The sequence below is a fragment of the Roseovarius sp. SK2 genome (assembly GCF_028807495.1).
GTDB classification, from domain to species: domain Bacteria; phylum Pseudomonadota; class Alphaproteobacteria; order Rhodobacterales; family Rhodobacteraceae; genus Roseovarius; species Roseovarius confluentis.
The window spans coordinates 112,389-166,748 of record NZ_JARAMK010000001.1 but is presented as its reverse complement, the minus strand read 5'-3'; the positions used below and the strand labels follow the sequence as shown (position 1 = coordinate 166,748).

The 54,360-nt window shown below is 64.7% G+C and carries 59 protein-coding genes and 1 pseudogene (1 of these 60 cut by a window edge); 31 read left to right on the top strand and 29 right to left on the bottom strand.

All coding sequences use genetic code 11. The features are described from left to right. Window positions 1–72 precede the first annotated feature (72 nt). Window positions 73–210: a hypothetical protein gene (locus PVV74_RS00850; protein WP_170067091.1), complete on the top strand. Its 138-nt coding sequence runs from the start codon at window positions 73–75 to the stop codon at window positions 208–210. A 4-nt stretch (window positions 211–214) separates the two neighbouring features. On the opposite strand, the gene PVV74_RS00845 is transcribed toward PVV74_RS00850, so the two are convergent. Together PVV74_RS00845 and ssb are read right to left on the bottom strand one after the other, a co-directional pair. Further along, a complete protein-coding gene (locus PVV74_RS00845) occupies window positions 215–520 on the bottom strand; it encodes a hypothetical protein (protein WP_274591900.1) in 306 nt (101 codons plus the stop codon). A gap of 14 nt (window positions 521–534) precedes the next feature. Next, a complete protein-coding gene (gene ssb, locus PVV74_RS00840) occupies window positions 535–1,038 on the bottom strand; it encodes a single-stranded DNA-binding protein (RefSeq protein WP_152474709.1) in 504 nt (167 codons plus the stop codon). Between the two features lie 238 nt (window positions 1,039–1,276). Here ssb and PVV74_RS00835 point away from each other — a divergent pair, with 238 nt between their 5' ends. Then, a complete protein-coding gene (locus PVV74_RS00835) occupies window positions 1,277–1,873 on the top strand; it encodes a lytic transglycosylase domain-containing protein (RefSeq protein WP_103761292.1) in 597 nt (198 codons plus the stop codon). A gap of 15 nt (window positions 1,874–1,888) precedes the next feature. Here PVV74_RS00835 and PVV74_RS00830 read toward each other — a convergent pair whose 3' ends face one another. From PVV74_RS00830 to miaA, 4 genes are all read right to left on the bottom strand, one after another. Further along, entirely contained in the window at window positions 1,889–2,221 is a 333-nt protein-coding gene (locus PVV74_RS00830) for a cupin domain-containing protein (RefSeq protein ID WP_274591899.1), read from the bottom strand. Window positions 2,222–2,265: 44 nt separating this feature from the next. Then, complete coding sequence (locus PVV74_RS00825) at window positions 2,266–3,933, bottom strand: ABC transporter substrate-binding protein (protein WP_274591898.1); 1,668 nt, start codon at window positions 3,931–3,933, stop codon at window positions 2,266–2,268. Between the two features lie 117 nt (window positions 3,934–4,050). Then, the gene (locus PVV74_RS00820; RefSeq protein ID WP_274591897.1) at window positions 4,051–4,848 is read right to left on the bottom strand and encodes a helix-turn-helix domain-containing protein; all 798 of its coding nucleotides are present in this window, start codon (window positions 4,846–4,848) and stop codon (window positions 4,051–4,053) included. Window positions 4,849–4,956: 108 nt separating this feature from the next. Then, the gene (gene miaA, locus PVV74_RS00815; RefSeq protein ID WP_274591896.1) at window positions 4,957–5,850 is read right to left on the bottom strand and encodes a tRNA (adenosine(37)-N6)-dimethylallyltransferase MiaA; all 894 of its coding nucleotides are present in this window, start codon (window positions 5,848–5,850) and stop codon (window positions 4,957–4,959) included. A 176-nt stretch (window positions 5,851–6,026) separates the two neighbouring features. Here miaA and pyrH point away from each other — a divergent pair, with 176 nt between their 5' ends. From pyrH to PVV74_RS00745, 14 genes are all read left to right on the top strand, one after another. Then, window positions 6,027–6,758, top strand: a complete 732-nt coding sequence (pyrH, locus tag PVV74_RS00810; protein ID WP_103761288.1) for a UMP kinase — start codon at window positions 6,027–6,029, stop codon at window positions 6,756–6,758. A 122-nt stretch (window positions 6,759–6,880) separates the two neighbouring features. Beyond that, complete coding sequence (gene frr, locus PVV74_RS00805) at window positions 6,881–7,444, top strand: ribosome recycling factor (RefSeq protein WP_103761287.1); 564 nt, start codon at window positions 6,881–6,883, stop codon at window positions 7,442–7,444. A gap of 2 nt (window positions 7,445–7,446) precedes the next feature. Next, a complete protein-coding gene (locus PVV74_RS00800; RefSeq protein ID WP_274591895.1) occupies window positions 7,447–8,187 on the top strand; it encodes an isoprenyl transferase in 741 nt (246 codons plus the stop codon). Further along, a complete protein-coding gene (locus PVV74_RS00795; protein WP_274591894.1) occupies window positions 8,184–8,969 on the top strand; it encodes a phosphatidate cytidylyltransferase in 786 nt (261 codons plus the stop codon). The genes PVV74_RS00800 and PVV74_RS00795 overlap by 4 nt, the downstream gene beginning before the upstream one ends. Continuing rightward, window positions 8,966–10,138, top strand: a complete 1,173-nt coding sequence (dxr, locus tag PVV74_RS00790) for a 1-deoxy-D-xylulose-5-phosphate reductoisomerase (RefSeq protein ID WP_274591893.1) — start codon at window positions 8,966–8,968, stop codon at window positions 10,136–10,138. The genes PVV74_RS00795 and dxr overlap by 4 nt, the downstream gene beginning before the upstream one ends. Before the next feature lie 6 nt (window positions 10,139–10,144). Then, on the top strand, window positions 10,145–11,506 hold the full coding sequence (gene rseP / locus PVV74_RS00785) for an RIP metalloprotease RseP (RefSeq protein WP_103761284.1): 1,362 nt from the start codon (window positions 10,145–10,147) through the stop codon (window positions 11,504–11,506). A 165-nt stretch (window positions 11,507–11,671) separates the two neighbouring features. Further along, window positions 11,672–11,797, top strand: coding sequence for a hypothetical protein (locus PVV74_RS00780; protein ID WP_261391182.1), 126 nt, complete (start codon window positions 11,672–11,674; stop codon window positions 11,795–11,797). A 123-nt stretch (window positions 11,798–11,920) separates the two neighbouring features. After that, window positions 11,921–14,239: an outer membrane protein assembly factor BamA gene (gene bamA / locus PVV74_RS00775; protein WP_274591892.1), complete on the top strand. Its 2,319-nt coding sequence runs from the start codon at window positions 11,921–11,923 to the stop codon at window positions 14,237–14,239. 1 nt (window position 14,240) lies between these two features. Beyond that, complete coding sequence (locus tag PVV74_RS00770) at window positions 14,241–14,930, top strand: OmpH family outer membrane protein (protein ID WP_274591891.1); 690 nt, start codon at window positions 14,241–14,243, stop codon at window positions 14,928–14,930. Window positions 14,931–15,035: 105 nt separating this feature from the next. After that, window positions 15,036–15,500: a 3-hydroxyacyl-ACP dehydratase FabZ gene (fabZ, locus tag PVV74_RS00765; RefSeq protein WP_103761282.1), complete on the top strand. Its 465-nt coding sequence runs from the start codon at window positions 15,036–15,038 to the stop codon at window positions 15,498–15,500. Between the two features lie 5 nt (window positions 15,501–15,505). After that, window positions 15,506–16,300, top strand: a complete 795-nt coding sequence (gene lpxA / locus PVV74_RS00760) for an acyl-ACP--UDP-N-acetylglucosamine O-acyltransferase (RefSeq protein ID WP_274591890.1) — start codon at window positions 15,506–15,508, stop codon at window positions 16,298–16,300. Window positions 16,301–16,307: 7 nt separating this feature from the next. Continuing rightward, a complete protein-coding gene (locus PVV74_RS00755; RefSeq protein WP_274591889.1) occupies window positions 16,308–17,228 on the top strand; it encodes an LpxI family protein in 921 nt (306 codons plus the stop codon). Then, on the top strand, window positions 17,225–18,376 hold the full coding sequence (gene lpxB / locus PVV74_RS00750; protein WP_274591888.1) for a lipid-A-disaccharide synthase: 1,152 nt from the start codon (window positions 17,225–17,227) through the stop codon (window positions 18,374–18,376). Before PVV74_RS00755 ends, lpxB begins: the two co-directional genes overlap by 4 nt. A gap of 56 nt (window positions 18,377–18,432) precedes the next feature. Then, window positions 18,433–18,945 carry an REP-associated tyrosine transposase gene (locus PVV74_RS00745; protein WP_103761279.1) on the top strand — a complete coding sequence of 171 codons (513 nt, stop codon included), beginning with the start codon at window positions 18,433–18,435 and terminating at the stop codon, window positions 18,943–18,945. Between the two features lie 9 nt (window positions 18,946–18,954). Here the strand turns inward: PVV74_RS00745 and mnmA are convergent, their stop codons facing one another. After that, complete coding sequence (mnmA, locus tag PVV74_RS00740) at window positions 18,955–20,091, bottom strand: tRNA 2-thiouridine(34) synthase MnmA (RefSeq protein WP_274591887.1); 1,137 nt, start codon at window positions 20,089–20,091, stop codon at window positions 18,955–18,957. A 220-nt stretch (window positions 20,092–20,311) separates the two neighbouring features. On the opposite strand from mnmA, the gene sciP reads away from it, so the two are divergent. The 4 genes from sciP to recG all read left to right on the top strand — a co-directional run bounded on the left by sciP (window position 20,312) and on the right by recG (window position 25,942). Continuing rightward, a complete protein-coding gene (gene sciP, locus PVV74_RS00735; protein WP_103761277.1) occupies window positions 20,312–20,575 on the top strand; it encodes a CtrA inhibitor SciP in 264 nt (87 codons plus the stop codon). A gap of 107 nt (window positions 20,576–20,682) precedes the next feature. Then, window positions 20,683–21,405: a response regulator transcription factor CtrA gene (ctrA, locus tag PVV74_RS00730; RefSeq protein ID WP_274591886.1), complete on the top strand. Its 723-nt coding sequence runs from the start codon at window positions 20,683–20,685 to the stop codon at window positions 21,403–21,405. A gap of 329 nt (window positions 21,406–21,734) precedes the next feature. After that, window positions 21,735–23,855 (top strand): NAD-dependent DNA ligase LigA, encoded by a 2,121-nt coding sequence (gene ligA, locus PVV74_RS00725; RefSeq protein ID WP_274591885.1) that lies wholly within the window; start codon window positions 21,735–21,737, stop codon window positions 23,853–23,855. Then, entirely contained in the window at window positions 23,852–25,942 is a 2,091-nt protein-coding gene (recG, locus tag PVV74_RS00720; protein ID WP_274591884.1) for an ATP-dependent DNA helicase RecG, read from the top strand. The genes ligA and recG overlap by 4 nt, the downstream gene beginning before the upstream one ends. Before the next feature lie 15 nt (window positions 25,943–25,957). Here recG and PVV74_RS00715 read toward each other — a convergent pair whose 3' ends face one another. After that, window positions 25,958–26,278, bottom strand: coding sequence for a hypothetical protein (locus PVV74_RS00715; protein ID WP_274591883.1), 321 nt, complete (start codon window positions 26,276–26,278; stop codon window positions 25,958–25,960). 203 nt (window positions 26,279–26,481) lie between these two features. Here PVV74_RS00715 and PVV74_RS00710 point away from each other — a divergent pair, with 203 nt between their 5' ends. Both PVV74_RS00710 and PVV74_RS00705 read left to right on the top strand, forming a co-directional pair. After that, window positions 26,482–26,619 (top strand): hypothetical protein, encoded by a 138-nt coding sequence (locus PVV74_RS00710; RefSeq protein WP_170067078.1) that lies wholly within the window; start codon window positions 26,482–26,484, stop codon window positions 26,617–26,619. A gap of 273 nt (window positions 26,620–26,892) precedes the next feature. Further along, window positions 26,893–27,765, top strand: a complete 873-nt coding sequence (locus PVV74_RS00705) for a cation diffusion facilitator family transporter (protein ID WP_274591882.1) — start codon at window positions 26,893–26,895, stop codon at window positions 27,763–27,765. 23 nt (window positions 27,766–27,788) lie between these two features. Here PVV74_RS00705 and PVV74_RS00700 read toward each other — a convergent pair whose 3' ends face one another. Continuing rightward, window positions 27,789–28,235: an iron-sulfur cluster assembly scaffold protein gene (locus tag PVV74_RS00700; RefSeq protein ID WP_103761272.1), complete on the bottom strand. Its 447-nt coding sequence runs from the start codon at window positions 28,233–28,235 to the stop codon at window positions 27,789–27,791. A gap of 67 nt (window positions 28,236–28,302) precedes the next feature. Between PVV74_RS00700 and hisI the strand changes: the two genes are divergently transcribed. Next, a complete protein-coding gene (gene hisI / locus PVV74_RS00695) occupies window positions 28,303–28,665 on the top strand; it encodes a phosphoribosyl-AMP cyclohydrolase (RefSeq protein WP_103761271.1) in 363 nt (120 codons plus the stop codon). Window positions 28,666–28,696: 31 nt separating this feature from the next. On the opposite strand, the gene gluQRS is transcribed toward hisI, so the two are convergent. From gluQRS to PVV74_RS00670, 5 genes are all read right to left on the bottom strand, one after another. Further along, window positions 28,697–29,536 carry a tRNA glutamyl-Q(34) synthetase GluQRS gene (gluQRS, locus tag PVV74_RS00690; RefSeq protein ID WP_103761270.1) on the bottom strand — a complete coding sequence of 280 codons (840 nt, stop codon included), beginning with the start codon at window positions 29,534–29,536 and terminating at the stop codon, window positions 28,697–28,699. Next, the gene (locus PVV74_RS00685) at window positions 29,533–30,147 is read right to left on the bottom strand and encodes a class I SAM-dependent DNA methyltransferase (RefSeq protein WP_103761269.1); all 615 of its coding nucleotides are present in this window, start codon (window positions 30,145–30,147) and stop codon (window positions 29,533–29,535) included. Before PVV74_RS00685 ends, gluQRS begins: the two co-directional genes overlap by 4 nt. A gap of 12 nt (window positions 30,148–30,159) precedes the next feature. Then, a complete protein-coding gene (gene trmFO / locus PVV74_RS00680; RefSeq protein WP_274591881.1) occupies window positions 30,160–31,524 on the bottom strand; it encodes a methylenetetrahydrofolate--tRNA-(uracil(54)-C(5))-methyltransferase (FADH(2)-oxidizing) TrmFO in 1,365 nt (454 codons plus the stop codon). A 39-nt stretch (window positions 31,525–31,563) separates the two neighbouring features. Continuing rightward, complete coding sequence (locus PVV74_RS00675; protein WP_274591880.1) at window positions 31,564–32,913, bottom strand: cytochrome-c peroxidase; 1,350 nt, start codon at window positions 32,911–32,913, stop codon at window positions 31,564–31,566. Between the two features lie 459 nt (window positions 32,914–33,372). Then, entirely contained in the window at window positions 33,373–34,158 is a 786-nt protein-coding gene (locus tag PVV74_RS00670; RefSeq protein ID WP_274591879.1) for an enoyl-CoA hydratase, read from the bottom strand. 56 nt (window positions 34,159–34,214) lie between these two features. On the opposite strand from PVV74_RS00670, the gene PVV74_RS00665 reads away from it, so the two are divergent. Continuing rightward, window positions 34,215–34,637, top strand: a complete 423-nt coding sequence (locus PVV74_RS00665) for a PaaI family thioesterase (protein WP_103761849.1) — start codon at window positions 34,215–34,217, stop codon at window positions 34,635–34,637. Between the two features lie 55 nt (window positions 34,638–34,692). Here the strand turns inward: PVV74_RS00665 and PVV74_RS00660 are convergent, their stop codons facing one another. Continuing rightward, window positions 34,693–34,926: a DUF1127 domain-containing protein gene (locus PVV74_RS00660; RefSeq protein WP_103761265.1), complete on the bottom strand. Its 234-nt coding sequence runs from the start codon at window positions 34,924–34,926 to the stop codon at window positions 34,693–34,695. Between the two features lie 100 nt (window positions 34,927–35,026). Between PVV74_RS00660 and PVV74_RS00655 the strand changes: the two genes are divergently transcribed. Beyond that, a complete protein-coding gene (locus PVV74_RS00655) occupies window positions 35,027–36,436 on the top strand; it encodes an aminotransferase-like domain-containing protein (protein ID WP_274591878.1) in 1,410 nt (469 codons plus the stop codon). Between the two features lie 7 nt (window positions 36,437–36,443). Here the strand turns inward: PVV74_RS00655 and PVV74_RS00650 are convergent, their stop codons facing one another. Both PVV74_RS00650 and PVV74_RS00645 read right to left on the bottom strand, forming a co-directional pair. Then, window positions 36,444–37,502, bottom strand: a complete 1,059-nt coding sequence (locus PVV74_RS00650) for a hypothetical protein (RefSeq protein ID WP_103761263.1) — start codon at window positions 37,500–37,502, stop codon at window positions 36,444–36,446. Next, a complete protein-coding gene (locus tag PVV74_RS00645) occupies window positions 37,502–37,825 on the bottom strand; it encodes a hypothetical protein (protein ID WP_103761262.1) in 324 nt (107 codons plus the stop codon). Before PVV74_RS00645 ends, PVV74_RS00650 begins: the two co-directional genes overlap by 1 nt. 138 nt (window positions 37,826–37,963) lie before the next feature. Between PVV74_RS00645 and rplM the strand changes: the two genes are divergently transcribed. The 3 genes from rplM to PVV74_RS00630 all read left to right on the top strand — a co-directional run bounded on the left by rplM (window position 37,964) and on the right by PVV74_RS00630 (window position 39,259). Beyond that, window positions 37,964–38,422 (top strand): 50S ribosomal protein L13, encoded by a 459-nt coding sequence (rplM, locus tag PVV74_RS00640; protein WP_274591877.1) that lies wholly within the window; start codon window positions 37,964–37,966, stop codon window positions 38,420–38,422. Window positions 38,423–38,427: 5 nt separating this feature from the next. Then, window positions 38,428–38,925 carry a 30S ribosomal protein S9 gene (gene rpsI / locus PVV74_RS00635; protein WP_274591876.1) on the top strand — a complete coding sequence of 166 codons (498 nt, stop codon included), beginning with the start codon at window positions 38,428–38,430 and terminating at the stop codon, window positions 38,923–38,925. A 94-nt stretch (window positions 38,926–39,019) separates the two neighbouring features. Then, the gene (locus PVV74_RS00630; RefSeq protein WP_274591875.1) at window positions 39,020–39,259 is read left to right on the top strand and encodes a hypothetical protein; all 240 of its coding nucleotides are present in this window, start codon (window positions 39,020–39,022) and stop codon (window positions 39,257–39,259) included. Between the two features lie 141 nt (window positions 39,260–39,400). Here the strand turns inward: PVV74_RS00630 and PVV74_RS00625 are convergent, their stop codons facing one another. From PVV74_RS00625 to guaA, 10 genes and pseudogenes are all read right to left on the bottom strand, one after another. Continuing rightward, window positions 39,401–40,015, bottom strand: coding sequence for a TetR/AcrR family transcriptional regulator (locus tag PVV74_RS00625; protein WP_274591874.1), 615 nt, complete (start codon window positions 40,013–40,015; stop codon window positions 39,401–39,403). Next, window positions 40,008–40,877 carry a polyphosphate kinase 2 gene (gene ppk2, locus PVV74_RS00620; RefSeq protein WP_274591873.1) on the bottom strand — a complete coding sequence of 290 codons (870 nt, stop codon included), beginning with the start codon at window positions 40,875–40,877 and terminating at the stop codon, window positions 40,008–40,010. The genes PVV74_RS00625 and ppk2 overlap by 8 nt, the downstream gene beginning before the upstream one ends. A gap of 46 nt (window positions 40,878–40,923) precedes the next feature. Next, entirely contained in the window at window positions 40,924–41,898 is a 975-nt protein-coding gene (locus tag PVV74_RS00615; RefSeq protein ID WP_274591872.1) for an alpha/beta fold hydrolase, read from the bottom strand. 34 nt (window positions 41,899–41,932) lie between these two features. Next, window positions 41,933–42,868: a homoserine O-acetyltransferase MetA gene (gene metA / locus PVV74_RS00610; RefSeq protein ID WP_103761255.1), complete on the bottom strand. Its 936-nt coding sequence runs from the start codon at window positions 42,866–42,868 to the stop codon at window positions 41,933–41,935. Window positions 42,869–42,906: 38 nt separating this feature from the next. Beyond that, window positions 42,907–43,767, bottom strand: a complete 861-nt coding sequence (locus PVV74_RS00605) for an ATPase (RefSeq protein WP_274591871.1) — start codon at window positions 43,765–43,767, stop codon at window positions 42,907–42,909. Between the two features lie 130 nt (window positions 43,768–43,897). Beyond that, window positions 43,898–44,992 (bottom strand): OmpP1/FadL family transporter, encoded by a 1,095-nt coding sequence (locus PVV74_RS00600; RefSeq protein WP_274591870.1) that lies wholly within the window; start codon window positions 44,990–44,992, stop codon window positions 43,898–43,900. A gap of 141 nt (window positions 44,993–45,133) precedes the next feature. Beyond that, on the bottom strand, window positions 45,134–46,030 hold the full coding sequence (locus PVV74_RS00595; RefSeq protein WP_274591869.1) for a DMT family transporter: 897 nt from the start codon (window positions 46,028–46,030) through the stop codon (window positions 45,134–45,136). Window positions 46,031–46,167: 137 nt separating this feature from the next. Then, on the bottom strand, window positions 46,168–47,112 hold the full coding sequence (locus PVV74_RS22825; protein WP_338020416.1) for an alginate O-acetyltransferase AlgX-related protein: 945 nt from the start codon (window positions 47,110–47,112) through the stop codon (window positions 46,168–46,170). A gap of 81 nt (window positions 47,113–47,193) precedes the next feature. Further along, window positions 47,194–48,186: pseudogene (locus PVV74_RS22820) on the bottom strand (acyltransferase family protein); the annotation flags it as partial. Window positions 48,187–48,234: 48 nt separating this feature from the next. Continuing rightward, on the bottom strand, window positions 48,235–49,806 hold the full coding sequence (guaA, locus tag PVV74_RS00580; RefSeq protein ID WP_274591866.1) for a glutamine-hydrolyzing GMP synthase: 1,572 nt from the start codon (window positions 49,804–49,806) through the stop codon (window positions 48,235–48,237). Window positions 49,807–50,071: 265 nt separating this feature from the next. Here guaA and PVV74_RS00575 point away from each other — a divergent pair, with 265 nt between their 5' ends. Then, entirely contained in the window at window positions 50,072–51,616 is a 1,545-nt protein-coding gene (locus PVV74_RS00575) for a trimethylamine methyltransferase family protein (RefSeq protein ID WP_103761250.1), read from the top strand. Between the two features lie 4 nt (window positions 51,617–51,620). Here PVV74_RS00575 and PVV74_RS00570 read toward each other — a convergent pair whose 3' ends face one another. Next, the gene (locus PVV74_RS00570; protein ID WP_274591865.1) at window positions 51,621–51,956 is read right to left on the bottom strand and encodes a DUF6477 family protein; all 336 of its coding nucleotides are present in this window, start codon (window positions 51,954–51,956) and stop codon (window positions 51,621–51,623) included. Between the two features lie 249 nt (window positions 51,957–52,205). Between PVV74_RS00570 and PVV74_RS00565 the strand changes: the two genes are divergently transcribed. Beyond that, entirely contained in the window at window positions 52,206–53,327 is a 1,122-nt protein-coding gene (locus tag PVV74_RS00565) for a DUF6456 domain-containing protein (RefSeq protein WP_274591864.1), read from the top strand. Window positions 53,328–53,337: 10 nt separating this feature from the next. Here PVV74_RS00565 and PVV74_RS00560 read toward each other — a convergent pair whose 3' ends face one another. Further along, window positions 53,338–54,063 (bottom strand): VIT1/CCC1 transporter family protein, encoded by a 726-nt coding sequence (locus PVV74_RS00560; protein WP_274591863.1) that lies wholly within the window; start codon window positions 54,061–54,063, stop codon window positions 53,338–53,340. Between the two features lie 230 nt (window positions 54,064–54,293). On the opposite strand from PVV74_RS00560, the gene lipA reads away from it, so the two are divergent. Further along, window positions 54,294–54,360, top strand: the beginning of a protein-coding gene (gene lipA, locus PVV74_RS00555) for a lipoyl synthase (protein WP_274591862.1). Its footprint extends 881 nt past the window's final position; 67 of the gene's 948 nt are visible here — the first part of the coding sequence; it begins with the start codon at window positions 54,294–54,296; the stop codon falls past the right edge of the window.

The following is a 54,360-nucleotide window of genomic DNA, read 5'->3' as shown; positions in this document are numbered from 1 at the left end:
TCGCAAGGACTCCAGACATGGGACATGGCCCCATTAAGGCGATGATAACCTAAATCATGGTTAATGGCGCCTATGGCGAAGGCAAGGAAACCCGTTCGCGGTGTCACCGCGCCCAGCGTGCGGCCCACATTCTATGCCGCGTGGCTGGTGGCGGTGGCCCTGTCGGTGCCGGTCTTCGTGGTGCTGAGCGTGATCGACTTGATCTGGTAGCGCGTCAATCCCAGCGCACGTTGTTGCGGCGCATGTACCAAAGCGACAGCGGCGTTTCGATCAGCAGCGCGATGACGATGGTGAAGACCGCCCAGTTGGTCTCGAACAGCCAGAGCGAAAAGTGGGTTCCGGTGCCCCAGAAGAGCCAACCGTTGACCAACAGCATCACGCCGGTGACGCCAAGATCATACAGACCCATGCGCGACACGTGGCGCGGACGCAGGGCCGGGTAGAGCATGAAATAGGCCACCGCCAGGCAGGTGACGACGGTGACCAAAGCCTGTCCCTCGGGTGACAGGGAAGACAGCACCGATCAGGCCCTGATCAGAACGGGATCTCGTCGTCGTAATCGCGCGAAGGCGAAGGTTGCGAGCGGCCTTGGTCGGACGGGCCTGATGATCCGCCGCCGTAGTCCTGATCATAGCCACCGCCGCTGCCGCCGCCATAGCCGCCGCCGCCACCACCGCCGCCGCTGTCGCGGCCGTCGAGGAAGGTCATCTCGCCCGCGTAGGGGCGCAGAACCACCTCGGTCGAATAGCGGTCCTGGCCGGACTGGTCCTGCCACTTGCGGGTCTCCAGCTTGCCCTCGATATAGACCTTGGAGCCTTTTTTCAGGTATTGCTCGGCCAGCCGCACCAGCGCCTCGTTGAAGATGGCGACGGTGTGCCATTCGGTGCGTTCGCGGCGTTCGCCGGTGTTGCGGTCCTTCCAGTTCTCGGAGGTGGCGATGCGCAGGTTGCACACCTTGCCGCCGTTCTGGAACGTGCGCACCTCGGGGTCGCGTCCCAGGTTGCCGATGAGAATGACTTTGTTGACGGAACCGGCCATGGCGCCCTCCTGCTGCTGTCTCTTGGTTAACGTTCACCTTACATCACCCCGGGGGGATGAAGAAAAGGCTAAAATCCGGGAAAATTCGCAGCACGGCGCGGCATGGCTGAATGTAGCCTCCAACTATGGCAATTTGAGTTGAGTTCGGTATAGTGTGGCACGAGACGGTCAGGCCATTGCCCGGGGACGCGGGACACGGACCAGACCGGCAAGGGACAGTAAGGGGACGGTGTTCAGTATGCGTAAGCTGGCAATCGCGGTGACCTGCGTGTCACTGGCCTGGCCGATGGCGGCCACGGCGGATATTCTCTCGACCAAGGGCAAGAAACGGATCTTCAGTTCGCAGACACGGGTGCTCGATACCCGCGCCAAGCAGCAATACAACGCCTCCGTAAAACTGCAGCCTCAGAAGGTGCACACGCCCAGCAAATGGGACGAAGCCGCGCCGGCGCTTGGGTACAATGGCAAGTACAAGGGCCAATACCTGAATGTCGCCAAGGATTCGGCGCGGCGGCATGGTATTCCGGAAAACCTGTTCCTGCGGCTGGTGCAGCAGGAATCGGGCTGGAACCCGCGGGCCGTTTCGCACAAGGGCGCGATCGGGCTGGCGCAGTTGATGCCCGGCACGGCGAACTATCTGGGGGTCGATCCCAACGACCCGCGCCAGAATCTGGACGGCGGGGCGCGGTACCTGGCGGAACAGTACCGCACTTTCAAATCCTGGCGGCTGGCGCTGGCGGCGTACAATGCGGGGCCGAAGGCGGTGCAGAAATACAATGGCATTCCGCCTTACAAGGAAACCCGCAACTACGTGAAGATCATTTACGGGCAGTAGGCCGCGGCGCGCGTCTCAGCCGTCGTAATCTTCGTCGGAGACCTTTTCCATCCAACGGACGGCGCTTCCGTCGATGCTTTCCTGAATGGCGATATGGCTCATGGCCGTGTCCGGCGATGCGCCGTGCCAGTGCTTTTCGTCCGCCGGAAACCACACCACGTCGCCTTGCCGGATCTCCTCGACCGGGCCGCCCTCGCGCCGAACGCGGCCCTTTCCGAAGGTGACATGAAGGCCAACGGCGCGGCCCGGGGCCTCGGCTGTGAAAAGCGGGTCGAGCCGCACGGTGCCGGTGAAATACTCGGCGGGGCCGGGAGATGATGGATTGGTGCCGGGGCGGGTGATTTTCATGCTGTGGCCTTTCGGGATGTCATGGCTGTCAGTCCGCGCCGCATTCAGCCGGTAAAGCCGATCTTGTGCAGATGGATCTCGTTCGAGGGGTGCTTTTCCGCCCCCACGACCCGGCCGTTGTGATGGTTGTAGAGCGTGCGCCAGTAGGGCTGGATGATCACACCTTCCTCGCGCAGGATGGATTGCAGCCTTTCCATCGTCTGTCGCCGCGTGTCGGTGTCGGTGATCGACAAGGCCCGGTCCAGAAGGCGGTCGAATTCTTCGTTGGCAAAGCCGGTCTCGTTCCACACGGCATTCGAGCGGTAGGCGAGGTCGAGCACTTGTACGCCCAAGGGGCGGTGATTCCACTGGGTGAGAGAGAACGGATAATCGCGCCAGTTCTGCCAGAAGGAGGCGCCGGGCTGGACCGTCCGGCGCACGGTCAGACCGGCGTCGCGCAGCTGCGCCGTGACCGCGTCGGCGGTGTTGCGCTGCCATTCGTCGTCGACGGTGATCAGCTCGTGCTCAAAGCCCAGCATGCCGATTTCCTCGAGGTCGGCGCGGGCCTGCGCGGCGTCGAAAGGCGCCGGGCCAAGATCGGCATGGGCGGGGTGGATCGGGCTGACATGGTCGTTGGCCGCGACCGTGCCATACCCGGAATAGCCAAGTTCGAGACAGGTCTCGTTGCGCACGGCCAGCGCCAGCGCCCGTCGCAGGGTGGCGTCGGCATAGGGGTAATCGCCGCCGAGCTCTGCCTTGGCGTTGCCGCGGATGACGATGGTGGCGGTGCTTTCGGTCTCGGTCCGGGTCCAGCCGCTGGCGTCCAGCACCTCGATGAAATCGCCGACGGATTCGTAGAGCAGGTCGATCTCGTCGGCCTCGACCGCGTCGATCCAGTTGGACGGGTTGGTGCCGAGATCGACGAATTCCACACGGTCCAGGTAAGGCCCGCCCAGAACGTCGGTGCCCCACCAGTCGTGATCGGTGTTGCGCTCCAAAACGCAGCGCCGGCCGACGGACAATTCGACGGGCCGGAAGGGGCCGGTGCCGATGCCATGCTCGAACGGATCGCCGCCGTCGTAGCTGGCATGCATCACCGCCGCCGGATAGTCGGACAGGTTGGCCATCAGCGCGATGTCCGGGGTGGCGAGCGTGAGGACAAGGGCGGTGTCATCAATGACGCGCACCGCATCCTCGCGAATCTGGCCCGAGGCGGAATCGCAGAGGCTCTTGAGCCTTGAGGCCATGGAGTTGCCCTTGACCGAGGCGTCGCACCAGCGTTCGAGGTTGCGGGCCACGTCGCGGGCGGTGAAGGGATCGCCGTTGTTCCACGTCACGCCGCCGCGCACGTTCAGGCGATACTCGGTCGCGTCGGAATTCACGTCCCAGTTTTCCAGAAGCATCCCGCGCACGGTGCCGTCGCGGCCGTATTCTACGAGGTATTCCAGGAAACCGCGGGTCTGGTTGGCCATCTCGCTCCAGTCATAGGTGCGGGGATCGCGGAGCGCCTTCACGTTCTGCTGGATGCGCAGCGTGCCGCCGGGAACGATTTGGGCCGGGTCCTGGGCGCGCGCCGGGGCCGGCAGGCCGGCCATCGACAGGGCCAGCGGGGCCGAGAGGCCAAGACCGCAGGCGCGGGTCAGAAACTCGCGCCGGTTCATCGTGCCACGCCTCAACGCGCGGTTCAGAGCGGGCAGGGCGGGATGCGGCGGGACGTCGGAGCGAGAGGACATGGGCGCGGGCCTTGAAACAAGCTTTGTGAATAGAAATGAGGCGTCAGGTCTCAGTTTCCATCCCGGCCGCGCGGAAATCAACCGGGTGGCGCTGAAATACCTGTGACCAACGCGATATCAGGCCGCTTTGCGCGGCGCGGCGCGGCGCAGGTCCGAGGGCGACTTGCCGGTATGGCGATGGATGAAGCGCGAGAAATAGGCGGCGCTGCTGAAGCCCAGCTCGGCCGCGACCTGGTTGGCGGGGCGGTCGGTGGTTTCCAGCATGTCGCGGGCGGCATGCAGGACGCGGCCCGTCAGCATGGCCGAGGCCGTCAGGCCCGCCGTCGACTTGCACACCCGGCTGAGATGCGTGGGTGTCACGCCAAGGTGCCGGGCCAGGTCCTGCATCGAGGTGCCGGTGGTGTAGTCGCGCTCGATCAGCGCGGCATACGCCTCGACCAGCCGATCCGCCGCGGTCGCGTCGGCGATTTCCTCGGACTTGGCCATCATGGCGCGACGCAGCCAGACTGTCAGAAGCTGGGCATGGGCGGTCATCGCCTCGTCCATGAAGTCGCGGGCCTCGTTCTGTTCGCGCTGCATGGTTTCCAGCAGGGTGGTCAGGTCGGCCTGCGCCCGCGGGTCGCGGACGCGCAGCAGCACCGGCTCGTCCGGCATGAGGATGCCGGTCCGGGGCGGGATGCGGCAGGCGAGACCGAAGCTTTGCGAGCCGGGATCGAGGGCGAAAAGCGCGCCGGCGGGCAGAACGAGCGCGGTATGTACCGCCAGCCCGCGCCGCCGGCCGCCGATCAGGCAGCGCCCTTGTCCGCGGGTGATCCACAGGAACACGTGATGCGGGTCGCTGTGCGGCAGGCTGGCGCGCCATGCGCCCGGGCCGATCCACTGCGCGAGCGTCTGGAGTTGCGGATGGGATGTCACTGTCCGGGGCCTCGATTGTCGTGATTCTGCACGGATCGCGCAGGGTTTGCATCGAATTGAGGTCAGGAATGTCCGATTCTGTACAGGGCTGACAAGGTCAAATCCCGGTCAGAGCATGGCGGCGGCGAGGGTTTGCCAGTTTTTCATGCGGGCGCGGAACCAGCTGCGTTGGCGCTTGGCATATTGCCTTGTGGCGATGATGGCGGCCTTGCGGGCCGCGTCGAGCGCCATCTCACCGTTGAGATGGGCGATGAGTTCGGGGGCGCCGATGGCCTTGGACGATTGATGCAACGCGGACCATGTGGCGAGGTTGTCGCGCGCCTCGTCCAGTGCGCCCGCCTCGAGCATCAGATCGAAGCGGTGTTCGATTCGCGGGGTGAGCCAGTCCTTGGGTGCGTCGATCAGCAGGCAGGTGGCGCTGTCGGGCGGCAGGAGCGGGGGCGGCGTGGCGTCCTGCCACTGGGCCAGCGGTTTGCCGGTGGCGCGCTGCACCTCCCACGCGCGTTGCACGCGCATCGGGTTGGCGGTGTCGATGCGCGCCCGGGTCTTGGGATCGAGATCGTCCAGCAGGCTTGTCAGGCCTTTGGCGGCAAGCAGCGCGTCGGCCTCGGCCCGGATCCCGGGTGGGGTGGCGGGAATCTCGGCCAGCCCTTCGGTCAGGGCCGAAAAGTAGAGCCCGGTGCCGCCGATGATGATCGGGCGGGGGCCATCGTTCAGCAAGGGTTGTAAATCCCGCAGCCAATGGCCCACGGAATAGGCGGCATCGCCCGGCACATGACCGTAGAGCGCGTGGGGCGCGCGGGCTTCCTCGTCCGGCGCGGGCCGGGCGGTCAGGATGCGCCAGTTGGCGAAGACCTGCAGCGCGTCGGCATTGATGATGCGCCCGCCATCGCGTTCCGCCAGCGCCAGCGCCAGGGCGGACTTGCCCGACGCGGTGGGTCCGGCGATGAGCACGGGCCGATCTGGGGGAATGCCGGGGGGAATGTCGGGCAGGGCGGTCATGGCCCCGGTTTAGGACGTTTCCGTGCCAGATTTAAGCGTCTTGCGCCGAAATTCGCGCTCCGGGTCCGGCGCGGGCCGGTTTGGCGATTGAACCCGGGGGCGTTTTCGCCCATTTTGCGCGCCAAGAAAGGACCCGCGCCGGGACCGTTCCAAGACCACGCCAAAGGAGCCGCCCCATGCCAGACGCCGACACCCCCGAGACCACGTTCAAGCGGGTCCTGCTGAAAATCTCCGGCGAGGCGCTGATGGGCGATGCGACTTATGGGCTGAATCCGCCGACGGTGGAGCGGATCGCACGCGAGGTGAAATCGGTCCACGACATGGGGGTCGAGATCTGCATGGTGATCGGCGGCGGCAACATCTTTCGTGGGTTGCAAGGCAGCGCACAGGGGATGGAGCGGACGACCGCCGACTACATGGGAATGCTCGCCACGGTGATGAACGCGCTGGCGATGCAGAGCGCGCTGGAAAAGCTGGGCGTCTTCTGCCGGGTGATCACGGCCATTCGCATGGACGAGGTGGCCGAGCCCTATATCCGCCGCCGCGCCGTGCGCCACCTTGAGAAAAAGCGGGTCTGCATTTTCGCCGCCGGAACTGGCAACCCCTATTTCACGACCGACACCGCGGCCACGCTGCGCGCCAACGAGATGGCCTGCGAGGCGATTTTCAAGGGCACGAAGGTGGACGGGGTCTATGACAAGGACCCGATGAAACACGACGACGCCACGCGGTTCGACGAGGTCAGCTATGACGAGGTGCTGGCCAAGCACCTCGGCGTGATGGACGCCAGCGCCATCGCGCTTGCGCGGGACAACAGCCTGCCGATCATCGTCTTTTCGCTCGATGAGCCCGGCGGCTTCCGGTCGATCCTTGACGGGACAGGCACGTATACCAAGGTGGGCGGCTAGGACATTCTGCGCGAAATCCACACGAAACCTGGGGCTTTCATACGGGACTGAGGCCTATACAATCGACGCGACTTGCCGGTATAGAGGCGAGACCATCGTTCGGCAGAACCAAGGGATTTAAGATGAGCGACGACTTCGAACTGGACACCAAGGACCTGGAGCGCCGGATGGAGGGCGCGATGAGCAGCCTGCGCACGGAATTCGCCTCGCTCAGGACGGGCCGGGCCTCGGCCTCGATGCTGGAGCCGGTGATGGTGGACGCCTATGGCGCGATGACACCGATCAACCAGGTGGGTACGGTCAATGTGCCCGAGCCGCGCATGGTGACGGTCAATGTCTGGGACAAGGGCCTTGTGAACAAGGTGGAAAAGGCCATCCGCGAAAGCGGGCTGGGCATCAACCCGCAGATGAACGGCACCATCATCATGCTGCCCATCCCCGAACTGAACGAGGAGCGCCGCAAGGAGCTTACCAAGGTCGCCGCGCAATACTCCGAGAACGCGCGCGTGGCCATTCGCAACGTGCGCCGCGACGGGATGGACCAGATCAAGAAGGCCAAGGCCGACGGCATGTCCGAGGATGACCAGAAATTCTGGGAAGAGGAAGTCCAGGAGTTGACCAACCAGCACATCAAGGCCGTGGACGAGGCGCTGGAGGCCAAGCAGGCCGAAATCATGCAGGTCTGAAAATGGCTGAGGCGCGCGACATGCAGGAGAAATCCGCCGGCCGGGGTCCGCGCCATGTGGCGATCATCATGGACGGCAATGGCCGCTGGGCGCAAAAGCGCGGGCGGCCGCGCCTGTTCGGGCACCATGCCGGGGCGCGCCGGGTGAAGGAGATCGTGACCGCCTGTCCCGACTTCGGGGTGGAGTACGTCACGATCTTCGCCTTTTCGACCGAGAACTGGAAACGCACGCAGACCGAAGTGGCGGGGCTGATGAGCCTGTTTCGCCGCTATATAATGAAGGAAATGCAGGAGTTCGTGCGCGAGAACGTGCGCGTGCGCTTCATCGGCGACCGGCCGCGGCTGGACGCGAAGCTTCGCCAGCTGATGGACGATGTCGAGGCGATGACCCAGGCCTGCACCGGCACGAACCTGACGATCGCGCTGAACTATGGTGGGCGCGACGAGGTGAGCCGTGCCACCCAACGCCTGGCCCGCGACGTGGCCGAAGGGCGCTTGAGCCCCGAGGACGTCAACGAGGAAACCCTGCCCAAGTATCTCGATACCTGTGTGCTGCCCGATCCCGACCTGGTGATCCGCACCTCAGGCGAGGCGCGGATCTCGAACTTTCTGCTGTGGCAGTCGGCCTATGCGGAATACGAGTTCATCGACACGCTCTGGCCGGATTTCACGCCGGACATCTTCGGCGAACTGCTGCGCGGCTATGGCGGGCGTGACCGGCGTTTCGGGGCCGTGACCGCATGAGCGCAGGCGGCGCGAAGTGGTCCGACCTGCGCCGCCGGGCGCTGTCGGGCGTGCTGATGCTGGTGCTGGGGGCGTTCGGTGTCTACCAGGGCGGGCTGTTTTTCGTGGTGATGGTCTGTGCCATCTGTGGCGCCATGGTGTGGGAAACCGCACGCATGTTCGCCACCCGCCAGGCCGTGGGTCTTGGCATCGCCGCAGGTGTGGTGATGCTGGCGCTGAATTTCCTGCCCGGAACCTTCGCGCTGCCGCTGATGCTGGGGCTGGCGCTGGTGGCGGCCAGCCAGACCGCCGAGGACGGGCCGCTGGCCTTTGTCGTGATCGCCTGGGTGCTGCTGGCCTGTTTCGCGCTGCTCTGGGTGCGGGCGGGGCATGAAACGCTGTGGATTCTCTGGCTGATCCTCGTGGTGATCGCATCGGACGTGGCGGGGTACTTTGCCGGGCGGATGCTGGGCGGGCCGAAGTTCTGGCCGCGCTTCAGCCCCAAGAAAACCTGGTCGGGGACCATCGCGGGCTGGCTTCTGGCCGGGATCGTGGGGCTGTTCTTCCTGCGGCCTCTGGGCATGGGGCTGGAACTGATACCGATGTCGATGCTGGCGGGCTTTGCCGGGCAGATGGGCGACATCGCCGAAAGCGCCGTGAAGCGCCGCAAGGGGATCAAGGACAGCTCCAGCCTCATTCCCGGGCATGGCGGTGTCTTTGACCGGTTCGACGCCATGCTGGGCGGCAGTGCCGCCGCGCTGCTGTTCTGGGCCGTGGGCCTGATGCCGGGGGCGGGCGGATGAAGCGGATCAGCATTCTGGGCGCGACCGGCTCGGTCGGGCAGAACACGCTGAGCCTGGTGCAGGGCAAGCGCGACCAGTTTCGCGTCGTGGCCCTGACCGGGGGGTGCAACATCGCGCAGCTGGCCCAGGACGCCATCGCCTGCGATGCCGAGATTGCCGTCACTGCCCATGACAGCCTGCTGGAGGATCTGCGCGCCGCGTTGCGCGGCACGGATATCGAGGCCGCCGCAGGCGCGACCGCGCTGACGGAAGCAGGTGCGCGGCCCGCCGACTGGGTGATGTCGGCCATCGTCGGCTTTGCCGGGCTGGCACCGGGGCTGGCGGCGTTGAAGGAAGGCACGACACTGGCGCTGGCCAACAAGGAATCGCTGGTCGCCGCCGGTCAGCTTCTGATGGGTACTGCGCGGCGGGCGGGCGGTCGCATCCTGCCCGTGGACAGCGAGCATTCCGGCATTTTCCAGGCGCTGGTGGGCGAGGACGCCGCCGCCGTGCAGCGCATCATCATCACCGCCAGCGGCGGCGCGTTTCGCGACTGGCCGCTGGAGCAGCTGATCCACGCCACCCCCGCCGAGGCTGCGACCCATCCCAACTGGGACATGGGCCAGCGGATCACCATCGATAGCGCCTCGATGTTCAACAAGGCGATGGAGATGATCGAAACGCGCGAGTTCTTTGGCGTGCGGCCTGACCAGATCGAGGTGCTGATCCATCCCGAATCCCTGGTGCACGCGATGGTGCATTACGTGGACGGCGCGATGATGGCCCATATGGGTCCGCACGACATGCGCCACGCCATAGGCTACGCGCTGAACTGGCCCCAGCGGCTCGACCTGCCGGTCGCCGCGCTGGACCTTGCCGCCACCGGCAGGCTGAGTTTCGAGACGCCGGACACCGAGCGGTTTCCGGCGCTGCGCCTGGCGCGCGAGGTGATGGAGGCGCGTGGCCTTATGGGGGCGGTCTTCAACGGTGCCAAGGAACGGGCGCTGGATCACTTCATCGCCGGAAAGATCGGCTTCATGCAGATGAACACGATCGTCGAAGAGGTGTTGGCGCGGCTTGCCGAGCATGACAAGATCGCCCAAAGGCCGATGACCCTTGATACAACAGCGCGCGCGGACCATCTGGCAAGGATGTATGTCGACAGCGTGGCGAAAGAGCAGGACGGATAAAAAACCTTGGACGGAATAAACTTTCTCCCGCAGTTCGGCGGCCTTGCGCTGACGCTTCTGGCCTTTTTCGCCGCCCTGTCGGTCATCGTGGCGATCCACGAATACGGCCATTACATCGTCGGGCGCTGGTGCGGGATCAAGGCGGATGTCTTCTCGTTGGGTTTCGGCCCGGTTCTGTTCAGCCGCGTGGACAAGCACGGCACACGCTGGCAGCTCGCGGCGCTGCCCTTTGGCGGCTACGTCAAGTTCATGGGCGACGCGAATGCCGCCAGCGGCACCAGTGACGGCAGCGTCGCCGAAATGCCGCCCGAGATGAAACGCAAGACCATGCTGGGCGCGCCGCTCTGGGCGCGGACGCTGACCGTGGCGGCGGGGCCGGTCTTCAACTTCATCCTGTCGATCCTTGTCTTCGGCGCCATCATGATGAGCCAGGGCAAGGTGACCGAACCTTACGTGATATCGGATTTGCGCCCGCTGCCGTTCGATGGTGTCACGCTTCAGCAGGGCGACGAATTGCTGGCGATCGAGGGGCGCGAGATCCCCACGATGATCAACATGGACCAAGCCGACGAGGACGCCTTCCGCGCCTTCATCGATGCTCTGCCGCAGGAACCTTTGCTGACCTACGAGGTGCGCCGCGATGGCGAGATCGTCGAGGCGATGGGCCCGCACCCGCAGCCGCCGTTGGTCACACAGCTGTCGCCGCGCTCGGCGGCCTTCGAGTCGGGGCTGAAGCAGGAAGACGTGATCGTCGGCCTCGACGGCGGGAATATCTATGCCTTCGATCAGCTCAAGGACGTGGTCGAGGGCTCGGACGGGGCGACGTTGGCTCTGGACGTGTGGCGCGACGGCGAGGTGATGGATTTCGACCTGACGCCGCGCCGGGTGGACGAGCCGCAGGAAGACGGCGGGTTCGAGACCAACTGGCGGATCGGCATCGTCGGCGGCTTGCCCTACGAGCTTCAGACCGGGCCGCGCGGATTCGGCGAATCCCTGTCGGGCGCCTTGGCTCAGACCTGGGCGGTCATCTCGGGCTCGATCTCGGGCCTGTATCACATGATCACGGGCGCGATCAGCAGCTGCAACATGTCCGGCCCCATCGGCATCGCCGAAGTGTCGGGCGCCATGGCCAGCCAAGGCGTGGACAGCTTCATCTGGTTCATCGCGGTCCTGTCGACGGCCGTTGGCCTGCTGAACCTGTTTCCCATCCCGGTACTGGATGGGGGGCACCTGGTGTTCTACGCCTACGAGGCCGTGGCGGGACGCCCGCCGAGCGACCGGGCGCTGCGGCTCATGATGACGGTGGGCCTGACGTTGGTTCTGGGGGTGATGCTGTTCGCCTTGTTCAACGACATTTTCTGTCCCTGAGCGGATTGTTTTGCGACGCCGCCCCGGGGGGCGCGTCGCGGGGCAGGGCGCGGCGCGGGCCCGCCGCCATGGAATTACCACAATTCCTGCCCGACTATCGTCATAATGAAATCGGAAAACTGCGGGTAGCGTCTGACCGAATACGAATCGAAAGCCCGGAATCAAATGCAACATGTTCTGAACGGATATCGCGGGATGACCCTGTTGGTGAACCTCAACTGGGACCGGATTCTCTATCTTGCCACCATCGCCGTCGCCCTTTGGGCTGGCGCCTTCGTCGGTTCGCTCTGAGGCGTGGCGCCCGGCCTGCGGCCAAGAGGACGCAATCTCTAAAAATCTCCCATACTCGTTTTGACAACCCCCAACGGAGACGGTAGTGCTTTTGCCCACTGGGATGGCTGATTGGGATCGCTTATGAAACTGTCGATCGGGTTGGGGACGAAGCGCTTTTCAGGGCTCTTTCCAACACACCGTTTTCTTTCGCTGCTTTTCGCGGTCGGCCTGCTGGCCGCCGCCTTGTCCGTCGCCACCGAGGCGCAGGCGCAAAGCTATCGCTTCACCAACGTGTCCATCGAGGGCAACCAGAGGATCGAGGGCGGTACGATCCTCAGCCAGGCGGGCATCGCCCGTGGCGAGACGATCAGCGCCGGTCAGTTGAACGATGCCGCGCAGCGTATTCGCGCCAGCGGTCTTTTCGAGGACGTGCAGGTCATTCCGCAGGGCAACACGCTGGTGATCCGGGTTATCGAGTACCCGACGATCAACCGCATCGCCTTCGAGGGCAACCGGCGCATCAAGGACCCCGACCTGCAAAGCTTTATCGAAAGCGAACCGCGCCAGGTTTTCAGCCCCACCCGCGTTGAGCGCGACGTCGCGATCCTGACCGAAGCCTACGAAGAGAACGGGCGCGTATCGGCCCGCATTCAATCCAAGGTCATCCGGCGGAGCGACAACCGTATCGACCTTGTCTTCGAGATCTTCGAAGGCGGTGCGATCGAGGTGAACCGCGTCAGCTTTGTCGGCAACCGCGCCTATTCCGACCGCCGCCTGCGCCGCGTCGTGGACAGCAAGCAGGCGGGTATCCTGCGCGCCATCGTCGCGCGCGACACGTTCAATGCCGAGCGACTGGAATTCGACAAGCAGGTGCTGCGTGATTTCTACCTGTCCCGTGGCTATGTCGATTTCCGTGTCACCGGCACCAATGCCGAGCTTGCGCAGGAACGTGACGGCTATTTCGTGACCTTCAATGTGCAGGAAGGGCAGCAATTCCGCTTTGGGCAGATCACGACGACCAGCGAGATTCCCGAGGCCAATGCCGCCGATTACCAGAACGTGCTGCGGATCCGCTCGGGCGTGGTCTATTCGCCGACGCTGGTCGAGAACTCGATCGCGCGGATGGAACGGCTGGCGATCCGCCGGGGCGTCGATTTCCTGCGGGTCGAGCCGGTCATCACCCGCAATGAACGGGACCTGACGCTGGATATCGAGTTCATGCTGGTGCGTGGTCCACGCGTCTTCGTCGAGCGGATCGACATCGAGGGCAATACGACCACGCTGGACCGGGTGATCCGCCGCCAGTTCACACCCGTCGAGGGCGACCCCTTCAACCCCCGCCAGATCCGCGAAGCCGCCGAGCGCATCCGCGCGCTGCGCTACTTCGAGGACGTGGAAGTCAACGCGCGCGAAGGGTCGGACCCCAGCCAAGTCGTGGTCGACGTGGATGTCGAGGAAACCACCACCGGCACGCTGTCCTTCGGTGGCAGCTATAGTTCGGACGGCGGTTTCGGCCTGACGCTGGGCTTTTCCGAGCGCAACTTCCTGGGCCGCGGCCAGCGGGTGACGGCGCAGATCTCGGCCTCGGCCGACACTGCCAACTACAACCTTGCCTTCGCTGAACCGGCCTTCCTGGGCCGGGACGTCGAATTCGCGATCCAGACCTCGCTGCTGGAAACCGATGGCAACAACGCGCTGTATGACACAGTCCAGGGCGTGCTTCAGCCCAGCCTGACCTTCCCGGTTGCCGAGAACAGCCGTCTGACACTCTACTACAAGGCCGGCTACCAGGAGATGGACGACTATGTCGGCGTCTCACCCACGCTGGCCGCGGAAGTCGCGCAAGGTGATTTTTTCACCAGCGGCGTCGGCGCGCGCGTCGTCTTCGACACGCGGCGCACGGGACTGAACCCCAATGCCGGCGTTCTGCTCGATGCGGGCGTAGAATATAACGGGGTTGGTGGCGACCTCGAGTTCATGAAGTACTCCATGCGCGTGGCCGCGCAAAGACTTGCCTTTAATGAAGAGATCACGCTGCGTGCCTCTCTCGAGGCGGGTGCGCTGGATTTCATGGGCGGTGATCGGTCCCGCGCCATCGACCGTTATACCGGTCAGGTCATGCGCGGCTTCGATTCCAACGGCATGGGCCCGATCCAGAATGGCGAACATCTGGGCGGCAACCTTTTTGCCGTGGCCAAGTTCGACGTGGAGTTTCCGCTGGGCACGCCCGAGGAATTCGGCCTGTCGGGCGGCGCGTTCTACGATGTCGGCGCGATCTGGAATGTCGATACGATCGGCGCGGCGCAATCCACCGGGTTCAATGCGCGCCACGTGGTTGGCCTGTCCCTGTTCTGGGAATCGCCATTCGGTCCGCTGCGGCTGAACTTCTCCAAGGCGCTTCAGAAAGAGCCGGGCGACATCGAGCGCGAGTTCGATATCACGGTCCGCACGGAATTCTGACATGACACCGCTACGGGCCCTGCTGATGTCGGTGGCCCTGCTGGCGGCCCCGGGGTGGCTCGTCGGCGGCCCCGTGCCCGCGGCGGCGCAAAGCGTCGGCGTGGTGCAAAGCGACATCCTGGTGGTGGACCCCGAACGCCTGTTCGAGGAAACCCGCCTGGGTCAGGCGATCACCGCCCAGCTTCAGCAAGAGCGCGAAGACCTGATCGCCCTCAACCGCAAGCTGGAGGCCGAGCTCGAGGCCGAGGAGCTTGCCCTGACCGAGCAGCGCGACACCTCCTCGCCCGAGGAATTCCGAGACCTTGCTGACGCCTTCGACGAACGGGTCCAGACGATTCGCGCCGACAGCCAGCGCCGTGTGCGCGAGCACGAGCGCAACCGCGAACGTGCGCCCCTTGATTTCATGCGCCGGGTCGAGCCGGTTCTGGTCGAACTGATGCGCGAGGCCGGGGCCGCGGTGGTGATGGATCGCCGCACTGTGCTGCTTCAGGCCGACGTGGTCGACATCACCAGCGCCGCGGTCCAGCGCATCGACGCCACGCTGGGCCCCGCCGCGCAGGACGCGGGCGGCGCCGGCACGGACGAGGGCGCATCCGACGCCCCGGATGCCACTCCCGACAGGGAACCTGAGCCCGGCACCGACCCAGACAGTGAGCGCGACAGCGACCCTGAAAACGCCCCCGCGGAATAGCCGTCCGGACCGCCGCCGCGCTTGCCCCGCTGACTCCAAGTTGCTAAGCGGGGACACCGCGGGCAGGTTCTGTTCACGGCCAAAGGCAGAAGGAAGAGACCCCTCATGACCACGTCCCTCGACAGCGCCGATATCGGACGCATCCAACGCCTGATTCCGCATCGCTATCCGTTCCTGCTGGTGGACAAGGTCGTGGACATGGACGGCTATCAATCCGCCCGCGGCATCAAGAACGTCACGATGAACGAGCCGCATTTCCAAGGGCATTTTCCCGCCAAGCCGATCATGCCCGGTGTCACGATCGTCGAAGCGATGGCCCAGACCGCCGCCGTCATGGTGGGCGCCGCGCTGGAAATGGAGGACCGCGAGCTGCTGGTCTATTTCATGGCGATCGAGGCCTGCAAGTTCCGCCGCATGGTGGTCCCCGGAGACGTGCTGGAGTTGAAGGTGAACACCACGCGCGGCAAGCCGGGCGGTAAGGTCTGGCGTTTCCACGGCGAGGCGACGGTCGCGGGCGAACTGGCCTGCGAGGCGGATTTCACCGCCATGATGGACATGCCGAAGGAGTAAGCCGCATGGCCGAGACGCGCATTCATCCAAGTGCGGTCATTGACGAGGGCGCCCAGATCGGCGCCGGGGTCGAGATCGGCCCGTTCTGCCATGTCGGCCCCGACGTCCGCCTCGGCGATGGCGTGGTTCTGAAATCCCACGTGGTTGTCACCGGCGACACGCAGGTGGGGGACGAGACGGTGATCTTTTCCTTCGCCTGTATCGGAGAGATCCCGCAGGACCTGAAATTCGCGGGCGAGAAGACCAAGCTGGTGATCGGCCAGCGCAACCGCATCCGCGAGCATGTCACGATGAATTCCGGCACCGAGGGCGGCGGCGGCATCACCCGCGTGGGCGATGACGGGCTTTTCATGGCCGGCTGTCACGTCGCCCATGACGTGCAGGTGGGCAACCGGGTGATCATCGTCAACAACGCCGCCCTTGCAGGGCATTGCGTGGTCGAGGATGACGTGATCATCGGCGGCCTGTCTGGCGTGCACCAATGGGTGCGCATCGGGCAGGGCGCGATCATCGGCGCGGTCACCATGGTGACCAACGACGTCATTCCCTACGGCCTGGTCCAGGCGCCGCGCGGACATCTGGACGGGCTGAACCTCGTCGGGCTCAAGCGGCGGGGCGTGGCCCGCAAGGACATCACCGCGCTGCGCGCCGCGTTCCAGATGCTGGCGCAAGGCGAAGGCGCATTCCAGGACCGCGCCCGCCGACTGGGCGAGGAAACCGAGAGCGCATATGTTCGCCAGATCGTGGATTTCGTGCTGGCCGAAAGCGACCGGTCCTTCCTGACCCCGGGCGCGGGTTGAGGCGCCGATGACGCTGGCGCTGATCGCCGGGCAGGGTGGCCTGCCACCGCAGCTGGTGCGGGTTTTGCTGGCCCGTGGCGAGGTGCCGGTCGTCTGCGAGATCGAGCAGTTCCCCTCGGATGTGAAAGGCGAGGTGCCGCGGCTTGGCTTTCGGCTCGAAACGCTGGGAACCTTCATCGCCACCGCCAAGGAGATCGGCGTCACCCGGATCTGCATGGCCGGGGCCATGCGCCGCCCGCCGATCGACCCGTCTCAGATCGACGCCGCGACAATGCCGCTGGTGCCCAAGGTGCAGGCGGCGCTGAGCACTTCCGGCGATGACAGCACGCTGCGCATTTTCACCGAGATTTTCGAAGAGGCCGGCATCGAGGTTATCGGTGCGGCCGATATCGACCCCTCGCTGCTGCCGCCCGAGGGTTTGACCGGGACGTTGCCGGACGGCGTGGAGCAAGATATTGCCGTGGCAGAGGCGGCGCTGGCCGAATTGGCCGCGGCCGATGCCGGGCAGGCCGTGGTGGTGCGCGGTGGCAAGGTGATCGCCCGCGAGGACGCCCGCGGAACCGATGCCATGCTGAGCGATCTTTGTCCCGAAACCCCGGACCACGGCGTCTCGCATGATCCGTTCGAGATGATGGGCGACATGCTCGACAGCGTTGCCGACTGGCTGAGCGGCCCGGTGGCCGAGGCGCGCGCGGCGGAGGACACCAGCGATGGCGGCCTCCTCTACAAGGCGCCGAAGCCGGGGCAGGAATTGCGCGTGGACATGCCGCTCATTGGCCTTGGCACCGTGATGCGTGCCGCCGAGGCCGGGCTGGCGGGCATCGTGATCGAGGCAGGCGGCGTGATGCTGCTCGACCCCGAGGGCGTGGCCGAAGTGCTGCGCGCGCAAGGCATGTTCCTGTGGGTGCGGCCACGGGGCGGGGCATGAAGGTCTTCGTCATCGCCGGCGAGGCATCGGGCGACCGGCTGGGGGCCGCGCTGATGGCGGGCCTGAAATCGCTGAGGCACGTGGAATTCGCAGGGGTGGGCGGCGACCAGATGCAGGCCGAGGGGTTCACGTCGCTCTTTCCCATGGAAGAGTTGAGCGTCATGGGGCTGGTCGAGATCCTGCCCAAGTATTTCCACCTCAAGCGCCGCATCCGTGAAACCGCCCAAGCCGCGATCGACTATGCGCCCGACGTGGTGATCAGCATCGACAGCCCGGATTTCTGCCTGCGCGTGGCGAAGATCATCAAGGACCGCAGCGACCTGCGCACCGTGCATTACGTCGCCCCCTCGGTCTGGGCGTGGCGGCCCAAGCGGGCCGACAAGATGGCAAAGGTCATCGACCAGGTCCTGGCGCTGCTGCCGTTCGAGCCGCCCTACCTGGAGGCCGCGGGCGTGGACTGCGATTTCGTCGGGCATCCGGTGGTAAATGATGAACCCGCGTCCGAAGCGGAAATCGCGGGGTTCCGCGCCGATCACGGCCTGGGCGACGCGCCGGTGCTGCTGGTGCTGCCCGGGTCGCGCGGCAGCGAAGTGGCGCGTCTCGGCCCGATTTTCGGAGACGCGATCCGGCAGGTTTGCGCGGCGAAACCCGAGTTGCGACTGGTGATCCCGACCGTGGCGGCCCGCACCGAACAGGTCACGGTGCTTGTGGCGGACTGGCCCGGCGCCCCGGTTGTGGTCGGGCCGACAGGGCAAGTTCAGGCCGACAAGCGGCGCAAAGCCGCGGCCTTTGGCTGTGCTCAAGGTGCGCTGGCGGCGTCGGGCACCGTGTCGTTGGAACTGGCCGCCGCCGACACGCCGATGGTCATCGCCTATGACGCGGCATGGCTGACGCGCGAGATCATCCGCCGGATGCTGATCATCGACACGCTCACGCTGGTCAACCTGGTGTCGGAAACCCGCGCCATCCCCGAATTCAACGGCGAGCGGTGTCGCGCGGATCTCATCGCGCCCGGCGTTCTGGACATGCTCGACAATCCGGGCCCGCAGCGCGACGCGATGCGCCTGACGATGGAACGGCTGGGCCGTGGCGGCGAGGATCCGGGCCTGCGTGCCGCCCGCGCGGTGCTGGACCGGATGCCCGGCTAACGGATCGCGCGCCCGCGTCAATCGTCCATTAATGGGAATCGCCCAAGCTTCGGGGCATGGTACAGCTTCTTCCTCTTCGCCGCCGGGGCGAAACGAGTTTCGTGACCCTGACCCTGATCGAGCCCGATGCCACGACACTGGTCGATGAAATCGAGCACTTGCAGGGCGCGGTGCGGATTGTCCGCGACCTTTGGCCATTCGAAGTCGACGCCTGGGTCGTTCTGCCCGACCACTTGCACGCAGTCCTGACTTTGCCTTTCCGAGACGGCGATCTCTCCATCCGGCTTTCCACGATCAAGGCAAGATTCGCGGCGTGCGTTTCGAAAAGGGCGATGACCCCCAGCCAGATCGCGGCGGGCGGCGCGCATCTGTGGTCTCCGCATGACAAGATCGAGCCGATCCGCACCCGCGCCGAGATGGAAACATTCCGACGCCATTGCTGGACCGATCCGGTGCGCCACGGGTTTGTCAGCGATCCGCATGACTGGCCCTGTTCGTCCTATCACCGCAACAGCCGGACCGATCCGCGGAACACTGAACCGCTCGCGACCATACGCGCCTCGGCCTGAGCCGCGCGGTCAGCCTTTCCAGATCCAGCCACCGCCAAGAATGCGGCTGCCCTCGGTTTCGTAGAACACGCAGGCCTGCCCGGGTGAAACACCTTCCTCGGCCACCATCAGCTCGACCTCCGCCGTGTCCGGCCCGGTGGGGCGGATGACCGCCTCGCGCGGGGGGCGGGTGGAGCGGACCTTGACCGACACGTGCCACTCGGGACGGCTCTGGAAATCCTCGTCGCCCAGCCAGTTGATCTCGCGCACCGGCACGGTGCGGGTCGCCAGCATATCTTTGGGTCCGACGATCACGCGCTGCGTATCGACGTCGAGTTTCACCACGTAAAGCGGCTCTTCCAGGCCGCCGATGCCAAGGCCCCGGCGCTGGCCGATCGTGTAGTGGATCACGCCGTCATGCCGCCCCAGCACGCGGCCGTCGGCATGGACGATCTCGCCCGGCTCGGCGGCACCCGGACGCAGCTTTTCGATCACCGACGCATAGTTGCCGTTTGGCACGAAGCAGATGTCCTGGCTGTCGGGCTTGTCCGCCACGGGCAGTCCATAGCGCGCCGCCAGTTGCCGTGTCGCGTCCTTGGACGGCAGGTGCCCCAGCGGAAAGCGCAGGAAGTCCAGCTGTTCCGGCGTGGTCGAGAACAGGAAATAGCTCTGATCGCGATTGGCGTCCGCCGCGCAATGCAGCTCCGGCCCACGGTCGCCCAGCTTGCGCTGGATATAATGCCCCGTCGCCATGCAATCGGCATCGAGATCCTTCGCCGTCTCCAGAAGGTCCTTGAACTTCACCCGCTCGTTGCAGCGGATGCAGGGCACGGGCGTCGCACCCGCAAGATAGCTGTCGGCGAACTCGTCGATCACCGCGTCCTTGAAGATGTTCTCGTAATCCAGCACGTAATGAGGGAAGCCCATCTCCTCGGACACGCGGCGGGCATCGTGGATGTCGACCCCGGCACAGCAGGCGCCCTTCTTGGCCAGCGCCGCGCCATGGTCGTAAAGCTGCAGCGTCACACCCACCACGTCATAGCCTTCCTCGGCCAGCTGCGCCGCCACGACGGAACTGTCGACGCCGCCGGACATGGCAACGACGACCCGTGTGTCGGCGGGGGCCTTGGGAAATCCAAGCGAGTTCAGTTCAGGATCGAGCGGCATGGCAGGGCTCCGGTTTCGCCGAATATAGGGGCGATCTGGCGCGTGTGAAGAGGGCGCGGTGTGGCCTGTCGCGACGCAAGTGTCAACCCGCCCGCGCTCTGAGGGCCCTTGCAGGACGCGCTTTTAGAAAAATCCGATGCATTCGGCCCGCGCCGTTTCACCCGGCGTTAAGGACAATTCCGGAATGTTGGCCCGGTGATGTCGTAAGGGGTGAACCAGGATGTATCTCAAGAAAGTCGAAGGCCCCCGCGCCGTGACGCTGCCCGATGGCACGGTCATGACGCGCGCGGACCTTCCGCCACCGGACACGCAGCGATGGGTGGCGTCGCGTAAACTTCAGGTTGTCAGGGCCGTGGCCCACAGCCTGATCACACAGGCCGAGGCGCAGGACATGTACCAGATCAGCCCCGAGGAATTCAACGAGTGGCTGGACGCCGTTTCCCGGCATGGGGAACACGGATTGAAGGTCACTGTCGCAAAATGAGTCGACAACCTAAAGTAGTGCGCGCTAATTGTTCTTCTAGAGTAACCACCGGTTAACCAATTTCCCGGAATATCAGGACGGACAAGGATATAAGCGGAGATTAACGAATGCGCGTTCTTTTGATCGAAGATGATCCCAATACTTCGAAGAGCATCGAATTGATGCTGACCCATGCCAACCTGAACGTGTACACCACGGACCTCGGCGAGGAGGGGATCGATCTTGCCAAGCTTTACGATTACGATCTGATCCTGCTCGATCTGGGCCTGCCCGACATGAACGGACACGAGGTGCTGCGGCAACTCAGGCTTGCACGGATCGAAACGCGGATCCTTATCCTGTCCGGCGCGGACGATACCGAGAACAAGATCAAGGGCTTCGGATTCGGCGCCGACGACTACCTGACCAAACCTTTCCACCGCGAGGAACTGGTGGCGCGGATCCATGCGATCATACGCCGCTCCAAGGGACATTCGCAGTCGATGATCCGCACCGGCAAGGTCAACGTGAACCTCGACGCCAAGACGGTCGATGTGGCCGGCAAGACGGTGCACCTGACGGGCAAGGAATACCAGATGCTGGAACTTCTCAGCCTGCGCAAGGGCACGACCCTGACGAAAGAGATGTTCCTGAACCATCTCTACGGCGGCATGGATGAGCCGGAACTCAAGATCATCGACGTTTTCATCTGCAAGCTGCGCAAGAAGCTGGCCGAGGCGACGGGCGGCGACAATTATATCGAAACGGTCTGGGGCCGCGGCTATGTCCTGCGCGACCCGGAGCCGACAGAGGGAAAAGGTGACGGACCACGGCTCGCCGTGGGCGCCTGAGGCCCGAGGCGGCAGACCTGTCAGGCAATCCCGATCCTGCAGGATCGCGCCCTTACGCGGTGGCGATACCGTGTCCGGCCTGACACGGAATGCAGTTACGACACGGCCCTCCAGCTGACCGGGTCCGGCATCCATGCCGGGCCCGGTTTCGCGTGTGGCGACCGGCAGACCATCAGGACGGGCCTGTCGGGTACGTTCGGCAAGATGCGTTTTCCGCTTCTGACGGGCGCGGTCGGGGCCTTGAATGAAAATCTGCAATTCAGCTTTGGCAAGAAAGGCTTTAACACTTCGGGAAAGAAGCCGACCGGCAGCAAGACAGAGAACAGGGCATGACCGCCGAAACACCCGTAGACACCCTGACCGAAACGCAGGCCCGCGAAGAGCTGGCCCGCCTGGCCGACGTGCTGGCGAAGGCCAATGATGCCTATCATCGGGACGACGCGCCGCAGATCAGCGACGCGGAATACGACGCGCTCAAGGCCCGCAACGCCGCCATCGAGGCGCGATTCCCCGGCCTGAAACGCGACGACAGCCCCAGCGACCAGGTCGGGGCGGCCCCGGCCGACGGCTTTTCCAAGGTCACGCACGCGGTGCGGATGCTCAGCCTGTCAAACGTCTTTGACGACGCCGAGGTCGTGGAATTCGACGACCGCATCCGCCGCTATCTCGGCCTCGCTGCCGATGCACCGCTCAAGTACACCGCCGAACCCAAGATCGACGGGCTGAGCCTGAGCCTGCGCTACGAGGGGGGCAAACTGGTCCAGGCCGCCACGCGCGGCGACGGTGCGGTGGGCGAGAACGTCACCGCCAATGCCCGCACCATCGACGATATTCCGGTGACGCTGAAAGACGCGCCCGACGTGCTGGAGGTGCGCGGCGAGGTCTATATGAGCCACGCCGATTTCGAGGCGCTGAACACGCGGCAGTCCGAGGCGGGGACCAAGACCTTCGCCAACCCGCGCAACGCCGCGGCGGGATCGCTGCGCCAACTCGACAGCAGCATCACCAAGTCCCGCCCGTTGCGTTTCTTTGCCTATGCCTGGGGCGAGGTCAGCGAAGCGCTGGCAGGCACGCAAATGGCCGCGATAGACCGGCTGGCCGAGTTGGGGTTTTCGACCAACCCGCTGACCGCGCTGTGCGACGGCCCGGCAGAGATGCAGGCGCATTACGACCAGATCGAGCAACAGCGCGCCAGCTTGGGCTATGACATCGACGGCGTGGTCTACAAGGTCAACGACCTCGACCTGCAGCGCCGACTGGGCTTTCGCAGCACGACGCCACGCTGGGCCACGGCGCATAAATTTCCCGCCGAGCTGGCCTGGACCACTTTGGAAAACATCGAGATCCAGGTGGGCCGCACCGGTGCGCTGTCCCCCGTGGCCCGGCTGACCCCCGTGACCGTGGGCGGCGTGGTGGTCAGCAATGCAACCCTGCACAACGAGGATTACATCGCCGGGCGCGACAGCAAGGGGCAGGAGATCCGCGGCGGCAAGGACATCCGGATCGGTGACTGGGTACAGGTCTACCGTGCCGGGGACGTGATCCCGAAAGTGGCCGATGTGGACCTGTCGAAGCGGCCTGAAGGCGCGGAACCTTACGTGTTTCCGACCGAGTGCCCTGAATGCGGCTCCGAGGCGATCCGCGAAGAGGGCGACGCCGTCCGCCGCTGCACCGGCGGGCTGATCTGCCCGGCGCAGGCCGTCGAGAAATTGAAGCATTTCGTCTCGCGGGCGGCCTTTGACATCGAAGGTCTGGGCGCGAAACAGGTCGAGCAGTTCTATCGCGACGGCTGGATCAGGGAGCCTGCCGATATCTTCACGTTGAAGGACCGCTACGGCAGCGGCGTGAAGCAGCTGAAGAACCGCGAGGGTTGGGGCGAGAAAAGCGCCGAGAACCTGTTTCAGGCCATCGAGGACACGCGGGCGATCCCCTTTGGCCGGGTCCTGTTCGCGCTTGGCATCCGTCACGTGGGCGAGCAGGCCAGCAACCTGATCGCGCGCAGCTACGGCCGGTGGGATACCTTCACCGAAGCGATGGACGCCGCGAAAGATTGCGAAGGCCCGGAATGGGACAACCTTCTGGCCATCGACGGGGTGGGCGAGGTCATGGCACGCAGCTTGGTGACCGCGTTCGCGCAGGATCATGAGCGGGACAGCATCGACAGGCTGACGGCACATCTGACCATTGAAGAGGCCGCGGCCCCCGCGACGGATGGCAGCCCCGTCGCGGGCAAGACGGTCGTCTTTACCGGCACGCTGGAAAAGATGACCCGCGCCGAAGCCAAGGCCCGGGCCGAGGCGTTGGGCGCCAAGGTCTCGGGCTCGGTGTCGGCCAAGACCGACCTGCTGGTGGCCGGGCCGGGGGCGGGCAGCAAGGCCAAGAAAGCCTCGGAGTTGGGCATCGAGACACTCGACGAAGACGGCTGGCTGGAGCTGATCGGCGACGCATGACGACCCGGCCGGAAATCCTCTTTCCGCTTTTCGCGGACCTCGAGACGCTGGAAGGTGTCGGGCCCAAGACCGCCAAGACATTGGAGGCGCTGCATATTTCGCGCCCCCGCGATCTTCTGTTCACGCTGCCGCATTCCGGCATCGACCGGCGCAAGCGTGACACGGTGCAGGGCGCGGACCTCCCGGGTACCGTGACGGTCGAGGTCTTGGTGGGCCGGCATGACCCGCCCCGATCGCGCGGGCGGCCCTATCGTATACAGGTCGAGGATACCCAGGTCGCCTTTCAACTGGTGTTCTTCAACGGCCGCGACGATTACCTCAATCGCGTTTTGCCGACAGGCGCGCGGCGGGTGGTTTCGGGCAAGGTGGAACTCTTCGACGGGATGGCGCAGATGGTGCATCCCGATCACATCCTGCCCGTGGAAGAGGCGGGCGAGATCCCCGATTTCGAGCCTGTCTACCCGCTGACCGCCGGCGTGACGCAAAAGACCATGGCCAAGGCCGTGCGATCTGCGCTGGCCCGCGCGCCGGATCTGGCCGAGTGGATCGACCCGTCGCAAAAGGCCCAAGATGACTGGCCCGACTGGCATGCGGCGCTGGACCACGCCCACAGCCCCACGAACATGGGCGACCTCGCCGCGACGGATCCGGCGCGCACGCGGCTGGCCTATGACGAGTTCATGGCGCATCAGCTGACCCTTGCGCTGGCGCGCGCCAAGATGCGGCGCGGCAAGGGACGGGTGAGCGAGGCGACCGGCACGTTGCAATCCAGGGTCCGTGCGGCGCTGCCCTATACCGCCACCGGTGCCCAGACCCGGGCGATTGCCGAGATCAGTGCCGACATGGCCGCGCCCTTGCGCATGAACCGTTTGCTGCAAGGCGACGTGGGCGCGGGCAAGACGTTGGTGGCACTCATGGCGCTTTTGGTCGCGGTCGAGGCGGGCGGGCAGGGGGTGATGATGGCCCCCACCGAGATCCTCGCCCGGCAGCACCTGCAAGGGTTGCGGCCGCTGGCCGAATCCGCCGGTGTGGTGCTGGAACTGCTGACGGGCCGCGACAAGGGCGCGGAGCGGCGGGCCAAGCTGGAGGCGCTGAAGCGCGGCGATATCCAGATCCTGGTGGGCACCCATGCCGTCTTTCAGAAGGATGTGGAGTTCAACGACCTGCGCCTTGCCGTGGTGGACGAACAGCACCGTTTCGGCGTGCGGCAACGGCTGGAGCTGGGGCGCAAGGGCACTGCGGTGGACGTTCTGGTGATGACCGCCACGCCGATCCCGCGCAGCCTGGCCTTGGCGCAATACGGCGACATGGATGTCAGTATCCTCGACGAGAAACCGCCCGGGCGGAAGCCGATCAAGACCGCGCTGACCAACATGGCGCGGATGCAGGAAGTGGTCGAGCACCTGAAGAGCGCCATCACCGAGGGACGGCAGGCCTACTGGGTTTGCCCGCTGGTCGAGGACTCCGAGGTGATGGATCTGACCAGCGCCGAGGAGCGGTTCAAGCATCTGCGCGCGGCCTTGGGCGAGGGGCGCGTCGGGCTGGTGCACGGCCAGATGCCGCCCGCCGAGAAGGACGCCGCGATGGCCGCTTTTCAACGGGGCGAGACGAGCGTCCTGGTCTCGACCACGGTCATCGAGGTGGGGGTGGACGTGCCCAACGCCTCGATCATGGTGATCGAACGAGCCGAGCATTTCGGTCTGGCACAGCTGCACCAGCTGCGCGGCCGGGTGGGCCGGGGCGAGGCCCAATCGACCTGCCTGTTGATGTACCAGGCGCCCTTGTCCGAAGGCGGCCAGCGCCGGATGGATACGATGCGCGAGACCGAGGACGGGTTTCGCATCGCCGAGGTGGACCTCGAGATGCGCGGCGTCGGCGACCTGATCGGCACGGCGCAATCCGGCCTGCCGCGCTTTCGCGTGGCGGACATGGAAGCGCAGGCAGGGCTGATGGCCACGGCGCAGTCCGACGCGCGCAAGCTGCTTGGGGATGACCCGGAATTGCAGTCAGAGCGCGGGCAGGCCGCCCGCGTTCTCTTGTGGTTGATGGGCCAGGACGAAGCGATCCGGCTCTTGTCCGTCGGATAGATCGGGCCGCGACACTTAAATGAAATCGAAGTGATCGGTCATGCCGAAATCCGGGACCGGCTCGGGCTCGGGGAGCACGTCCCGATCGTCGCTGCCCGATCCGCCGGTCTGGATGCTGGTCACCGGCACGTCCGCGACATCGAAAGCCGCTTCGTCGCCGCTGTCCGAGGTTTTGAAGTCGAATGCGTCGGTTGCCGGGTCCTCGGGCGCAATCTGCACGGCTGGCAAGAGCAGAAAGCTCTCGGGTGGGTCGAACACGTCGCTGCCATCTTCTCGCTGCGCCGACGTGCCCATGGAAAGGATGTCGATCCACTTCTTGTGATCCTTGTCCGACATGGTTTCACTCCCCTTTGAATTAAGATTGGTAACCGGTAGTCGGAGCGGATCGGTCGGCAGTTCAAAGAAAATTTGAATCTGAAATTTGCTTCTGCATCAGGGGCTTGAGGTGGAATGTCTGCAAAAGTTCGCAAATGTTCTCATAAAGTTCTTTACAAAGGGTTTCCGAAATGAGAACAAAGGGGCAACAGAAGTTAACGGCAATGAGGACCCTTCCGATGCTGACCCAGATCAAGACCGCCGCAAGACGCTCCGCTGACACTCTGCTCGGTGATTTCATCGGTGGTGCGGCACTGGTCGTCACGCTGGTTGGCGGGCTCTACCTGCCGGGACTGATGTAACCGTTTCTGCCTGCGTATATCCCGCGCGCGTCGCGCTTGCGTCTCCTGTCCCCTTGACGCGGCCCGATACTGTCCCCTTGTCCCGGGGTTGTTGCCTCTTCCCCGGACACGACGCGCCAAAGCGGATCACGCATTCCTTCCGCCGCCGCTGTTCCAGCGCGCGGCGGTTTTTTTGCGCACGTCCCCCCAAGAGTCTTCGTACGAAGAATCTTGGACGCGCTCGATTGCAGCCGTGCGCGCCCCGTGACAGGCTGAGTGCGCAAGGACAGGACCATGCACGACCATTCCCACGCCCACGGGCACAGCCACGTTCCGAAGAAGGAACGCACCATCGCCATCGCCGCCGCCCTGACGGGAGGCTTCATGCTGGCCGAACTTGTCGGCGGGATCCTCTCGGGATCGCTGGCTCTGCTGGCCGATGCGGGGCATATGCTGACCGATTTCGCATCGCTGATGCTAGCCTGGTTCGCGTTCCGCATCGCGCGGCGGCCGGCCGACTGGAAGCGGACCTATGGCTACGATCGGTTCTCGGTCCTCGCGGCCTTCGTCAACGGGGTGACGCTCTTTGCCATCGCGCTCTGGATCGTGATCGAGGCGATACGGCGGCTGGCGCAACCGGTCGAGGTCTTGGGCGGGCTGATGCTCTGGGTGGCGCTGGCCGGGCTGGTGGTGAACATCGCGTCCTTCTGGGTGCTGACACGCGAGGACAGTGACAACCTGAACATCCGTGCGGCCGCGCTCCATGTGGCGGGGGACTTGCTGGGCTCGGTTGCAGCCATTGTCGCCTCGCTGGTGATCCTCTGGAGCGGCTGGATGCCGATCGACCCGATCCTGTCAATGCTGGTGGCGGTGATCATCCTGCGCTCGGCGCTGAAAGTGGTGCGCGAGAGCGGACATATCCTGCTGGAGGGGGCGCCCGGTGGCTTTGACCGGCGTGAGGTGGCCGAGGCTCTGACCCGGGACGTGCCGGGCGTGGCCGAGGTCAGCCACGTTCATGCCTGGCAGGTCACGCAGGAACGCCCAATGGCGACGCTGGATCTGTCGGTCGCCGATGGGCATGATGCCGAGACGGTCAAGCAGGCTGTGCGTGACAGGCTGCGCGAAGACTACGGCGTGGATCACGCGACGATCGAAGTGGTGCGCTGACAAGAGTCTTCGCACGAAGACGCTCAGGCGGTGGCGCGGGCCTCTTCCATGGCCTCGGTGGCGGCCTCGAGCGTCAGCATGATGGACGCGTGGCGGTTCTTGTAATCCTGCGCGGGGCGCAACACTTCCAAGCCGTCAAAAGGCGCAGGAGGCGTGGGCCCGTCGGATTTCAGCATGGCTTTCAGCGCATCGCGCGCCGCCACCACCTGATCGTAGCTGCAGCCGATGATGCCACCGCCCACGACGCTCGCCGCCGCCTGGCCCAGGGCACAGGCCTTCACCTCGGCGGCGTAGTCGGTGATGCGGTCGCCGTCGGTTTTCAGGTCCACCGTCACGGTCGATCCGCAAAGCGGTGCACGGCGCTTGACCGTCACATCCGGCGCATCGAGCCGCCCGTGATGCGGGATGTCGGCGGCAAGTTCCAGAATCCGTGCGGAGTAAAGCTTGATCAGGTCGGTCTCGCCGCTCATGGCTTTCCCTTTCTTGGTTGAACCCATAGATAAGGGCTGACACCGCCAAGGCAAAAGGTTTTCTGACATGGAATTCGATGTTTCCAGCTTGCGCTTCAACGACCAGGGTCTGGTCCCGGCCATCGCGCAGGATGCGGCCAGCGGCGAGGTGCTGATGATGGCATGGATGAATGCCGAGGCCGTGGCCCGAACGCTCGAGACGGGCCGCGTCACCTATTGGAGCCGCTCGCGTCAGGCGTTCTGGATCAAGGGCGAAAGCTCGGGTCACGTGCAGAAGCTGGTGGAGTTCCGGGTGGATTGCGACCGTGACTGCCTGCTGGTGTTGGTCGACCAGACCGGGCCGGCCTGCCACACCAACCGGCGCAGCTGTTTTTACACCGGCGTGCAAGAGGGGCTCGAGGTCGAGCTAATGGCGCCTGTCGCGCCGTGAGTATTTTTGGAACAGTGAAGAGACGGGCGCATCACAACCCAACCATGGCGCGGATATCCGCCGGGCTCTTTCCCGCCTCGCGGTAGGTCGCGATGCTGCGGGCGTCGTCGCGCTTGGCCAGGCGCTTGCCATCCTCGTCGCGGATCAGGCGATGGTGGTGGTAGCGCGGGATCGCGTGGCCCAGCAGGCTGAGCAGGATGACTTGGATCGGCACGAAGCCGAACAGGTCTTCGCCCCGCACCACGTCGGTAATGTCCTGCCGGATGTCATCGAGCGCGGAGGCGAGGAAATAGGCGACGATGTCTTCGCCCTTGCGGCTGAGGACCACGTCGCCGATCTCGGCCTGCGCCTGGTCCGGGTCGATCCGGTGCGTGCCGGCGTGCAACGGGCCGGTATCCTCGAAGTCGGGATAGAGGCCACCGAAATGCTCCAACGCCCTGTCCAGATGCAGGCGCAGGGCGTCGCCGGGCTGGCGGCTTGCCATGCTCCGGTGCTTGCAGGTGCCGGGATAGACCTCGTGGGTGACGCCCTCCTGCGGGGCGGCGAGCGCGGCCTGGATCTGGCTGCGGCTGCACGAACAGGGGTAGAGCAGGCCCATCGCCTCGAGCTGGTGCAGCGCGGGATCATAGCTGTCGAGGTGTTCGGACTGCCGCAAGACAGGTTCGTCCCATGACACCCCCAGCCAGGTCAGGTCGTCGAGGATCTGCGCATCCCATTCCGGTTTACTGCGTTGCAGGTCGGTGTCTTCCATCCGCAAAAGGAACGCACCGCCGCGCGCCCGCGCCATGTCATGCCCCAAGAGCGCCGAGAAGGCGTGACCCAGATGCAGCGGGCCCGTTGGAGACGGGGCAAATCGAGTTCTGAAAGTCACTCTTTTTCAATGACGTATACGGTGGAGTTGATGTTCTGACCGGGCAGGTGGGGGCCGTGCTCGCGAAAGAGGACATTGGCCGCGCCGCGATCCAGCCAGCCATTCAGCGCGCCTTCGTATTGCGGGTCGGCTAGCGCGTGGTCGTTCAGGCTGAAGCCCAGCAAGCCGCCCTTGGGCAGCGCGTGCATCACCAGGTCGAGGGTCGAGGCCGGGGCCGCGCCCGTGCCGATCACGCCGATGCAGGTGATCGCCTCGTAAGCGCCTTCCGGGATCGGATCCGAGGCCGACAGGTCGATCGGCGTCAGGGTCCGGTAGACGGCCTTGCGCCTTGCGCCGTCCAGCATCTCGTGACTGGGGTCCATGCCGTCGATCGTGGTGAAACCGGCGAGTTTCAGCGCCAGACCGGACAGGCCCGTGCCGCAGCCGTAATCCAGCAGCGGCGCCTCGGGCGACTTGGCGAAGCGGAACATCGCATCGGCCACGCGGCCCGGCGTGGCATAGCCATTCGCGGCGATCTCGGCGTCATAGCTGGCCGCCCAGGCGTCATAAAGCGCACGGGTCTCGTCGGGATCGGCCATGGCATAGGCCTTGTCGAAAAAGCTGTCCTGCATGAGAGCAGAAAATCACACGGTTTCGGCGGCGTCCACTGCTGTTTCGCCCAGCCAGCCGGTCCAGGCCGTCTTGGCCCGGTCGGTATAGGCCTTGTAACGGTCGCGCCGGCCCCGGCGTCCGCCCTTGAGCCCGTCGACAGGGCGGAACAGGCCGAAATTGACGTTCATCGGCTGGAATGTCTTGGCCTCGGCCCCGCCGGTGATGTGATGGATAAGTGCACCCATTGCCGTGTCCTGCGGCGGTGCGGGCAGGGGGCGGTCCAGGATCTCGCCCGCCGCTAATCGCCCGGCCAAGAGGCCCATCGCGGCGGATTCGACATAGCCCTCGACGCCGGTGATCTGCCCGGCGAAGCGGATATGCGGCTTGGCCCGCAGGCGCATCTGTTCATCCAGCAACGTCGGCGAGTTCAGGAACGTGTTGCGGTGGATGCCTCCAAGACGCGCGAAACTGGCATTCTCCAGTCCGGGAATCATTTTGAAAACATCTGTTTGCGCGCCGTACTTCATCTTGGTCTGGAAGCCGACGATGTTGTAGAGCGTCCCGAGCGCGTTGTCCCGGCGCAGTTGCACCACCGCCCAGGGCTTCACGTCGGGCTGATGCGGATTGGTCAGGCCCACGGGCTTCATCGGGCCATGCCGCAGCGTCTCGCGGCCGCGTTCGGCCATCACCTCGATGGGCAGGCAGCCGTCGAAGTAGGTCGCTGTCTCGCCTTCGTGGAACTCGGTCTTGTCGGCGGCCAGCAGCGCGTCGATGAAGGCCTCGTACTGGTCCTTCGACATCGGGCAGTTGAGATAGGCGGTGCGCTCTTCCTCGGTTTCGCCCTTGTCATAGCGCGACTGCATCCACGCTTGGCTCATGTCGATCGTGTCATGGTAAACAATCGGCGCGATGGCGTCGAAAAAGGCCAGCCGGTCGGTGCCGGTCTCGGCGGCGATGGCCGCGCCCAGCCCTTGCGAGGTCAGCGGGCCGGTGGCGAAGATCCAGCGCCCGCTCTCGGGCAGGGTGGATACCTCGCCTTCCTCAACCGTCACGTTGGGATGGGCCCGCAGCCGGGCGGTGACACCCTGGCTGAACGCCTCGCGGTCCACGGCCAGTGCGCCGCCGGCGGGCAGGCGGTGGGTCTCGGCCATTTCCATGATCAGCCCTCCCGCCTGGCGCATTTCCCAGTGCAGGAGGCCCACGGCGTTCTGCTCGTCATCGTCCGAGCGGAAGGAGTTGGAGCAGACCATCTCGGCCAGGTCGCCGGTCTGGTGCGCGAAGGTGCCGACCTTGGGGCGCATCTCGTGGATGACCACGCGCACGCCCATGTTCGCGGCCTGCCACGCGGCCTCGGACCCGGCCATGCCGCCGCCGACGATATGAAGTGTCTCTGTCATGGCCCCGCATTTAAGGGGTCGAGGGCGGTTTGGAAAGGGTCAGCTGTCACCCGGCAGCCCGGCCACCGGCAGGCCCGAGGGCACGGCATCCGGCACGCCGAGGCGACCCGTGCGCGAGACCGGATCGGTCAGCGCGTCGAGGAAATCGACAAGCGCGGTGATCTCCATGTCAGTCAGCGGCGTGCGGGGCAGGGTCGCGGCGGCATAGATGCTCAGCACCTCGGCCTCGTCGCGCATCGCCGCCTCCAACCCGGTCTCGTCCGCGCCGATGTCTGGCAGATAGGCCGCCGTCAGGCCGGGATACTGCGCCAGCCCCGCGCCGGGGTCGGCATGATGCCGGATCATCGCGCCAAGATCGCGATAGGCGCCGTTATGGCCATAGGGCGCGGTCAGTGCCACGTTGCGCAAGGACGGCGTGCGGAACTTGTAGGCATCGCTAGGATCGCCGGTGATCGCCCCGAGGCCGATATCGGAATTGCCGTTCGCCCCGTGCCCCTTTCCCGGCCCGATCTGGGGCAGGCCGATTGCGTGAAAGTCGTGGTCGGTCTGGAAGGTGCCCGAATGGCAGCCCGCACAGCCTGCCTTGCCGTAAAACAGCGCCATGCCGCGCAGCTGGTCGTTGCTCAATGCCTCGTCCTGGCCCGACAGGAAGGCGTCGAACGGGCTGTCGGTGGCGCGGAACTCGTAGGCCACGAAATCAGCCAGTGCGGCGGTGATATGGGTAATATGCAATGGCTCGCCAGGGCCGATCAGCCACTCGAACCGGCGGCGATACTCGGGGATGTCCCAAACCCGCTCGGTGATCTTCTGCCAGGCACCGTCATAGCCCGCGATCCGGCCCTGTGCCACGGCATCCGCGATGATGTTCTCGCCCGGGTGGCCCGCCATTCCATCCACCGTCACCAGCGGCAGCAACGCCTGCGCGGCCAGCAGGCTGACCGGGCGTTCCAGTAAAATATCCTCCGGTAGAGAGATACCGTAGCGTTCGGTCTGGCTGGCGGTGACGCGACCGTCATGGGTCAAGGCAGTAAACTCCGCCGCGCCCAGGTTGAACAGCGGCGGCGCGTTGCGGGGCAGGCGTTTGGGCGGGTTGTCCGTGGCCCGGGTCCGTGCCGGTCCAAGCCCGCGGCCACCTTCGCCCAGGCTGAGCGACACGCCGTCGCCGCTGCCCATGTCGGGATGGTGGCAGGTGGCGCAGGCGATGTTGCGATTGCCCGACAGGATCGGGTCGAAGAACAGATCACGGCCCAGCAGAACCGACGTGGCCCCCGGTGTGGGGAACTCCGCGCGGTTTGCCGGGTCGGGCAGGTCAGTGGCCTCCGATGGATTGGCCAGAGAGAGGCTGGCCAAGAGGGACCAGATGCCGAAGACCGCCACCCGATATGTCATAGCGCCGTGATCATAGCGTCGTGTAAACCCCACACGATGCCCCCGATTACGGGTGTACCGGAGCGAATGTGGCGACAAAACGGCAAATGTCGAAATAGTGTGGCACGGTTCTGGAAACACTGCTGGACAACGTTGCACCCGTGCGCGGGGACTTATGTTTCGTGAGGTTGGTGCGACGAGTATGAAAAACCGAGATGCTAAAAAACGGATCGCGTGATCCTGCTTTGTGTCGCACCAACCTCTCTCCAATCATGAGCAAATTGGGGCCGCGATAAACCGGCCTTTGAGGAACAAACCAGACGCGATTCGTTAACAATCCGCTAATATATTGATTTGCGGGGAGAGATCGCTCCAAAGCGCGCGCGCGCCGCGTTCAACGGCAACGCTCTTGGGCGGAAAGCTCTCCTATAGGTGGGCGCGAAATCAACGGAGATCAACTTGGGCGTGTCTATTGCCGCGTCACTGATCCCACTCCGGCGGTCGCTTCTCGATAAAAGCGCTGATGCCTTCCTCGGTGTCGCGCCACATCATGTTCTCGACCATGACCTCGCCGGTGAAGGCATAGGCGTCGTCCAGCCCCATTTCCAGCTGCTTGTAGAAGGCCTGCTTGCCGATCTTCACCGCCGCGCCCAGCTTGGCCGCGATGGTATGGGCCAGATCGTCTCCGGCGGCTTGCAGCGCATCATACGGCACAGCGCGGTTGATCAGGCCCAGCTCGATCGCGAGGTCGGTATCGATGAACTCGCCCGTGGTCAGCATCTCGAACGCCTGCTTGCGCGGAATGTTGCGGCTGAGCGCGACCATGGGTGTGGAACAAAAGAGCCCGATATTCACCCCGTTGACGCCAAACCGCGTGCCCGTCGCCGCCACGGCCAGGTCGCAGGTCGCCACCAATTGACAGCCCGCCGCGGTGGCGATGCCATGGGGCAGGGCCATGACCGGCTGGGGCAGGTCGCGGATCGTGCGCATCAGCTTGCTGCAGCGCGAGAAGAGATCGGCGAAGTACGCCTTGCCGCCATCCTCGGCCTGCCGCCCCTGGGTCATTTCCTTAAGGTCATGCCCCGCGCAGAACGCCTTGCCTTCGCCGGCCAGCGTTACCACGCGAATCGAATTGTCCGCCGCGATCTCGCCCAGCGTGGTCTGAAGCGCCTCCAGCATGCCGTCGCTCAACGCGTTCAGTTTCTCGGGCTGGTTCATCGTCAGACGGGCGATGGCCCCGTCGTCTTGGCGTTCCAGGATTGTCATCTTGATCCTCCTTGGGGCTTGTGCCTTCTTACGCCGGCACGCGCACGGAGGAAAGCATGCCCCTGAAACTGAATGCAACCGATCTGATGGCCTATATCGACGAGGTCTTCCCGCAGGTGAAGGGCGACTTCACCATCGACAGCCTCGAGGAAATGGCACTGCGCGTGCGCCTGAACGTCGAGGAACGCCACCTGCGCCCCGGCGGCACGGTATCGGGTCCGTCGATCTTTGCGCTGGCGGACGTGGCGGTCTACATGGCGGTCCTCAGCATGACCGGCCGCGAGGCGCTGGCGGTCACTACAAGCTGTTCCATCGACTTCATGCGCAAGCCTGCCGCCAATACGGACCTTATCGCCGACTGCCGCCTGCTGAAACTGGGGCGCGTTCTTGCCGTGGGTGACGTGCTGATCTTCTCGGACGGATTCGATCAGCCGGTGGCGCGGGCCAGCCTGACCTACTCGATTCCCCCCAAGGCATGAAAAAAGGGCCGGGAATGCACCCGGCCCAGTTTCAAGAGATCCGTATCGGGGACGATTACGGTCTCCAAAAGGGTTTGCGCGCTTCCATGTCGGCCTCGCGCGGGGTCAGGCCGATATCGCGCAGCATGTGGTCGTCCAGCCGCGACAGGTGGACCCGTGTCTTTCGGCGTTGCGTCCACAGGACATAGGCCCATGCCAGCTGTACCGCGATCAGCGACAGGGCGGGCAGGGTGGTGCGTGCGGAAAGCCCCTCGAGTGCCGTGCGGTCGGTGCGGGTGAAACTGGTCATGGCGTATCCTTTCCTGATAAATTGTATTGACACAATATTGTGCGATTGCCACAATTGAGGGATACATTGTCCAATTGTCCGAATCCACGGAAATATTGTCATGGGTACAAATTGGCAGCCCAAGCTGACCGACACCGCCGCGCCCAAGTACAAGGCGCTGATGCAGGCGATCCGCAGTGGTATCGACAACCACAGCCTTGCCCCGGGCGACAAGCTGCCGCCCGTGCGCGATCTTGCCTGGCGGCTGGGCGTCACGCCGGGCACCGTCGCGCGGGCCTATTCCGGGCTGACGGACGATGGCACGCTGGTGGCCGAGGTCGGGCGCGGCACCTTCGTGGCCGAGCCCAAGCCGATCCCCCCGGATTACTTCCCGATCGAGGCCGACAGTGTCGAACACAACGCCGGCGGCGACAGCTATGCCGTCAACATGATCTCGCCGCACCTGCCCAGCGTGGGGCAGGCCGGGCTTGTCCGGCAGCTTCTGGCGCAGATTGCCGAGGACCCGCCCTCTGGCGTGATGCATTACCCCAGCCGCCAGAACATGCAGCCCGCCCGTGCCGCGGCGGCGCGGTTCCTGTCCCAGGCGCCTCTGGGGCGGTTCACGGAAGAGGACGTGGTGCTGGCCCATGGCGGGCAGAACGCCATCATCCTGATCATGCAGACCGTCCTTTGCGGGCGGCGCCCCACGGTGCTGGTCGAGGAGCTGTGCTATCCGGGGTTCCGGCGGGCCGCCGACCTGTTGCGGGCCGAGGTGATCCCGGTGGCGATGGACGCCCACGGATTGCGCCCCGACGCGCTGGAGGCGGCGGCGCAAAAGCACCAGGCCCAGATGCTGTTCACCTCCGCCGAGGTGCATAACCCCACATGCCTTTTTACCCCCGCCGAGCGCCGCGCCGAGATCGTCGAGGCCGCTCGCCGGTGCGACCTGCAGATTCTGGAGGATGATTGCTACCGCATAGGCCCGTCACAGGCCCCGGCCTACCGGATGCTGGCCCCCGAGCGCGGCTGGTACGTGGCCTCGCTGTCGAAATCGGTGACGCCCGCCTTGCGCGTGGGCTTTGCGCTGGCGCCCGGGGATCAGTCCATGGAGCTGCGCCGCGCGGCGGAATCCTCGTTCTTCGGGCTTGCCACGCCGATCTCGGACCTCGTGGCGGCGCTTTTGTCACATCCCGGTCTGGACGAGCTGATGGACAAGGTGCGCATCCAGTCGGGCGATTACATCCAGGCCGCGCTGAACGTGCTGGGCGGGTACGACGTGAAATGGCGCCGCGACGTGCCGTTCCTTTGGCTGACCCTGCCGCCGGGATGGCGCACATCCGCCTTTTGCCAGGCGGCGGCGGAGCAGGGCGTGCAGGTCCGCTCGGCCGAGGATTTTGCCAGCCGCGACGCAGCCTCGCCCCATGCCGTGCGACTGGCCGTGAACGCGGGCGTCAGCCTTGCCAGTTACGAGGCCGCGATGCAGCGTCTGCGCCGGCTGTTGGACAACCCGCCCGAAGGCATCGGCGTCTGAGCGCGGGCTACAACAACCCACCCGCGCCCCACGCGAGGCCGAAGCCGATCACCAGCGCGCTAAGGGCGGCGGCATAGCCCATCAGCTTCAATTTACATAAGGGCCGTTCGCCGAAGGTGCGCCCGTCGATCCCCGAGACGACGACCTTCTGCGCCTTGCCCTCATAGACGTAATGCAGGATCCAGACCGGCAGCAGGATGCGCCGGTAATGGATGCCCGTCGTGTCGGTCCGATAGCGGATATCATGCACGCCGCGCTTGTTGATATGCCGCTTGATCCGGTTGCGGATCAGCAGCCGCTTGTCGCTGGCGTTGGCGTCCAACCCCTGCGCCACGGTCTGATGATGGCGCTCGGCCGCGAACCCGGCCAGGTAGCCCGCGCGATAGGGGCGCAGGCGGTCGGGATAGAATTCGTGCAGGATGCCGTCGCGGATCAGCGGTGTCACATGGGTCGAGGCCGGCACCAGCAGGTCATCGAAGTCGACGTTCATCGCTCCACCCGTGGAATGCGTGCGCCGGTTCTTGCCGGACCCGGTGGTGTACTTGGCCCAGTATTGAACGGCCTCCTTGCTGTCGAAGGTCCAGAAGGGCGCGTAAAGCCCGCTGAAATGGCCGTCTTCGACCTGCGTCCACAGGTCCGACGGCGCCGCGATCCGCGCACGCACCCAGTCCCGCGCATTGGCCTTGGCCGTCTCCAGCGTGACGCGAAAGGGGATCAGCGCCATCGTGTCGAACCCCATGTCGGGGTCGGCCAGAACCACCGGCCCGTCGCAATAGGGACACCGCTCGGACAGGGCCGGGCCGGTGAAGATCACGTGCCCGCCGCATGTCTGGCAGCCATGCTCCATCAGGTCGGGGCGGCTTTTCGGCTCTTCGGCGGGCACGTCCGGGTCATAGCCGAACTCGGTCTGGGCCAGGTGGTCGTCGGGCGTATCGAGCGATCGCACATTACCGCAACTGTCGCAGCGCAGCCCCGTGGCCTCGGCACTATAGCGGCACTGTCCGGCGCAGTCGGGACATTGCAGCGCGGCCTGTATCGCCTGTGCGCCGGGAACCGGGCCTGCCATCAGTCCGAATCCGCGATCGCCGCCGCGATCTCCAGCAGGATGCGCAGCCGCAGCCAGGCGCGGTCCGTCGCGCCGGCCAGGTCCTCGGTCGCCCACCAGTCGCCGATCACCGTGGCCACGAACCAGACCGCCATGGCCCAGAAAGCCACCAGCGACCAGCCCGCGATACCGCGGATGAAACCGGCCGAGCCGTGCTTCAGTTCATGCTTGGCCTCGTAGACCTTGATGATCTTGGCCACCTGCGCCATGCCAAGCGCCGTGGACAGCGCCAGCAGCAGCAGCGCGGCAAGTGGCGGGCCGGGGTTGTGAATCAGGCTCTCCATATGGGGTAAAATGATACCTAAATAACAAGTCTTTGTTTGTGAACAAAAATAACGCACATTTCCCGCTTGAACTGTTCTTCGGAGCCTATATAACCCCGCAATCCGAATTATGACCCTCTGACCCTTGGGGACAAGACCATGAAAACCTTTTCTGCAAAACCGGCAGATATCGACAAGAAGTGGATCGTGATCGATGCCGACGGCATCGTTCTGGGCCGCCTTGCTTCGATCGTCGCCACGCGCCTGCGTGGCAAGCACAAGCCCAGCTTTACACCGAGCCAGGACATGGGTGACAACGTCATCGTCATCAATGCCGACAAGGTGCAGCTGACCGGCAAGAAGCGCGACAAGCCCAACTACTGGCACACCGGCCACCCGGGCGGCATCAAGTCGCGCAGCACGGCGGAGATCCTGGAAGGGGCGTATCCCGAGCGCGTCGTCATGCAGGCCGTCAAGCGCATGCTGCCGTCGAACCGCCTTGCGCGCCGCCAGATGACCAATCTGCGCGTCTACGCCGGCACCGAGCATCCGCACGAGGCGCAAAGCCCCGAAGCGCTGGATGTGAAATCCATGAACAAGAAAAACACGCGGGTGTAAGAGACATGGCTGACGAAATCAAAACACTCGACGGTCTCGAAGCGGCCGTCACCGATGATATCGGCGGTGTCCAGGGTACGCCCGACGAAGCGCCCCGTGAACCCGTCCGCGACGACCTGGGTCGTTCCTACGCCACCGGCAAGCGCAAGGACGCGGTCGCCCGCGTCTGGATCAAGCCCGGCTCGGGCAAGGTCTCGGTCAACGGCAAGGAAATGAACAAGTACTTCGCCCGCCCGGTGCTGCAGATGATCCTGCGCCAACCGTTCACGGTGGCCGGTGTCGAAGACCAGTTCGACGTTCAGGCCACCGTCAAGGGCGGCGGCCTTTCGGGGCAGGCCGGTGCGGTCAAGCACGGCATCTCAAAAGCTCTGCAGCTTTATGATCCGTCGCTGCGCGGCGCGCTGAAGGCGGCAGGCTTCCTGACCCGCGACAGCCGCGTGGTGGAGCGCAAGAAATACGGTCGCGCCAAGGCCCGCAAGAGCTTCCAGTTCTCCAAGCGTTAAGCTTTGGGTTCAGAGTTTCGGAGAGGGCCGTCCGGTTGGGCGGCCCTTTTCTTTGGAGGCCTATGCCAGTACGCTGAGGAAAAGCGATGCGACCATGTTTGTCACCAGCCTGTTGATCTTCTACCTTTTCGCTTGGATCGGCTCGGCCACCTACGTCACGCGTCAGGCCGAGAAACGAGGTGTTGTCCTCAACCCGCGTTTCATTCTCTATACGAAACTAACTGCCGATCACCATAAGCTGACCAAACAGGAGATCAGGATTCTTAACTGGGGAACTTATGGTGCCTTGTCAGGCGCCCTGCTTGTTTTCATCGTCGTTAGACAATTTCTTTGAATGGACGCAACCAGCGATCCGATTGGGGGCCAGCCCCAAACTCAGCGTCGATTGGGGACCAGCCCCCAAACACAGGTTGAATTGGGGGCCAGCCCCCAAACCCCCGGGATATTTAGAGCCAGAGGAAGAGCAGCGCGGTGCCTACTGGTCCGGCGGCAACAGGCCCAGGCCCCGCAGGTAGATGCCTATCCCTGATTCCAGCAGATCCTCGGGCGGGAAAGGGCTTTGGGTGCCGGGCGAGTTGCGGGCGAAAAGCTCGACCACGCCGTGGCTGAGCGCCCAGACATGCGCCGACACCATCGCCGTCGGCGGGCGCTTGTCCGGGGGGATATGGGCTGACAAGCCCTCGGCGGCGCGTTCCAGCACGGCGCGGGCGCGGCCCGACACGGCGCCGAGGTCCGCATTGCGGTTGACCGAGATGCCGCTTTCGAACATCGCGATGTAGTGGCCCGGGTATTTCCGCGCGAACGCCAGGTAGGCACGGCCCGTCGCCGCGAACGCGCTCAGCGCCGTTTGCCCGGTGCCATAGGCGTATTCGATCACGTCGGCGAAGATCTCGTAGCCTTGCCGCGCCGCCTCGGCGATCAGGTCCTCGCGTCCGCCGAAATGGCGATAGACCGCCGCCGGGGTCACGCCGGCCTGCTTGGCGGCCTCCGACAGGGTGAAACCGGTCGGGCCTTTCTCCTCGATCAAGGTCAGCGCCGCGTCGACCAGCGCCTGGCGCAGGTTGCCGTGGTGATAGCCGCGCTTAGGCATCCCAGATCTCGGGCCCGCCGCAGACCGACGCATCGGGGACGCCCAGCGATTTCGGCAGCTTGTGGTCGTAGTCGATATTGAGCAGCACATGCCGGATCGTCTCGACCCGCGCCCGCCGCTTGTCGTCCGAGCGTACGACCGTCCAGGGCGCGTGGGTGCCGTGCGACCGCGCCAGCGTCTCGGAAATGGCCTCGGAATAGGCGTCCCATTTCTTCAGCCCCTCGACGTCGATCCAGCTAAGCTTCCATTGCTTCAGCGGATCGGTCTCTCGCTTCATGAAACGGCGCAGCTGTTCGGCGCGCCCCACGTTCAGCCAGAACTTGAAGAGGTGAATGCCCTCGTCGGCCAGCATCCTCTCGAAATCGCCGACCTGGTGAAAGAAATGCTCGCGCTGCGCGTCAGTGCAAAAGCCGAAAACCTTTTCGACGACGCCGCGATTGTACCATGAGCGGTCGAAGAACACGATCTCGCCGCCCGCAGGCAGGTGGTCGATATAGCGCTGGAAATACCATTGGGTGGCTTCCGTCTCGGACGGTTTCGACAAGGCCACGACGCGCGCACCACGCGGGTTCAGGTTCTCGCGGAAGCGTTTGATCGTGCCGCCCTTGCCGGCCGCGTCGCGCCCCTCGAAGACGCAGACCACCCGCGCGCCGCTTTCCTTGACCCAGGCTTGCAGCTTGACCAGTTCGATCTGCAGGCGATGCAGATCCCGCTCATAGGCCTTGCGCGGCATCCGGTCGGAATGGGGGTAGTCGGACGACAGGATATCGCCCTTGTCGGCCCGCCGGATGGCGTTGCGAACCTCCTCGGGGGCCTCGCTTTTGAAATAGGTGCCGATCGCGCCGTCAAATGGCAGGTCCATGCAGCCACTCCCTTGATTTTGGGGCGATTATGGGATGTTAAGCGGCTTAACGCAATCCGGCGCGAGAGGCCGCGCGGTCGATTGCCGCGACGGTCGCCTCGGGGCGCACATGGTGGGGCATGTGGCCCACGCCATCCAGCACCGTCAGGTTGCCGCGCCGCAGCTGTTGCGACAGCGGGATCGAATGCACGTCCAGCGGCACGGTGCTATCGGCATCGCCATGCACGATCTCGACCGGCATCCGCAGCGTATCGCGATACTGCTTCGACATTTCCACGATATGCGGGCGCAGGCCCAGCACCTGCTGGCCGTTTGCCCGCAACGTCTCGCGCCGCAGGGTCAGCCCGGGGCCGAGATACTCGGAATAGCCATCGGGCGCGCTTTGCGGCGCGAAAGTGCCCTCGATGCTGCGCTCGATCCGCTCCTCCGACGCCAGCGCGGTGATCACCGGCACTGCCGTGGCCCCGCCGAGGGCGGTGCCGGTGACGTTGTAGAAGGCTCCCAGATCGCCGGGCCAGGGGTTCGACACGCCCGCCAGCAGGACCAGCGCCGACGTATCCCGTGGCGCGTTCAGCCCCCAGGCCAGAGCCACGGCGCCGCCGAAACTGTGGCCGACCACCACGGGCCGCCGCACGCCGACCTGTGCCGCGGCCTTTTGCAGTAACGCGGCCTGTTCGCGCGGGCTTTCGCCCTCGGTGCTGCCGACGCCGCCATAGCCCGGCAGGCGCTCGGTATAGCCCAGTCCCGGCCGGTCGAACGCAATGACCCGGTAGCGGGACGTCAGCCGTTTTGCCAGGTCAAAGGTGAAGTCACGCAGGTTGCCGCCCGCGCCGTGGATCAGCACCAGGTCCGGGCCCGACCCCTCGACCCAGACATGCACGCGGGTGCCGTCCACCTCGACAAACCGGCCCAGCGGCGGGTGGGTTTGCTCGGCGGTGCGTTCCTTGACCCCGGCCAACCCCGCACAGCTCGACAACAGCGCGACGGCGCCAAGCGCCGCCCAGACCAAGTTGCGTTTCATATGTCCACCTTTCACCGGGATCCGCCCGAAATCGTTACCAGCCGGAACCTAGCCCGATCGTGTCCATATCAAAGGCCGTTGTCTGGTAGATTTCGTTGATCCAGTTGCCGTAAAGCAGATGCGCATGGCTGCGCCACCGGTTCTGCGGCAGGCAGGAGGGGTCATCGTCGGGGTAGTAGTTGCAGGGCACGTTGATCGGCGTGCCTTGCGCAACGTCGCGGTCATATTCCTGTTTAAGCGTGTCGCTGTCGTATTCCAGGTGGTTGAAGATATACAGCGCCCGCGCCGCGTTGTCCTGCACCAGGCAGGGGCCAACCTCGTCGCTGTCCAGCAGGACCTCCAGCCCGTCGACCGTCTCGATCTCGGCACGGCGCACCTCGGTCCAGCGGCTGACCGGGATCACGCAATCGTCGGAAAACCCGCGCAGGAAGGGTGAGGCGGGCGCCATGTTGCGGTGCCGGAAACATCCGAACGCCTTGGCGTCGAGCAGGTGCTTCTTGACCCCGTGGAAATGGTTGATCATCGCCATCCCGCCCCAGCAGACGCCGAAGGTCGAATGCACGTGGGTGGTTGTCCACTCGAAGACGCGCACCAGTTCGTCCCAATAGGTGACGTCGGAAAACTCCAGATGCTCGATCGGCGCGCCGGTGATGATCAGCCCGTCGAATTTCTCTCCCGTCGCCTCGACCTCGCTGAAGGGCCGGTAAAAGCTTTCCATGTGGTCGGCGGCGGTGTTCTTGGTGCGATGCTCGGACATGCGGATCAGGCTCAGGTCGATCTGCAACGGCGTCGCGCCGATCAGGCGGGCGAACTGGTTCTCGGTCTGGATCTTCTTGGGCATCAGGTTCAGCAACCCGATCCGCAAGGGCCGGATATCCTGCCGCGACGCCTGGTCCTCGTCCATCACCATCACCCCCTCGCGGGTGAGGACGTCAAAGGCGGGCAGGCTGGCGGGGATCTTGATGGGCATGTCGGAACCTGTGTCGGGGATCAGGCCTAGATAAAGGTTTATTCCGTACGCTCAAGGGCTCCGGCCACCAGCGCCTCGAAACTCTCGGTGGTTGTGACCTGCGCCACCTCGTCGGCGGTCAGCGTGATGCCCCACTTCTCCATCGCCGCATAGCGTGGCGCGCGGTGTGCCAGCGCGCGGGCATAGGTCCAGCGAATGAAGTGATCGGGTTCAACGTCGCCTTCTTCAACATTGTTTTTGTGAAGGTATTCCGCCCAGGCAGCCGCCAGGAACTCGGGCTGATAGCACATCGGCTTGGGCGCGCGGTCGAAGCGGCGGATCAGTTCCTGCCGGTGCGCCTCGTCGCCTTTCAGGCCGATCAAAAGACAGTGAGACGACAGTTCCGTCAGGATCGGATCGTCCGGATCGTCGCCATCGACCCATTCACAGATCGACCCGCCGGTATCGCAGACAAAATTCGGATAGCAATAGAGCCGTCCCGCGCGTTCGATGAAATGGCCGGTATCCATCAGCGCGTTGATCTCCGCGTTCCGAAACTGATCCTGCCTCGTGCGATATTCGTCGATCGGCAACCCGCCCTTGTCTGGGTCGCCCGGTTTGCCCAGGTAGGTGGACACCGGGGACAGGTTGTCGAAGGTGATGTTCGAGCCGATATAGATCGAATCCGTCTTCAGCAGGTCCCGCAGAAACGGCACCTTCATCGCGTGCGCCTTGGCGTTGTCGGCGATCAGTTCGCCCATGTAGCGGGTGCCGATCCGGTAATCGATGGAATAGTGAAACCAGTCGCCCGCCTCGCGCAGTATGTTCGACAGGTGGGTCTTGCCCAGCCCCGACATGCCGTAAAGCAGCACCCGTTTGTGCGGCGCATCCCGCCAATCCTGCGCGGTCTGGTAGATCATTGTCCAAGCTCCCTTTGCGCCGCTTTGGTAGACAGCGACGCGGAGGGCGTCAAACCTCAATCCGTTGCAACCAAAGAAAAACCCCGCCGGAGTGGACGGCGGGGTTTTCCGATCTTGAGTGCAGCAGGGCTCAGAAGTGGTAGCCCAGCTTCATGCCCACGCTGATCGCGTCATTGTTGCGGAAGTTGCCGCGCGGAGTGCCCCCGGTCTGCGGCACGCCATTGCCCAGCATCGTGTAGCGCACGCCACCCGAGATGTCGACGCTGTCGTTGACGATGTACTTGCCGCCCACGGTGATGCCCGTCTGGCCGTTGGTCGGCCCGAGGGGCGAAACCAGATCGTCACCGCTGGTATCTTCGTAGCTGATCGCGATGCTGCCCGAGAATTTCTCGGTAAAGCGCTTGCCGACACCGATCTCGTAGGTGGTGATGTCGTCAAAGCTGGCCAGGTTGTTACCGAAGATCGTCGGCGTCAGGGTGAAGTCCGACCACTTGGCGTGACGGATCGAACCGAAAATCAGTGTGCTTTGGTTGATACCCGATTGAACCGACAGTTCGATCGTCTCGGGCGTCTCCGAGTTCGTGAAGGTCGTGAACGTGCCCGCGCCGGGAATGGTTTCGGTGGTGCGGAAGCGCAGGTCGACCGGCGAGTGATAGGTCAGCGACGCACGCAGCGCGATTTCCGGCACTTCATAGGCTGCGCCCACGACGTATCCCGCGCCGGTCGTGTTTGCGAAGCGGAAGTTGGCGCCGTTGGCCGGACCATAGGCCAGGCCCGCAATCGTGATGTCGCCCTCGGCATTCAGGAAGCGCGGACCGATATAGGCCGAAATCCGGTCGGTGAATTTCCAGCGCACCAGCGCGGTCAGCGCGTGGGTTTCGGCATCGGCGCTCGTGCCGCCCAGCAGGGTGGTCGCCGGGTTGCCGCCATAGGCCGTATCGGCGCCATAGGGCTGGTCATAGATCATCGCCAGCGACAGCTTTTCATTGAAATCGACCTTGAATGCGAAGCCGACGGTGGAGTAATCCCCGGCCACGTTGCTGATCGAGTTGCCAGCCAAGTCAGAGCCGGTCACATCCGGCATGGTGAAACCGAACGACAGCTCGGCATAGTTGCCTTGCTCGAACAAGGGATCGATCGGGGTATAGCTACGGTCCAGTCCGCCCGCATGGGCGGTGCCTGCCGCAAGGCCGAGAGTGGTGGCGGCCAGTGCCAGTTTTTTCATGAGTTACTCTCCTCCAGAACACTAAGTCACACTACTGTTGCGTGTGAAAATCGGTCAATTTTTACGCGACGTCATGAAGCGAGGAGCAGGGGGCGTGCGTGCAAGAATGTCACAGCCCGAGGCCATTCCGAACCGTTCGGTTCACCTCTTGCGGGTCTCGGACCAGAGGTTGAGGTAATTCGCGCCGAAAATCAGGGCCGCGCCGACGAAGACAAAGACGCTCACCGCCTCGTCATAGACCAGCAGACCCACGATCGCGATCACCGGCAGCCGCATGAAATCGATCGGACTGACCAGCGTGGCCGGCGCCAGCGCCAAGGCCGACGTGATGCAGAAATGCGCCGTCAGACCGCAGATGCCGATGGCCACCAGCCACGGCAGGCTGACGAGCGAGGGCAGGGCGGTATCCCCGTCAAAGCCTGCACAGACCAGGCCGAACACCGCCTGCATCACGGTCATCCAGAACAGGATGCAGGTCAGAGATTCCGTCCGCGTCAGACGCTTGGCAAAGATATACGTCCCGGCAAAGCCGATGGCACAGGCCGCCGCCGCCGCGGTACCGATATTCAGCGTGTCGGGCGTGGGACGCGCCACGATAAGGATGCCGATGAACCCCAGCACGGCGGCAATCACCCGCATCCGCGTCATCCGCTCGCCCAGCATCAGGGGCGACAGGATCAGCACCCACAAGGGCGTGGTGAATTCCAATGCGAAGACCTGCGCCAGCGGGATCATGGTGATCGCGAAGAACCACAGGTTCTGGCCGGTGAAGTGAAAGACGTTGCGCAACAGATGCGTGCCGGTCTTTTGCGTCGGCAACTCGTGCAGACGCCCCTGTGCCAGTACGAACCCCATCACCACGACGAGGCCAACGATGCTGCGAAACATCATGATTTCAAAGGTATCCAGCTCGAAGCTCACCTGCCGCCCGGCCACGGCCATCAGGGTGAAGGACGCCACCGCGCCCATCATGAACACCCCCGCGCGCAGAACGGGCACCGCGGTGTCCCGCGCCGGGTCTTGCAGGTTGTCGGTCATCTAGTCCTCGGGTCAGCCAATGGGCCATAGCGCAGAGCGGGCCACCCACGCTCTGTAAGTCACATGATCTCTAAAGAGGCGCAACGGGCATTCCAAGGCCTGAGTGTCCGATGGTCCAAGCTTCGGTCACGCGCGGTTCAGAAGGTTCTTTCGACCCGGATGACGACGATCAGATCCGGTTTGTCGTCGGCGGCCTCCAGATCCTGCGCCAGACGCGGCAGCCGTTCACGCCAGTGCCCCTTGTGGTGAACTTCGCGAAACGACGCTTCAATGAACGGCTTCACCGCAAGGGCGAAGGAATCGCCGACAACCCACACCGTCATGTCCGACGGCGGGTTCGAGTTGGTCACCACCTCGCGCGTGCCGAACGAATCAGACACGGTCGCATCGGGAATGCCGCGCCGCTGCAGCTCGAACTCCCGCCTGAACTCGAACAGCCAGTTGTCCCCGGAATGCAGCGGATAGCTTTCCATTCCGGCGAGTCCCTTGATGATGTCGCCCTCGTATTCGGGCCCAGGTGAAAACGCCACATCGGGCACCGGCAATCCGAGCGCCTGCATCAGCCCCGCCCAGGCAAGAAACGCGCCCTTGCTGTTCCAATGGGTGTCCGTGCGGTAATAGAGTTCGCCCTCCGTCCCCTTGTCCCGCACGAACCCGGCGGTCGGGTCGTGGAAAGTCAGGTTCGGGATCGGGTCCAGCGCCTGCGCGAAAGCGTCGAAATACCGGATGTCCGCGGGCGTCAGCTCGGGCGGCAGGAATTCGGGGTAGACCGACGATTTGTTGGGACCGACAAGCAGCGCAACACGCGTGCCGGATTGTGCCGCCGTCTCGGCGATCTCCACAAAGAGCGTGCGCATCTCTTCAACCTCGTCGGGCGGGGGCGGGCTGGCAAATCGCAGCTTGGCCACCGTCCGGTCATAGCTGTTGCCGAGAAACAACCAGTCGTCACGCCCCTCGAACCACCGGCTGGAAGGGCCGATCCTGTGTTCCAGACCGTCCCGCAGGTACACCGTCCGGGCGGTGTGGCTGTCGCTGAAATCGGTCCGGCTGATCGCGAAGCCTGCCAATCCGACTGCCACCATGACCGCGGCGAGGCTCAGCGCACGCGCCGGTTCGCGGAATTTTCCAAAGCGGATCGGCCGCTCGATCAAGCGATAGGTCAGCCATGCCAGCAGGATGGCCAGAAGCACGCCCGCAACCCGCGCATCCCGGTGCGGCACGTCGTCCTCTGAAATGTGCAGGAATGACAGGACCGGCCAATGCCAAAGGTAGAGCGGATAACTTATAAGCCCGAACCAGACCGCGACGCGATTGGTGAAGAGGGGGGCCACCCCCCAAGCCGTCGCCCCGCCGAGGATCACGAGCACCGCTCCCAGAACGGGCAGGATCGCCCACCAGGACGGAAAGGCGACCGTCCGGTCGATCACCGCCACCGACACGACCAGAAGCAGCAGCCCCAGTCCTCCCGCCAGTTTGCGAACCGTTGCACCGGCCAGCGGCCCGTCCCGGTGCACCGTAATCCACGCCAGAATGCTCCCGCTCAGCAACTCCCAGAAGCGCCCGAACGGCCAGAAGAACGTCTCGACCGGATGCGTGGTGGCATAGACGACATTCACGAAGAAGGAGGCCGCGAAAACGATCAGGGTCAGGATCAGCAGGCCGCCCCGCAGCTTCCACGCCACCCAAAGCGCCAGCGGCCACAGGATATAGAACTGTTCCTCGACCGCGAGGCTCTACAGGTGCAGCATCGGCTTCACCTCGGCCGCGGCGTCGAAATAGCCGGCCTCGGCGGCAAAGACGAAGTTGCTGATGAACGCCGCCCCGCTGGCGACGTGCAGGCCAAGCTGGTTGAACTCGTCCGACAAAAGGACCAGCCAGCCGAACAGCAGGCTGAGCGACATCACCACCAGCAGCGCGGGAAAAATCCGCCGGATACGCCGTTGAAAGAAGTCGGCAAAGCTGAACGCGCCTTCGCCCAGCTTCTCGAAGATATGGCTGGTGATCAGAAAGCCGCTGATGACGAAGAATACGTCGACCCCGACGAACCCGCCCGGCACCGCGTCCGGGAAGGCATGAAGCGCGACGACGGACAGGACCGCGAAGGCCCGAAGACCGTCGATCTCTCTTCGATAGCCGGTATGATGCGGGGGCGTCATGAATTTCAACGTGGCGTCATTGCGGGCGGGGGACCCGAGGGCAAGCGCCTACTCCCACTCGATGGTGCCCGGCGGCTTGCTGGTGATGTCATAGGTCACGCGGTTGATACCCTCGACCTCGTTGATGATCCGCGTCGCGGTCTCGCCCAGGAAATCATGGCTGAACGGGTAGTAATCGGCGGTCATCCCGTCGACACTCGTCACCGCGCGCAGCGCGCAGGCATAATCATAGGTCCGCCCGTCGCCCATCACGCCCACGGTGCGCACCGGCAGGATCGCAACGAAAGCCTGCCAGATCTCATCGTAAAGGCCGTGCTTGCGGATCTGGTCGATATAGACGGCATCCGCCTTTCGCAGGATCTCCAGCTTGTCGCGGGTGATCTCGCCGGGGCAGCGGATGGCAAGGCCGGGGCCGGGGAAGGGGTGGCGCCCGATAAAGCTGTCGGGCAGGCCCAATTCGCGGCCAAGTGCCCGCACCTCGTCCTTGAACAATTCGCGCAGCGGCTCGACCAGCTTCAGCCCCATCTTCTCGGGCAGGCCGCCGACATTGTGGTGGCTCTTGATCGTCACGCTGGGTCCGCCGGAAAAGCTGACGGATTCAATGACATCCGGGTAAAGCGTGCCTTGCGCGAGGAAGGCCGCGCCCTCGATCTCGTCGGCGTATTTCTGGAACACGTCGATGAACAGCTTGCCGATGATCTTGCGCTTGGTCTCGGGGTCCGAGACGCCGTCCAACTCGCCAAGGAACAGATCCTGCTCCTGCGCGTGAATGACCCGCAGATTCATATGGTCGCGGAACATGCCTACGACTTCCTCGCCCTCGTTCAGGCGCAACAGGCCATGATCGACAAAGACGCAGGTGAGGTTCTCGCCAATCGCTTCGTGAATGAGGGCCGCCGCCACGGAACTGTCCACCCCGCCCGACAGCGCGCAGATGACTTTCGAGTCGCCCACCTGCTCGCGGATCGCCTCGACCATCTCCTCGCGGTAGGCGGCCATGGTCCAGTCGCCCTTGAACCCGGCGCGCTTGACGAAATTCTCGTAAAGCGTGCGGCCATTGGGCGTGTGATGCACTTCCGGATGGAACTGCACCGCGTAGAAATCCCGCTCCAGATCGGCGGTGATGGCAAAGGGCGCGTGCGGCGAGGTGCCGTAGACCGCGAACCCGGGCGCCAGTTCGGCCACATGGTCGCCATGGCTCATCCACACCTGCTCGCGCTCGCCAAGGAACCAGCCCGCCAGAAGTTCGATGCGCTCTTCCGTGGGCGACACCCAGGCGCGGCCGAACTCCGCCGTGCCGCCGCCGCCCGAGATCTTGCCGCCTTCGACGCGCCCACCCAGGTCCTGCATCATGACCTGCTGGCCATAGCAGATGCCAAGGATCGGCACCCCGAGGTCATAAACCGATTGCGGCGGGCGGGGTGCGCCGTCGCGGGTCACCGTGTCGGGGCCGCCCGAAAAGATCACGGCCTTCGGCGCAAAGTCCTTCAGGAATTCGTCCGTGACGTTCTGGAACGGGTGAATTTCGCAATAAACGCTCAGCTCGCGCAGGCGGCGCGCGATCAGCTGCGTCACCTGGCTGCCAAAGTCGATGATAAGAAGGCGGTCATGCTGGGTCATGCAAAGCCCATATGAAAAGCCCGTGCGCGATGCAACAGGTTTGAGCGTGCCTGACCAAGCAGCGCACGGACATGACGTGCCACCACATCCCGTAGGGCGGGCGAGAGCCCACGCGCATTTGCCCGCCGCATCCTCATCATCCCCCCGAATGTCGTTATAGACCGTGAAACGGCGCAAATCTCCCGCGACTCGCTCGCATTAGCGGATAATTAAGGGGACAGTCGCACTCTCATCAGGGTGCAAGTCCACGTTGGGGAACCAGAATATGGCCGAAGCAGCAGCCCGCAGACGGGCCCGGGGCGGAGGCGGCGCAGCCCGCCGCGCAGAACGTACCGCCGTTAGCGTCGAAACCGCCAAGTATATCGAGCGTAACATCCCGAATTTCGAGATCCTCAACGAAGAGGCGCTCGAGATGATCGAGCACAACGCCGAAACCGTTCTGGAAGAGATCGGCGTCAACTTCGTCGAGAACCCCAAGGCGCTCCAGATGTGGAAAGACGCCGGCGCCGACGTGCAGGGCGAACGGGTGCACATCCCCCGCGGCCTCGCGCGTGAGCTGATCAAGACCGCGCCGTCGCAATACACCCAGCACGCCCGCAACCCCGAGCGCAGCGTCGTCGTGGGCGGCAACAACCTGGTCTTCGCCCCGGTCTATGGCCCGCCCTTCGTGCGCGACAACGCGGGCGGACGGCGTTACGCGACGATGGCCGACTTCGAGAAATTCGTGAAACTCGGCTACATGTCCAAGTGGCTGCACCACTCGGGCGGCACGGTGTGCGAACCCACCGACATCCCCGTGAACAAGCGGCACCTCGACATGCTGCGCGCGCACATGGTGCTGTCGGACAAGCCCTTCATGGGCTCCGTGACCGAGCCCAGCCGCGCGCAGGACAGCGTCGACATGTGCGGCATCCTCTTCGGTGAGGAGTTCGTGCAGCAGAACACCGTGATGACCTCGCTGATCAACATCAACTCGCCGCTGACTTTCGACGAGGTGATGATGGGCGCGATGGAGGTCTACGCCAAGAACAACCAGGCCTGCATCGTGTCGCCCTTCATCGTCGGCGGCGCCATGGCCCCGGTGACCGTGGCCGGCACCCTGACGCAGGTCATGGCCGAGGCGCTGGCCGGCGTCGCCTTCAACCAGCTCTGCAATCCCGGCGCGCCCGTCATCATGGGGGCTTTCGTGACCTCGATCGACATGAACTCCGGCGCGCCCACCTTCGGGACGCCAGAGGCCGCGCACATCACCTATGGCGCGGGACAGCTGGCCCGCCGCCTGGGGCTGCCCTACCGCTCCGCCGGGTCGTTCAACGGCTCCAAGCTGCCCGATGCGCAGGCCGCCTACGAGACCGCCAACAGCCTCAACATGGGGCTTCTGGCGGGCGTCAACTTCATGCTGCACTCCTGCGGCTGGCTCGAAGGCGGGCTGGTGTCCTCGTTCGAGAAGTTCGTGATGGATGCCGACCAGCTGGGCGTCTACCACCACCTCGCCAAGGGCATCTACACCGACGAGAACGGCCAGGCGATGGATGCCATCCGCGAGGTCGGCCCGGGCGGGCACTACCTTGGTTGCGCCCACACCCAGGCCAATTTCAAGACCGCCTTCTGGCGGTCCGAAATGCTCGACTACAAACCGTTCGAGCAATGGGCCGACGAGGGCGAGCAGGACACGATGGCGTTGGCCGCCACCCGGGTCGAAAAGCAGCTGGCCAATTACCAGCAGCCCGCGCTCGACCCCGGCGTGCTCGAAGCGCTCAACGCCTATGTTGCCGAGAAGAAGGCTTCGATGCCAGACGCCTTCGCCTGATCCTTCACGGCACCGGCGCGGGCTGCAAGCCTTGCGCCGGTGCCTCCGGTTTGGGCGCCAACGCGGCCCGGATCAGCCGCGCCTCTCCCATGATCGCAATCATCACGTCCACGTGCCGGGCCACCGCGTACTCCGCGCGCCGTCCGCGCCGGGCCGCGTCAAGCTCCGCCTCGACCGCAATCAATTCCGCCAGTGCCGCGCCGCTGTCGGGCAGGGCGCTCGTGTCCAGGTGCCGCGGCAAATGCAACTCGCGGCGGTACTGCGCGGCGCCCAGCCGGGCCGCGCGGATCAGAAGCCGCGGGCGTTTGAGCGTGTCGAGAACGCAAAGCAGATCGGTCATGTCAGGTCTCCTTCATTCGGGAGCCCGATGAGTGCCACACCCGGCCGGGGCGTTGCGTGAGTCGCTGTTCAACCGAACGGAACCGTTTCCAATTGTTCACACAATCGAAACCATTGTTTCCAGACTGGCTGTAAATTAACGAACTGGTAACCAAGTCGCCCCTAGGTTGCATCCCGCTTGTGGATAAATCTGTGGGCAAATTGGGGCAACTGATCCTCTTGCAAGAGATCAGGCCAAGGAGGGAAACGGATGAGCAAAGCTGGCTTGGCGGGGGCACCCGCCACGAAAGATCTGTCCTGGGTGCCGATGGCAGCCATCACCTATCTGGCCCATACCGAGGGCGGCACGTCGATCCGGGCGCTGGCCCGGCGACTCGGTTGTCACGCCTCCACCGTTTCTCGACAGGTCCGTGCGCTCGAAGCCTTGCGCGACGACCACCTTGTCGACGAAGCGCTGCGCCGCCTTGGCCGGCGGGTGATGTCCCATCCGGACGCCGGTTCGTGCATCAAGGAGAAACGCATGACCGCGCTGCCCGAAGACCAGAACGTCCAACCGACACTGACCGAAACCCGCCTCAACCGCGAAGCCCTGCGCGTGCTGCGCCGCCTGTGTGAAAAAGGGGCCGTGCTGGCCGTGGCCGCCGAGATGGACAAGGCCGTGGTGGTGCGCGAAACCGAGGCCGGGCAGAACCGCACCGCGGTCGTCGATCGCGACATCGCCGAGGCGATGGCGCTGAAATGCTGGATCAGTTGCGACGCGCCGGGCCGGGTGTCGCGCTATGCGATCACGTCGGCGGGGCGTACCGCGCTCGGACAACTGATGGCCCAGGCCGAAAACAGCGCCCGGGGATTCGCCGAGTCGCAAGCCGCGTTCCTGGGCCAGGATGCCGCGCTGGAGCAAGAAGATGGCGAAGAGCGACAGGCCCGATACCGCATCCGCTATGGCATCGCCGAGTCGCCCCTGATCCTGCTCTCGCGCCGCCGCGACCGCGACGGCAGCCGCTTTCTCGGTCCCGATCTCGTCCGCGCCGGGGAGTGCCTGCGTGAGGATTTCGAGATGGCGCGTCTGGGCGACACGCCGCGCGACGACTGGACCGACATCCTGACCGGCGCGGCCCGGCCGACGCCCGCCGACTGGCAGAACGTCACCGCCCGGGCCGCCCAGGCCCGCGTGCTCGGGGCCCTGCGCGACCTGGGACCGGGGCTTGCTGACGTGGCGCTGCGCTGCTGCTGCTTCCTCGAGGGGTTGGAAAGCACCGAGAAAAAGCTCGGATGGTCAGCGCGCTCGGGCAAGATCGTGCTGCGCATCGCGCTGCAACGGCTCAAGCGGCACTACGCCGAATTGGGCGACAGCGCCGGGCTGATGGGGTAGGGGGCGCACGTCAGCCGCCCACCAGCCAGCCCACGCCGAACGCCGCCACGGCGCAGATCGTGCCCACCAGCAGCGTCTCGCCGACGCAGCGGCCCATCCGTTCGCCAGTCGCGTTCCAACGCAACAGGCCGAGCGCGATAAGCGCCGCCGCCGTCGCCGCGACCGAGAGCACGAAGGTCGTTTGCGTGGCGTCGAGTATGAAATAGGGAAAGAGAGGTATCGCCCCGAAAACGATGAAGGACACGAAGGTGAACAGCCCGCTCAGCACGGGGCTGTCCTCGTCGGGGTCCTGCATGCCGAACTCGTAGGTCATCATCAGGTCGGCCATGATCTCGGGATGGCGCGACATGATCGTCGCGGCCGTGTCGGCCTCGCCCGCGGGCAGGCCGCGCTGGCGCAGGATCTCGAACAGCTCCATCCGCTCGTGTTCGGGGTCGGCTGCAATCTCGCGCAGCTCGCTTGTCCGCCGCGCGCGATACAGGTCGTGCTGTGATCGCAGCGACAGGAATTCGCCCAGCCCCATGCTGATCGCGTCGGCGAAAAGGTTTGCCAACCCGAAGACCAGAACAGCAACCCCGCCGATCTGCGCCACGCCCTCGGCCTGCGCACCGGCGAACCCCGCCACGATGGCAAAGGTGGTCACGATCCCGTCATTGCCGCCATAGACGATCTGTTTCAGGTGTTCCTGCGTCTGGCTCAGTCGATGCGCCTCGCGCCGGTGCCGTCGCCAATCCATAGCGCCCTCGGTTTCTGCCCCGAGCGCCAGCATAGAGCCGCCCACGCCTGGCGCAACAGCCCGCGCTCGCACTGCACGGGCGCATACCAAGCACGGCCCTGCAAAAAGAGGTGGGGCACTCGTTACCGGGCGTATCCGTCACATGCATGACGGGATTGCATCACTGGAACTTCCCACCGCAGTGACTTATAAATAAGATGTCTTACCAAAGGATTTGCGGGGAAAAATTCGTGCGCGATCTCAAGATCCCGGACCAGCGCCACCCTGAAAAGGCGCACCGGCCCAACAATGCCCAAC

Excerpts from the sequence above, each read along its gene's own strand:
- mnmA (WP_274591887.1), bottom strand. The coding sequence starts at position 20,091 with ATGCCGCTCGATCCTGAACTGAACTCGCTTGGATTTCCCAAGGCCCCC.
- fabZ (WP_103761282.1), top strand. The coding sequence starts at position 15,036 with ATGACCACGTCCCTCGACAGCGCCGATATCGGACGCATCCAACGCCTG.
- ligA (WP_274591885.1), top strand. The coding sequence starts at position 21,735 with ATGACCGCCGAAACACCCGTAGACACCCTGACCGAAACGCAGGCCCGC.
- PVV74_RS00625 (WP_274591874.1), bottom strand. The coding sequence starts at position 40,015 with ATGCCTAAGCGCGGCTATCACCACGGCAACCTGCGCCAGGCGCTGGTC.
- frr (WP_103761287.1), top strand. The coding sequence starts at position 6,881 with ATGAGCGACGACTTCGAACTGGACACCAAGGACCTGGAGCGCCGGATG.
- dxr (WP_274591893.1), top strand. The coding sequence starts at position 8,966 with ATGAAGCGGATCAGCATTCTGGGCGCGACCGGCTCGGTCGGGCAGAAC.
- rplM (WP_274591877.1), top strand. The coding sequence starts at position 37,964 with ATGAAAACCTTTTCTGCAAAACCGGCAGATATCGACAAGAAGTGGATC.
- PVV74_RS00850 (WP_170067091.1), top strand. The coding sequence starts at position 73 with ATGGCGAAGGCAAGGAAACCCGTTCGCGGTGTCACCGCGCCCAGCGTG.
- bamA (WP_274591892.1), top strand. The coding sequence starts at position 11,921 with ATGAAACTGTCGATCGGGTTGGGGACGAAGCGCTTTTCAGGGCTCTTT.
- PVV74_RS00685 (WP_103761269.1), bottom strand. The coding sequence starts at position 30,147 with ATGCAGGACAGCTTTTTCGACAAGGCCTATGCCATGGCCGATCCCGAC.
- miaA (WP_274591896.1), bottom strand. The coding sequence starts at position 5,850 with ATGACCGCCCTGCCCGACATTCCCCCCGGCATTCCCCCAGATCGGCCC.
- PVV74_RS00660 (WP_103761265.1), bottom strand. The coding sequence starts at position 34,926 with ATGACCAGTTTCACCCGCACCGACCGCACGGCACTCGAGGGGCTTTCC.
- guaA (WP_274591866.1), bottom strand. The coding sequence starts at position 49,806 with ATGACCCAGCATGACCGCCTTCTTATCATCGACTTTGGCAGCCAGGTG.
- PVV74_RS00800 (WP_274591895.1), top strand. The coding sequence starts at position 7,447 with ATGGCTGAGGCGCGCGACATGCAGGAGAAATCCGCCGGCCGGGGTCCG.
- ssb (WP_152474709.1), bottom strand. The coding sequence starts at position 1,038 with ATGGCCGGTTCCGTCAACAAAGTCATTCTCATCGGCAACCTGGGACGC.
- pyrH (WP_103761288.1), top strand. The coding sequence starts at position 6,027 with ATGCCAGACGCCGACACCCCCGAGACCACGTTCAAGCGGGTCCTGCTG.
- PVV74_RS00795 (WP_274591894.1), top strand. The coding sequence starts at position 8,184 with ATGAGCGCAGGCGGCGCGAAGTGGTCCGACCTGCGCCGCCGGGCGCTG.
- PVV74_RS00595 (WP_274591869.1), bottom strand. The coding sequence starts at position 46,030 with ATGACCGACAACCTGCAAGACCCGGCGCGGGACACCGCGGTGCCCGTT.
- PVV74_RS00565 (WP_274591864.1), top strand. The coding sequence starts at position 52,206 with ATGAGCAAAGCTGGCTTGGCGGGGGCACCCGCCACGAAAGATCTGTCC.
- PVV74_RS00745 (WP_103761279.1), top strand. The coding sequence starts at position 18,433 with ATGGTACAGCTTCTTCCTCTTCGCCGCCGGGGCGAAACGAGTTTCGTG.
- ctrA (WP_274591886.1), top strand. The coding sequence starts at position 20,683 with ATGCGCGTTCTTTTGATCGAAGATGATCCCAATACTTCGAAGAGCATC.
- PVV74_RS00670 (WP_274591879.1), bottom strand. The coding sequence starts at position 34,158 with ATGACAATCCTGGAACGCCAAGACGACGGGGCCATCGCCCGTCTGACG.
- PVV74_RS00825 (WP_274591898.1), bottom strand. The coding sequence starts at position 3,933 with ATGTCCTCTCGCTCCGACGTCCCGCCGCATCCCGCCCTGCCCGCTCTG.
- PVV74_RS00830 (WP_274591899.1), bottom strand. The coding sequence starts at position 2,221 with ATGAAAATCACCCGCCCCGGCACCAATCCATCATCTCCCGGCCCCGCC.
- lpxB (WP_274591888.1), top strand. The coding sequence starts at position 17,225 with ATGAAGGTCTTCGTCATCGCCGGCGAGGCATCGGGCGACCGGCTGGGG.
- lpxA (WP_274591890.1), top strand. The coding sequence starts at position 15,506 with ATGGCCGAGACGCGCATTCATCCAAGTGCGGTCATTGACGAGGGCGCC.
- rpsI (WP_274591876.1), top strand. The coding sequence starts at position 38,428 with ATGGCTGACGAAATCAAAACACTCGACGGTCTCGAAGCGGCCGTCACC.
- PVV74_RS00560 (WP_274591863.1), bottom strand. The coding sequence starts at position 54,063 with ATGGATTGGCGACGGCACCGGCGCGAGGCGCATCGACTGAGCCAGACG.
- PVV74_RS00665 (WP_103761849.1), top strand. The coding sequence starts at position 34,215 with ATGCCCCTGAAACTGAATGCAACCGATCTGATGGCCTATATCGACGAG.
- hisI (WP_103761271.1), top strand. The coding sequence starts at position 28,303 with ATGGAATTCGATGTTTCCAGCTTGCGCTTCAACGACCAGGGTCTGGTC.
- ppk2 (WP_274591873.1), bottom strand. The coding sequence starts at position 40,877 with ATGGACCTGCCATTTGACGGCGCGATCGGCACCTATTTCAAAAGCGAG.
- PVV74_RS00630 (WP_274591875.1), top strand. The coding sequence starts at position 39,020 with ATGTTTGTCACCAGCCTGTTGATCTTCTACCTTTTCGCTTGGATCGGC.
- PVV74_RS00770 (WP_274591891.1), top strand. The coding sequence starts at position 14,241 with ATGACACCGCTACGGGCCCTGCTGATGTCGGTGGCCCTGCTGGCGGCC.
- PVV74_RS00700 (WP_103761272.1), bottom strand. The coding sequence starts at position 28,235 with ATGAGCGGCGAGACCGACCTGATCAAGCTTTACTCCGCACGGATTCTG.
- PVV74_RS00570 (WP_274591865.1), bottom strand. The coding sequence starts at position 51,956 with ATGACCGATCTGCTTTGCGTTCTCGACACGCTCAAACGCCCGCGGCTT.
- PVV74_RS00715 (WP_274591883.1), bottom strand. The coding sequence starts at position 26,278 with ATGTCGGACAAGGATCACAAGAAGTGGATCGACATCCTTTCCATGGGC.
- PVV74_RS00605 (WP_274591871.1), bottom strand. The coding sequence starts at position 43,767 with ATGATCTACCAGACCGCGCAGGATTGGCGGGATGCGCCGCACAAACGG.
- PVV74_RS00705 (WP_274591882.1), top strand. The coding sequence starts at position 26,893 with ATGCACGACCATTCCCACGCCCACGGGCACAGCCACGTTCCGAAGAAG.
- trmFO (WP_274591881.1), bottom strand. The coding sequence starts at position 31,524 with ATGACAGAGACACTTCATATCGTCGGCGGCGGCATGGCCGGGTCCGAG.
- PVV74_RS00835 (WP_103761292.1), top strand. The coding sequence starts at position 1,277 with ATGCGTAAGCTGGCAATCGCGGTGACCTGCGTGTCACTGGCCTGGCCG.
- PVV74_RS00675 (WP_274591880.1), bottom strand. The coding sequence starts at position 32,913 with ATGACATATCGGGTGGCGGTCTTCGGCATCTGGTCCCTCTTGGCCAGC.
- PVV74_RS00780 (WP_261391182.1), top strand. The coding sequence starts at position 11,672 with ATGCAACATGTTCTGAACGGATATCGCGGGATGACCCTGTTGGTGAAC.
- PVV74_RS00650 (WP_103761263.1), bottom strand. The coding sequence starts at position 37,502 with ATGGCAGGCCCGGTTCCCGGCGCACAGGCGATACAGGCCGCGCTGCAA.
- PVV74_RS00575 (WP_103761250.1), top strand. The coding sequence starts at position 50,072 with ATGGCCGAAGCAGCAGCCCGCAGACGGGCCCGGGGCGGAGGCGGCGCA.
- metA (WP_103761255.1), bottom strand. The coding sequence starts at position 42,868 with ATGCCCATCAAGATCCCCGCCAGCCTGCCCGCCTTTGACGTCCTCACC.
- PVV74_RS00655 (WP_274591878.1), top strand. The coding sequence starts at position 35,027 with ATGGGTACAAATTGGCAGCCCAAGCTGACCGACACCGCCGCGCCCAAG.
- PVV74_RS00600 (WP_274591870.1), bottom strand. The coding sequence starts at position 44,992 with ATGAAAAAACTGGCACTGGCCGCCACCACTCTCGGCCTTGCGGCAGGC.
- sciP (WP_103761277.1), top strand. The coding sequence starts at position 20,312 with ATGTATCTCAAGAAAGTCGAAGGCCCCCGCGCCGTGACGCTGCCCGAT.
- PVV74_RS00615 (WP_274591872.1), bottom strand. The coding sequence starts at position 41,898 with ATGAAACGCAACTTGGTCTGGGCGGCGCTTGGCGCCGTCGCGCTGTTG.
- recG (WP_274591884.1), top strand. The coding sequence starts at position 23,852 with ATGACGACCCGGCCGGAAATCCTCTTTCCGCTTTTCGCGGACCTCGAG.
- PVV74_RS00645 (WP_103761262.1), bottom strand. The coding sequence starts at position 37,825 with ATGGAGAGCCTGATTCACAACCCCGGCCCGCCACTTGCCGCGCTGCTG.
- PVV74_RS00710 (WP_170067078.1), top strand. The coding sequence starts at position 26,482 with ATGAGGACCCTTCCGATGCTGACCCAGATCAAGACCGCCGCAAGACGC.
- PVV74_RS00755 (WP_274591889.1), top strand. The coding sequence starts at position 16,308 with ATGACGCTGGCGCTGATCGCCGGGCAGGGTGGCCTGCCACCGCAGCTG.
- PVV74_RS22825 (WP_338020416.1), bottom strand. The coding sequence starts at position 47,112 with ATGGTGGCAGTCGGATTGGCAGGCTTCGCGATCAGCCGGACCGATTTC.